This is a genomic window from Devosia indica (genome assembly GCF_003056405.1).
In the GTDB taxonomy this organism is placed as follows: domain Bacteria; phylum Pseudomonadota; class Alphaproteobacteria; order Rhizobiales; family Devosiaceae; genus Devosia; species Devosia indica.
Genome location: NZ_PYVZ01000015.1, coordinates 1 through 57671, shown reverse-complemented (window position 1 = coordinate 57671; position 57671 = coordinate 1). Strand labels below are relative to the sequence as shown.

The 57671-nt window shown below is 61.5% G+C and carries 52 protein-coding genes and 1 pseudogene (1 of these 53 running past the window's edge); 13 read left to right on the top strand and 40 right to left on the bottom strand.

The window, feature by feature from the left end:
• The 3 genes in view from DDE76_RS14485 to DDE76_RS14475 are tightly spaced (at most 50 nt apart) and all read right to left on the bottom strand, a layout consistent with a single transcriptional unit that may run on beyond the window.
• Positions 1-3020 carry the 5' portion of a CHAT domain-containing protein gene (locus DDE76_RS14485; protein ID WP_104892009.1) on the bottom strand. It extends 1735 nt beyond the left edge of the window, so only the first 3020 of its 4755 coding nucleotides appear in the window; the start codon lies at positions 3018-3020; the stop codon falls past the left edge of the window.
• A gap of 50 nt (positions 3021-3070) precedes the next feature.
• A complete protein-coding gene (locus DDE76_RS14480; protein WP_104892010.1) occupies positions 3071-3703 on the bottom strand; it encodes a DUF4760 domain-containing protein in 633 nt (210 codons plus the stop codon).
• Positions 3694-4059: a hypothetical protein gene (locus tag DDE76_RS14475; RefSeq protein ID WP_157955818.1), complete on the bottom strand. Its 366-nt coding sequence runs from the start codon at positions 4057-4059 to the stop codon at positions 3694-3696. Before DDE76_RS14475 ends, DDE76_RS14480 begins: the two co-directional genes overlap by 10 nt.
• 286 nt (positions 4060-4345) lie before the next feature.
• Here DDE76_RS14475 and DDE76_RS14470 point away from each other — a divergent pair, with 286 nt between their 5' ends.
• The 6 genes from DDE76_RS14470 (at position 4346) to DDE76_RS14445 (ending at position 10840) form a co-directional block, all read left to right on the top strand.
• Positions 4346-5422 carry a LacI family DNA-binding transcriptional regulator gene (locus DDE76_RS14470; RefSeq protein ID WP_104892012.1) on the top strand — a complete coding sequence of 359 codons (1077 nt, stop codon included), beginning with the start codon at positions 4346-4348 and terminating at the stop codon, positions 5420-5422.
• Positions 5419-6687 carry a sugar ABC transporter substrate-binding protein gene (locus DDE76_RS14465; protein WP_104892013.1) on the top strand — a complete coding sequence of 423 codons (1269 nt, stop codon included), beginning with the start codon at positions 5419-5421 and terminating at the stop codon, positions 6685-6687. The genes DDE76_RS14470 and DDE76_RS14465 overlap by 4 nt, the downstream gene beginning before the upstream one ends.
• A 74-nt stretch (positions 6688-6761) precedes the next feature.
• Entirely contained in the window at positions 6762-7844 is a 1083-nt protein-coding gene (locus DDE76_RS14460) for a carbohydrate ABC transporter permease (protein ID WP_104892014.1), read from the top strand.
• 2 nt (positions 7845-7846) lie between these two features.
• Entirely contained in the window at positions 7847-8725 is an 879-nt protein-coding gene (locus tag DDE76_RS14455) for a carbohydrate ABC transporter permease (protein ID WP_104892015.1), read from the top strand.
• Between the two features lie 25 nt (positions 8726-8750).
• Complete coding sequence (locus tag DDE76_RS14450; RefSeq protein ID WP_104892016.1) at positions 8751-9743, top strand: glycoside hydrolase family protein; 993 nt, start codon at positions 8751-8753, stop codon at positions 9741-9743.
• A gap of 17 nt (positions 9744-9760) precedes the next feature.
• Positions 9761-10840, top strand: a complete 1080-nt coding sequence (locus DDE76_RS14445; protein ID WP_104892017.1) for an ABC transporter ATP-binding protein — start codon at positions 9761-9763, stop codon at positions 10838-10840.
• Between the two features lie 560 nt (positions 10841-11400).
• On the opposite strand, the gene DDE76_RS14440 is transcribed toward DDE76_RS14445, so the two are convergent.
• The 6 genes from DDE76_RS14440 to DDE76_RS14415 all read right to left on the bottom strand — a co-directional run bounded on the left by DDE76_RS14440 (position 11401) and on the right by DDE76_RS14415 (position 18483).
• A complete protein-coding gene (locus tag DDE76_RS14440) occupies positions 11401-12966 on the bottom strand; it encodes an alpha-L-arabinofuranosidase C-terminal domain-containing protein (protein WP_157955817.1) in 1566 nt (521 codons plus the stop codon).
• A 20-nt stretch (positions 12967-12986) separates the two neighbouring features.
• Positions 12987-14030 (bottom strand): ABC transporter ATP-binding protein, encoded by a 1044-nt coding sequence (locus DDE76_RS14435; protein ID WP_104892019.1) that lies wholly within the window; start codon positions 14028-14030, stop codon positions 12987-12989.
• Positions 14031-14057: 27 nt separating this feature from the next.
• Positions 14058-14906 carry a carbohydrate ABC transporter permease gene (locus DDE76_RS14430; RefSeq protein ID WP_157955816.1) on the bottom strand — a complete coding sequence of 283 codons (849 nt, stop codon included), beginning with the start codon at positions 14904-14906 and terminating at the stop codon, positions 14058-14060.
• 1 nt (position 14907) lies between these two features.
• On the bottom strand, positions 14908-15846 hold the full coding sequence (locus DDE76_RS14425; RefSeq protein ID WP_104892021.1) for a carbohydrate ABC transporter permease: 939 nt from the start codon (positions 15844-15846) through the stop codon (positions 14908-14910).
• A gap of 76 nt (positions 15847-15922) precedes the next feature.
• Complete coding sequence (locus tag DDE76_RS14420) at positions 15923-17176, bottom strand: extracellular solute-binding protein (RefSeq protein ID WP_104892022.1); 1254 nt, start codon at positions 17174-17176, stop codon at positions 15923-15925.
• A gap of 53 nt (positions 17177-17229) precedes the next feature.
• Positions 17230-18483 (bottom strand): Gfo/Idh/MocA family protein, encoded by a 1254-nt coding sequence (locus DDE76_RS14415; protein WP_245891958.1) that lies wholly within the window; start codon positions 18481-18483, stop codon positions 17230-17232.
• Between DDE76_RS14415 and DDE76_RS14410 the strand changes: the two genes are divergently transcribed.
• Positions 18473-19333 carry a LacI family DNA-binding transcriptional regulator gene (locus DDE76_RS14410; protein ID WP_104892024.1) on the top strand — a complete coding sequence of 287 codons (861 nt, stop codon included), beginning with the start codon at positions 18473-18475 and terminating at the stop codon, positions 19331-19333. The two genes, DDE76_RS14415 and DDE76_RS14410, sit on opposite strands and share 11 nt — an antisense overlap.
• Before the next feature lie 111 nt (positions 19334-19444).
• Here the strand turns inward: DDE76_RS14410 and DDE76_RS14405 are convergent, their stop codons facing one another.
• The 14 genes from DDE76_RS14405 to DDE76_RS14340 all read right to left on the bottom strand — a co-directional run bounded on the left by DDE76_RS14405 (position 19445) and on the right by DDE76_RS14340 (position 36394).
• Entirely contained in the window at positions 19445-20449 is a 1005-nt protein-coding gene (locus tag DDE76_RS14405; protein WP_104892025.1) for an ABC transporter ATP-binding protein, read from the bottom strand.
• Positions 20450-20468: 19 nt separating this feature from the next.
• Positions 20469-21503 (bottom strand): zinc-binding dehydrogenase, encoded by a 1035-nt coding sequence (locus DDE76_RS14400; RefSeq protein WP_198650926.1) that lies wholly within the window; start codon positions 21501-21503, stop codon positions 20469-20471.
• Positions 21504-21516: 13 nt separating this feature from the next.
• Positions 21517-22335, bottom strand: a complete 819-nt coding sequence (locus DDE76_RS14395; protein ID WP_104892026.1) for a carbohydrate ABC transporter permease — start codon at positions 22333-22335, stop codon at positions 21517-21519.
• Entirely contained in the window at positions 22332-23192 is an 861-nt protein-coding gene (locus DDE76_RS14390) for a carbohydrate ABC transporter permease (protein ID WP_104892027.1), read from the bottom strand. The genes DDE76_RS14395 and DDE76_RS14390 overlap by 4 nt, the downstream gene beginning before the upstream one ends.
• Positions 23193-23259: 67 nt before the next feature.
• A complete protein-coding gene (locus tag DDE76_RS14385; protein WP_104892028.1) occupies positions 23260-24564 on the bottom strand; it encodes an ABC transporter substrate-binding protein in 1305 nt (434 codons plus the stop codon).
• A gap of 44 nt (positions 24565-24608) precedes the next feature.
• Positions 24609-25436: a sugar phosphate isomerase/epimerase family protein gene (locus tag DDE76_RS14380; protein ID WP_104892029.1), complete on the bottom strand. Its 828-nt coding sequence runs from the start codon at positions 25434-25436 to the stop codon at positions 24609-24611.
• A 176-nt stretch (positions 25437-25612) separates the two neighbouring features.
• Positions 25613-27277 carry an extracellular solute-binding protein gene (locus DDE76_RS14375; protein WP_104894745.1) on the bottom strand — a complete coding sequence of 555 codons (1665 nt, stop codon included), beginning with the start codon at positions 27275-27277 and terminating at the stop codon, positions 25613-25615.
• Positions 27278-27453: 176 nt separating this feature from the next.
• Positions 27454-29001, bottom strand: a complete 1548-nt coding sequence (locus DDE76_RS14370) for an alpha/beta hydrolase domain-containing protein (protein WP_108463702.1) — start codon at positions 28999-29001, stop codon at positions 27454-27456.
• Positions 29002-29209: 208 nt separating this feature from the next.
• On the bottom strand, positions 29210-30535 hold the full coding sequence (locus DDE76_RS14365; RefSeq protein WP_104892031.1) for an SGNH/GDSL hydrolase family protein: 1326 nt from the start codon (positions 30533-30535) through the stop codon (positions 29210-29212).
• 116 nt (positions 30536-30651) lie between these two features.
• Entirely contained in the window at positions 30652-31632 is a 981-nt protein-coding gene (locus DDE76_RS14360; RefSeq protein WP_104892032.1) for an ABC transporter permease, read from the bottom strand.
• Positions 31625-33172, bottom strand: a complete 1548-nt coding sequence (locus DDE76_RS14355) for a sugar ABC transporter ATP-binding protein (RefSeq protein WP_198650928.1) — start codon at positions 33170-33172, stop codon at positions 31625-31627. The genes DDE76_RS14360 and DDE76_RS14355 overlap by 8 nt, the downstream gene beginning before the upstream one ends.
• 5 nt (positions 33173-33177) lie before the next feature.
• On the bottom strand, positions 33178-34341 hold the full coding sequence (locus DDE76_RS14350; protein ID WP_104892033.1) for a levoglucosan dehydrogenase: 1164 nt from the start codon (positions 34339-34341) through the stop codon (positions 33178-33180).
• A gap of 82 nt (positions 34342-34423) precedes the next feature.
• On the bottom strand, positions 34424-35542 hold the full coding sequence (locus DDE76_RS14345) for a substrate-binding domain-containing protein (RefSeq protein WP_104892034.1): 1119 nt from the start codon (positions 35540-35542) through the stop codon (positions 34424-34426).
• Between the two features lie 36 nt (positions 35543-35578).
• A complete protein-coding gene (locus DDE76_RS14340) occupies positions 35579-36394 on the bottom strand; it encodes a sugar phosphate isomerase/epimerase family protein (RefSeq protein ID WP_104894747.1) in 816 nt (271 codons plus the stop codon).
• Positions 36395-36613: 219 nt separating this feature from the next.
• Here DDE76_RS14340 and DDE76_RS14335 point away from each other — a divergent pair, with 219 nt between their 5' ends.
• The 4 genes from DDE76_RS14335 (at position 36614) to DDE76_RS14325 (ending at position 41708) form a co-directional block, all read left to right on the top strand.
• Complete coding sequence (locus DDE76_RS14335; RefSeq protein WP_245891957.1) at positions 36614-37945, top strand: ROK family protein; 1332 nt, start codon at positions 36614-36616, stop codon at positions 37943-37945.
• A complete protein-coding gene (locus DDE76_RS14330) occupies positions 37942-39003 on the top strand; it encodes a substrate-binding domain-containing protein (RefSeq protein WP_245891956.1) in 1062 nt (353 codons plus the stop codon). The genes DDE76_RS14335 and DDE76_RS14330 overlap by 4 nt, the downstream gene beginning before the upstream one ends.
• A gap of 369 nt (positions 39004-39372) precedes the next feature.
• The gene (locus tag DDE76_RS19785) at positions 39373-40470 is read left to right on the top strand and encodes a hypothetical protein (RefSeq protein WP_158672376.1); all 1098 of its coding nucleotides are present in this window, start codon (positions 39373-39375) and stop codon (positions 40468-40470) included.
• A gap of 29 nt (positions 40471-40499) precedes the next feature.
• On the top strand, positions 40500-41708 hold the full coding sequence (locus DDE76_RS14325; RefSeq protein WP_158672377.1) for an EAL domain-containing response regulator: 1209 nt from the start codon (positions 40500-40502) through the stop codon (positions 41706-41708).
• A 74-nt stretch (positions 41709-41782) separates the two neighbouring features.
• On the opposite strand, the gene DDE76_RS14320 is transcribed toward DDE76_RS14325, so the two are convergent.
• The 14 genes from DDE76_RS14320 to groES all read right to left on the bottom strand — a co-directional run bounded on the left by DDE76_RS14320 (position 41783) and on the right by groES (position 54802).
• Positions 41783-41989, bottom strand: coding sequence for an ATP-dependent metallopeptidase FtsH/Yme1/Tma family protein (locus DDE76_RS14320; protein WP_198650925.1), 207 nt, complete (start codon positions 41987-41989; stop codon positions 41783-41785).
• A gap of 15 nt (positions 41990-42004) precedes the next feature.
• Positions 42005-43357, bottom strand: a complete 1353-nt coding sequence (locus DDE76_RS14315; protein WP_245891955.1) for a DegQ family serine endoprotease — start codon at positions 43355-43357, stop codon at positions 42005-42007.
• A 110-nt stretch (positions 43358-43467) separates the two neighbouring features.
• The gene (locus DDE76_RS14310) at positions 43468-43833 is read right to left on the bottom strand and encodes an SPW repeat protein (protein ID WP_104892037.1); all 366 of its coding nucleotides are present in this window, start codon (positions 43831-43833) and stop codon (positions 43468-43470) included.
• Between the two features lie 32 nt (positions 43834-43865).
• Positions 43866-44177 (bottom strand): DNA-directed RNA polymerase subunit omega, encoded by a 312-nt coding sequence (rpoZ, locus tag DDE76_RS14305; RefSeq protein WP_104892038.1) that lies wholly within the window; start codon positions 44175-44177, stop codon positions 43866-43868.
• Between the two features lie 7 nt (positions 44178-44184).
• Complete coding sequence (locus DDE76_RS14300; protein WP_104894751.1) at positions 44185-44940, bottom strand: NADH dehydrogenase ubiquinone Fe-S protein 4; 756 nt, start codon at positions 44938-44940, stop codon at positions 44185-44187.
• A gap of 65 nt (positions 44941-45005) precedes the next feature.
• Positions 45006-45515, bottom strand: coding sequence for an Hsp20/alpha crystallin family protein (locus tag DDE76_RS14295; protein ID WP_104892039.1), 510 nt, complete (start codon positions 45513-45515; stop codon positions 45006-45008).
• A 97-nt stretch (positions 45516-45612) separates the two neighbouring features.
• On the bottom strand, positions 45613-46089 hold the full coding sequence (locus DDE76_RS14290; RefSeq protein ID WP_104892040.1) for an Hsp20 family protein: 477 nt from the start codon (positions 46087-46089) through the stop codon (positions 45613-45615).
• Positions 46090-46232: 143 nt separating this feature from the next.
• Positions 46233-48434, bottom strand: a complete 2202-nt coding sequence (locus DDE76_RS14285; RefSeq protein WP_104892041.1) for an amylo-alpha-1,6-glucosidase — start codon at positions 48432-48434, stop codon at positions 46233-46235.
• A 14-nt stretch (positions 48435-48448) separates the two neighbouring features.
• Positions 48449-49540 carry a glycosyltransferase family 4 protein gene (locus DDE76_RS14280; protein WP_104892042.1) on the bottom strand — a complete coding sequence of 364 codons (1092 nt, stop codon included), beginning with the start codon at positions 49538-49540 and terminating at the stop codon, positions 48449-48451.
• Positions 49541-49606: 66 nt separating this feature from the next.
• Positions 49607-50560, bottom strand: a complete 954-nt coding sequence (locus DDE76_RS14275) for an ABC transporter permease (RefSeq protein ID WP_104892043.1) — start codon at positions 50558-50560, stop codon at positions 49607-49609.
• Complete coding sequence (locus DDE76_RS14270) at positions 50550-51485, bottom strand: ABC transporter ATP-binding protein (protein ID WP_104892044.1); 936 nt, start codon at positions 51483-51485, stop codon at positions 50550-50552. The genes DDE76_RS14275 and DDE76_RS14270 overlap by 11 nt, the downstream gene beginning before the upstream one ends.
• A complete protein-coding gene (locus DDE76_RS14265; protein ID WP_104892045.1) occupies positions 51482-52675 on the bottom strand; it encodes a COG1470 family protein in 1194 nt (397 codons plus the stop codon). The genes DDE76_RS14270 and DDE76_RS14265 overlap by 4 nt, the downstream gene beginning before the upstream one ends.
• A 150-nt stretch (positions 52676-52825) precedes the next feature.
• Positions 52826-54451: a chaperonin GroEL gene (gene groL / locus DDE76_RS14260; protein ID WP_104892046.1), complete on the bottom strand. Its 1626-nt coding sequence runs from the start codon at positions 54449-54451 to the stop codon at positions 52826-52828.
• Between the two features lie 36 nt (positions 54452-54487).
• Complete coding sequence (gene groES / locus DDE76_RS14255; protein ID WP_104892047.1) at positions 54488-54802, bottom strand: co-chaperone GroES; 315 nt, start codon at positions 54800-54802, stop codon at positions 54488-54490.
• A gap of 234 nt (positions 54803-55036) precedes the next feature.
• Here groES and DDE76_RS14250 point away from each other — a divergent pair, with 234 nt between their 5' ends.
• Positions 55037-55279, top strand: coding sequence for an usg protein (locus tag DDE76_RS14250; RefSeq protein ID WP_104892048.1), 243 nt, complete (start codon positions 55037-55039; stop codon positions 55277-55279).
• Between the two features lie 303 nt (positions 55280-55582).
• On the opposite strand, the pseudogene DDE76_RS14245 reads toward DDE76_RS14250, so the two are convergent.
• A pseudogene (locus DDE76_RS14245) lies at positions 55583-56215 on the bottom strand (tyrosine-type recombinase/integrase).
• 456 nt (positions 56216-56671) lie between these two features.
• On the opposite strand from DDE76_RS14245, the gene DDE76_RS14240 reads away from it, so the two are divergent.
• Positions 56672-57130: a PTS sugar transporter subunit IIA gene (locus DDE76_RS14240; protein WP_104892049.1), complete on the top strand. Its 459-nt coding sequence runs from the start codon at positions 56672-56674 to the stop codon at positions 57128-57130.
• 3 nt (positions 57131-57133) lie between these two features.
• Here the strand turns inward: DDE76_RS14240 and mnhG are convergent, their stop codons facing one another.
• Positions 57134-57493, bottom strand: coding sequence for a monovalent cation/H(+) antiporter subunit G (mnhG, locus tag DDE76_RS14235; protein WP_104892050.1), 360 nt, complete (start codon positions 57491-57493; stop codon positions 57134-57136).
• On the bottom strand, positions 57490-57671 hold a 182-nt coding region (locus tag DDE76_RS14230), incomplete at its 5' end, for a K+/H+ antiporter subunit F (protein WP_108463701.1). The genes mnhG and DDE76_RS14230, both read right to left, overlap by 4 nt.

Genomic DNA, 57671 nt, shown 5'->3' with positions numbered 1-57671 from the left:
CCCATGCGCATGGCCTTTATGCCCAGTTGCTCGGCCTCGGCCATGATGGCTTCCATCTCGCTTGAGTCCGCACTGGCGCCCGACATAAAAAGGATGAGGCCGTTATTGAGGCGCTCTGAATAGTCCTCGACGCCGGCCAGATCGCCCCGCGATTGCCTGAGTTCGATGGCAAGGTCGCAGACAACGCCATAGCAGGAATAGCCCATCTCCCGCTCTTCCCGGTTCTTGTCGAAGATTGTTGCGAGGCGGATAAAGCGATCCTCCTCTCCCAGTGTCTTGAGCATCAAGATCGAGGCCGCGACTTCATCATGGGCCATGTCGAGTGCGATCAAATGATTCAGCACCGCCTCAACATGTCCGATCACCGCCTCCGCCAGCCTGCCGGCAAAACCAGTATCGCCCTCGAGAATGGCGGCACGCGTGGCTGCATTGAGACGCTCGAGATTGCGCCTTATGGCCCAGCCATCATGCTCTTCCCGCTCGCGGGGCTCTGGCTCGACGGCCAGAATGCGGGCGAAATCGGTCCAGGCCTGCTCGGTCTGTCCCAGTGCGACCAGAGTGCGGAAATAGCTCTCGATGCCGGTCACATCCACCGAGCCGAATTCCTGCTCGACCATGAAGCGCCGGTCGAACTGGGCGTGGGCACACTGGGCATATTTGCCGGCCAGCTCGGGGAAGAAGAGACTGCGCTCGAGCTCCTGGGTCACGAAGGTCTCAGGCAATTCGGGAACCGCATAGCCGGTCGCGCAGGCTTCCTCGAGACGCCTCGCAAAGTCGTCAATTGCAGCATCAATGTGCCTGCCGCTCCCGCTCGCCTGCAGCGCTGCGGTGATCTGCCCCTCAAGCACGCGAACAGCCTCGGCAAATTTAGGGTCCTGACCCAGATTGGCCGAGCCGATCTCGACCAGAGCCTGTTGTGCATAGTCCGCAGATCGTTCGAACTCGCCCGCCAGTTGAGCGGCCTGCGCCAGCATGGACAGGAATTCCACCCGAAGCGCCGCGTTGGAGCCGGGCGGGGTAAGCGCGAGAAGGCGCGCCGCCATTGCCTCGGCCTCGGCGTAGTCGCGGTCATTGATGGCCTGGGCGGTGATGAGCGTGGCTGGCGTGGTCGGATCACCATCCCATGCCCCGGCGATGGCAGCATAGAACATGTCAGCCACCTCGAACCGGCCGAGCCGCTCCAATTCCCTGGCGGTGCCAAAATAGCTCGACATTTCGGCCCGGTTCGATTGCGGCCCATCGCTTAGGGCCTGAACGAAACGATGCGCGAACATGAGATCGATTTCGTCTTCAAGCCCGAGATCCTGAACGAGGTCGAAGTGATCGAACCAGTTGTGCATCCAGCCATAGGCACTGGCATAGGCTTGGCCCCTGTAGAGCGCCATGGCGTTGAGGATCGCAGCTTTTGCCCCTTCGGGGTCCCCGGCCTGGGCCCGCGCAACCCCGAGTTGCATCAGCACCCCGGCATATTGACTGTCGCTTTCCCTGAGCAGGGGCGCCGCCTGCTCGAACAGTGCGACCCGTTCCTCGCCCTCAGCGCAGCCCGCAGCGTCGGCCAGCGCATTGCCAACCCATAAATCGCCGGCATCGGCCATGGCCAGAAGTTTTGCCCCGGCAGAATAAGCCATGCTTGCTTCGCGATCCTTGCAATAGCCTCCATCGGGGAGGCCGGAGGTGATGGCGGCGACGGCCCGCAAATGCAGGATACGCGCCAGTTCGGGCGCGCCGGAATAGACCCGTGCCATGGCGCTGAACGCCTCGCGCTTGAGCCGATCGGTTCGTTCCAGATGAGTGTCGCGCTGCTCCTTTTCCCGGCGCGCATCGTAAAGCTGGCCAAGCGCCAGGGCGAGGTCCAGCTTGACATAGCCTGACAGCGGATTGCCCTCTCCGTGGCGACTATCGAGTTCGGCGATAATGGCCTCAAGCTGAGGCGCAAAGGCACCGACTTCAGACCGGCTCTGGTCAGAATACGAGGCGCGCCATGCGGCGGTGGTCGCAAGCCAGTCCCGATACCGTCCTCCCAAAACCAGCCGATCTGTCTCCAGATGCTCGAAGTTTTCTCCCATGCGCCTGGTGATGGCCCAATTGCCCTGGCCCGGGGAGACAATCGTGACCTCGCCGGCCAGGACGCTCAAATCATAGGCTGGATCCTGGCCAAGACCGGGAATGGGGCGATCCGCCAGTTCACCGATGGGGCTGTCGAAGCGCAGCGGGGGCGTCTCCGGCGCGTATCGGGCGATCGTCTCACGTGCCCAGTCCATGAGCCGCGAAGGATCGCGCACCCAGAGGTCGGCGACGCTCGATACAGTTACAGCGCGCTTGATGCCCGAAAAGGCACCCGAAAACCCGACGGGCTCGGCCGCCGCAGATTTGAGGAAACAGACCTTGGCCGGGCTATTGTAAGTATAGGCCCCGCAGCGCCCGTCATCGGCGCATTGTGCTTCGCAGGCGTCCAGATCGATGCCCTTGAGGGCCGGCTCCGACATGCCGGAGCGGAAATCATTATGAGGCAGGTCGACATTTTCAAGCCGATCAAACGCAGCTACAGCCGCGTCCCCAGCGCCTGCGGCAAGGCCTGACGCCAGCCGGGTTCCGGAGACCGCGCCGGGGAATGCAGAACGGCCAAGAGCGTCGTATTTGAGAAAGCAGACCCTGGCGCCGACATTATATGTGAAGGCCGTGCAGCGTGTTTCGGAGGCGCAGCTGGCCTGACAGGCGCCCAGCCCGATATTTCTGAGATTGGGGTCGGACATGCCGCTGCGGTAGTCGGCGCCGACAAGGTCTGTATTGTCGAGCAGGTCGAAGCCCTCAAGCGGCAATGGAGCCAGCAGCGTCGAGACTTCCTCACCACTCAGATTTCCGGTTTCGGTGCGCCCGAGCGCCGTCTGATAGGCCCCTATGGCTGCCCGCGTCATCGGACCGAAGACGCCGTCGGCCGCACCATCGAGATGCCCTAAATCGATCAGCCTTTCCTGCACAGGCAGGCGCTCTGCAAGGCTTAGATCCTCTGCGCGCACCATGCCCTGGGCTGCGAGAGCACAAAAGACAGCAATTGCGAGAACAGCCCGCTTTAGAAGCCGAGCAGCCAAGACGCCCTCGCGATTTCGGCCTTGGCAAAGCGCTCGGTCCAAAGGCCGTAATTCCCATAGCCCGCGTCACGCCGTCGCTCTGCATATTCGGAAAAATAACGCCAGAAATCGATCACCTCGGTGCCCAAAAAGGCATTGAGGACATCAAAATCACAGATCCGCTGGTGGGCACATAGAGCAATTCGATCGAAGAAGTAGAAGAGATCGTCGACCAGCCGGTCGGCCTGGGCATCGAACTGGTCATCCTGACCGGTCACACGCTCGCCGATATTGGCATAAATCAGTGCCTGCTGATCCGGCCTCAGATCCGCGATGAACTCTGCCTGTTGCTGATAGAAGGGCCAGATAATGGCGTTAAGCTCGCCATAGGCAGCGCGATAGCCGCCGCCATCCCAGTTCTCAACCTCGGCCAGCGAGCGTTCGATCCGGTTGTCCTGCACGTGCTGGAAATACTCAAGGGCGCCCGCCAGGACTGCGATGACGGCGAAGATCTTGATAATGGGCGATAGCAGACTGTCAGCGCGGGCGAGCCATCCGTTTTTTTGCCTGGGCTCAGAGGCAGGCTCTGCCTCGCTGTTGTTTGCGGTGGCCTTTTCTAGCAGATCTAGGGGCATGCGGTCAGGTCCAGCCGGACCACCGGATCAAGCGAGCCGGCCAGCCGGCCGATCTCTGCATTGATACAGCGCAGTGCGGCCTCATCGGCCACAAAAGAGGTGTCGATCACCTCGCTGTCCCGATCTGTATTGGCGCCGGGAAGCCCACGTGTCTTTTCGTCAACGCACTGGGTCAGGTCGACCAGGACAAACCCCCGGCCCTCCGTTTCGAGCCGGACCAGTTCGGCTTCGAACTGTTCTGAAAAACAGGCAGCGACACGCTCGTTGAGGCGAATGCTCGGATTGCAGAAATCGCAAACCGCGCCAGCCGTCGAAACAAAGACAATCGACAACACGGCCACAAGGCAAGATCTCATTTGCGCAGCTCCCTCAACCGCAGGGAATTAAACCATTTTGGCCTGCGCGCTGTAAAGCAATCAAAGTGTTTAGAAAGACCGTCTTCGGCTCCTGACGAGACCGCCATCGGGCCATCGAGTGGTCATCTTGCAGCAAAGCGCTTGACACAGGAGGCTTCCTCCTGCATTTGTGACACCGATGTCATGACATCGGTGTCATAGAACACCTGCGGCATCACGGTGAACCGTTTCCCAACCGACCAGAGCGTCTAGAGTGGGGCATCAGTTCAACCGGAGGAGGAATGACGTGGCCACGATTTATGATGTTGCCAAGGCTGCAGGGGTCTCACCCAAGACGGTGAGCCGGGTGATGAACGGCGATGCGCCGGTCAACCAGGCAACGCGCGAGGCCGTCAAGCAGGCCATGGCGGCGCTCAACTATGTCCCCTCCAGTGCTGCCCGCACCATGCGCTCGCAACGCTCGGGCCTGATCGGCATGATTACGGGCGCCATCAGTTCAACCCATCACTTCGAAGATGCGGGCCTACCCGAAATCTATCTCGTCCAGGGCGCGCAGCGTGTCATCGACCAGTCCAACCGCACCCTGCTTGTTGCCGATAGCGGTGGCCAGGCCGAGCGCATTCCGACCCTCTTGCAGACCTTCCGTGAGCACCGGGTCGAGGGCATCCTTTATGTGGCCGAGTACCACCGTGAAGTCAGCCTGCCTGCGTCCCTGAGGGACCGGCCGATCGTTCTGGTCAACTGCTTTGACGCCCAGGAGACGCCCTGCGTCCTGCCGGACGATGAAGGCGCCCAATATGCCCTGGTCGACGGCCTGATCCGGCGCGGCCACCAAAGGATCGCCTATCTCACCCTGCCCGAACACTATGTGGCTTGCGATCTGCGCGTTGCCGGCTATCGCCGCGCCCATCGGGACAATGGCATTGCGGTCGATGAAGGGCTGGTTCAGGTGGGCGCCCTGCCCAGCACAACCCATGAATTCGATCTGCTCTGGGACGCGCTCGATCGCGTGCTCAAGGCGGAACCGACAGTGATCTGTTGCGCCAACGACAAGATGGCCATGCGCGTCTATGGCCTGTTGCGCGATCGCGGGGTGAGCATTCCCCAGCAGATGTCCGTCGCCGGCTATGACGATTATCGCATGATCGCCGAACATCTCCATCCGGGCCTGAGCAGCGCCGAGTTGCCCTACGCCGCCATGGGCGCGCGGGCCGCCGACAAGCTGCTGCGCATCATAAGCGGCACCACCAAACCCAACGAGCCGAACCGCGAACTGGTCTCTGCTCCGGTCGCCTGGCGCGAAAGCGTCCAAACCCGTGACGCCAATGTCACGCAATTGAGTTCAAGGAGGAAAGAAACATGAAGTCCCTACGTCTTTTGACGACCAGCCTCGCCATCGCCACGGCGATGAGCACTGCCGCTTTCGCGCAGACCGAGCTGACCATGTGGTATCACGGCGCCGGCAGCACCGTTGAACGCGACCTGATCAACACAATTATCTCCGATTTCAACGGGTCCCAGTCCGACTGGACTGTCACGCTGCAGGAATTCCCGCAGGCGGCCTATAACGACTCGGTCGTCGCCGCGGCCGTGGCCGGCAATCTGCCCGACATCATCGATGTGGATGGACCGGTCATGCCCAACTGGGCCTGGGCGGGCTATATGCAGCCGCTGCAACTCTCCGAGGGCGCCCTTGACGGTTTCCTGCCTGGTGCGATCGGCAAATATAATGGCGAAGTCTATTCGGTTGGCCTGTGGGACGCGGCCATTGCCATGTATGCGCGCCGGTCGACGCTTGAAAAATTCGACATCCGCATTCCAACGCTCGATGAGCCCTGGACCCGCGAAGAGTTCGACGAAATCCTCGCCACCCTCAAGGAATCGGGCGAATTCGAATATCCGCTGAACCTGGGCATGGCCGATCAGGGCGAATGGTATCCCTATGCCTTTGGTCCGTTCCTGTGGAGCTTTGGCGGCGACATGGTTGACCGCTCGTCCTACCAGACCGCCGAAGGCGCGCTCAATGGTGATGCGGCCATCGAATTCGGCGAATGGTGGCAGAGCCTGTTCACCAATGAATATGCTCCGGGCACCAGTCAGGACATGGCGGACCATGAAACCGGCTTCATCGACGGGGACTACGCCCTGCAGTGGAACGGCAATTGGGTAGCGGTGAATACGCTCAATGCTCTGGGCGATGATGTTCTCTTCCTGCCCGCGCCCGATTTCGGCACTGGTCCCAAGATCGGCGGCGCTTCCTGGCAGTTCGGCGTATCGGCGACCTCCGAGCATCCCGAGGGCGCGAGCGCCTTTATCGAGTTCGCGCTTCAGCCCGAATATCTGGCGGCCTTCTCCGACGGTATTGGCCTCATCCCTGCCACGGCCGAAGCAGCGGCAATGACCGAGAACTACAAGGAAGGCGGACCGCTTGAAGTCTTCTATGGCCTCTCGGAAGCCCAGGCGACATTGCGTCCGGTGACCCCGGGATATGTGTTCCAGGCGCTCGAATTCCGCAAGGCGCTTTCGGACATCGCCAATGGCGCTGACGTGGTCGATGCGCTCGATGCGGCGACCGATGCCATCAATGACGACATCGCCCGCAACAACAACTACGCCACGGCTCAATAGGTCCCCCTCCCGAGCCCGGCCGGCCCGGAGACATCCGGACCGGCCTACCCCGCGCGTCCCAAGGCAGGTCAACCATGCGTCCGACAAGAACCAAATCGCTGCAGTCCCACTCGCTGGCCGGCTGGCTGATGAGTGGTCCGGCCCTGGCTCTGGTGACCCTGTTCCTGATCGTGCCCTTTCTTTTGGCCTTCTGGTTCTCCTTCACCAATCAGCGCCTGATTTCACCCAATCCGACCCAGTTCGTGGGAACCAGCAATTTCGAGCAATTGCTGGGCGTGGGCGCGCTGGTGCTGGAGCCTGAGCGGACCGAAGACGGCAGCCTCATTGTCAGCGAGACTGGCGAATTGAGCTATCCGCGGGTGCGCGAGTTCACCCGAAACAATCCGGACTATCCCCAGCTTGAGGGCATGCGAGAATGGTTCGGCTGGAGCTGGGGCGAGAGCAAGGTGCTGGTCCTTGCCCGTGACCTCGTTTTCATGAAGGCTCTCACCAATACGCTGTTCTTCGTGGCGGTGGTGGCGCCGCTGCAATCAGGGATTGCGCTCTTGCTGGCCCTGATGATCAACCAGAAACTGCGCGGCATTAACGTTTTCCGAACCGTCTATTTCATGCCTGTAGTGGTCTCGATCGTGGTCGTGTCGCTGCTCTGGCGCTTCATTTATGACGGGCGCAGCGGGCTTTTGAACAACCTCCTGCAATTTCTCAGTTTCGGGCAGTTCCAGCCCATCGATTGGCTTGGCAATCCCGACACGGCCATGTTCGCCATCATCGTCATGTCGATCTGGCAGGCAGTGGGCTTTCACATGGTGATCTGGCTGGCGGGTCTGCAGAACATCCCGCTCACCCTCTATGAGGCCGCCGATATCGAGGGGGCCACGGCCTGGCAGAAATTCCGCTTTGTGACCTGGCCGGGGCTGCGCAATACCGCCGTCTTGATCCTCGTCGTCATCACCATGCAGGCCTTTGCGCTCTTTGCCCAGATTGACGTGATGACCAATGGCGGTCCGCTCGATAGTACGCAGACCCTGGTGTTCCAGGCGGTCACGCGCGGTTATGAGCAGCAGAACATTGCCGGTGGCTCGGCCATATCGGTGCTGCTGTTCCTGATCGTGCTCGCAATATCTCTCTTCCAGCGATACGTCACAAGGGAGCGCTGACCATGGCTGCCGTCACTTCGCCCAACCAGAACCTCAAGACGAGCCTGAAATATCTGCTACTGATCCTGGTGGCTCTGGTCTTCGTCTTCCCCATCGTTTTCATGGTGGTCAGCTCGTTCAAGCCGGACGCGCAATTGTTGCGCGACACCTCCTCGTTCAATGCCTTCCTGCCAGTGGGTGATGTGTCGCTGGACAATTACTTTGCCGCGTTCGAGCGCGCGCCGGTGGGGCTCTTCGTTTTCAACTCGATCCTGGTCACGGCCATCACCGTAATCGGCTCGCTGTTCCTGTGCTCGATGGCGGCTTTTGCCTTCGCATTCCTCGAATTCCGCGGCAAAAGCATTGTCTTATCGATCATTATCGCGACACTGATCGTACCTTTCGAGACCATCGCCGTGCCCATGCTGATGGTGGTCAATGCCCTGCCCTGGCTGGGCAGCGATGGTATCACCTGGGGTTGGCTCAACACCTATCACGTGCAGATCGTGCCGTTTCTGGCCGATGCGCTGACCATTTTCCTCTTCGTGCAATTCTTCCGCGACTTGCCCAAGGAGCTGATCGAGGCAGCGCGCCTGGACGGCGCGAGCTGGTTCCAGGTCTATAGCTTGGTCATCGTGCCGATATCCGGTCCGGTCTTTGCCACTGCCGCGATCCTCAAGTTCCTGGCCATGTACAACCAGTATCTCTGGCCGCTGATGGTCACGCAGTCCGAACAGTACCGGCCGGTGATGGTTGGGCTGCAATACTTCTTCCAGCTTAATACCGCCTGGGGCGAGGTGATGGCTTACTTGTCCATGATCACCCTGCCGGTGCTCGCCTTCTATCTCTTCCTCCAGCGCGCCTTCATCACCTCGATCGCCTCCACCGGCATCAAGGGCTGAAACACCACTTACGAAAGCTACGATTTTGGTTATCGCACTAAAAGACAAATGGATTTGGGACTTCTGGATTTACCGCGACGGTGTGGACTATCACGCCTATTTCCTGCAGGCTGACAACACGCTGGCCCATCCTGACATGCGGCATCGCCACGTAACCCAGGGGCATGCGGTGTCCAAGGACCTGGTCAACTGGACACATCTGGGCACCACGTTCAAACCGGCCGACCCTGTGGCCTGGGACGACTGGACGACCTGGACCGGCTCGACGCTGCGGGACGAAACCGGTCTTTGGCACCTCTTCTATACCGGCACCGAGCATGCCGAAGAGGGCATGAAGCAGCGCCTGGGTCACGCGACCTCGACCGACGGGCACAATTGGACCCGTGTCGGCGATGGCCTGGCGCTCGATATTTCGGGCCCGGACTATGAAGAATATACCCCGGGCCACTGGCACGACCGCGCCTTCCGCGATCCTTGGGTGATGAAGAACCCCAAGGGCGATGGTTGGGTCATGTATTTCGTTGCCCGCCGTCCCGGTGTCGCCGAGCCCAATGCTGGCGGCACTATCGGCTTTGCCACCTCGCCCGATCTTTACACCTGGACATTGCGGCCGCCCGTTTATGCCGGTGGCATGTTCGGGCAGATGGAAGTGCCGCAGGTCTTTGAGGCAAACGGCAAATGGTACATGCTGTTCTGCACGGACGGCTCGCACTGGTCCGAGGCCTATAAGCGCCTCAATCCGGAACCGCCGGTGCGCGGCACGCACTATCTGATGGCAGACGATCCCTTCGGTCCCTGGGAGGTCGCGCCCGGCGCCTTCTTTGATGGCGCGCAGGGCAGCCGCTATGCCGGCAAGATCGTCGAGACTGACAAGGGCCTGGTCTTCATGGGCTTCCGACATGACGCGGCAGACGGCTCGTTCATCGGTCAGGTCTCGGACCCCATTCCGGTGCGCATAGATGCCGACGGACTCCTGCATACCGAACTCGACAAGCTTCCACCAGGCGCCAAGGTCTAGGGCACAAGGAGATCACCATGGCCGGCTTGAGCCTCACTCAAATCCGCAAGACCTATGGCAAGGTCGAAGTTATCAAGGGCGTCGACCTCGAGATCGAGCACGGCGAGTTCGTGGTGTTTGTCGGCCCGTCCGGCTGCGGCAAGTCCACGCTACTGCGTATGATTGCGGGCCTGGAAGACATCACCGGTGGGGAGCTGAAAATTGGCGACAAAGTCGTCAACGGCGTGCAGCCGCGCGATCGCGGCGTGGCTATGGTGTTCCAGTCCTATGCGCTCTACCCGCATATGAGCGTTTACGACAATGTCGGCTTCGGGTTGCGGCTCAAGAAGACGCCCAAGGACGAGCGGGACGCCAAGATCCGCGAGGCCGCCCGAATCCTGCAGATGGAGCATTTGCTCGACCGCAAGCCGGCTCAACTCTCGGGCGGGCAACGCCAGCGCGTCGCCATTGGACGCGCAATCGTCCGGCAGCCTGAGGTGTTTTTGTTCGACGAGCCGCTCTCGAACCTGGATGCGTCGCTCCGCATGGATATGCGGATGGAAATCTCCAAGCTCCACCGAGACCTGGGTGCCACCATGATTTATGTGACGCACGATCAGGTGGAGGCCATGACGCTGGCCGACAAGATCGTTGTTCTCAATGGCGGCGTCGTGCAACAGGTCGGATCTCCGCTGGAGCTTTATCATCGGCCGGCAAATCTGTTCGTCGCAGGTTTTATCGGTTCTCCCAAGATGAACTTCATCGATGTCACGGTTGAAGGCGGGGACAATGTCTCACTGCGGCTCGCAAGCCCGGTCATGGCGACCCAGACCGTGCCGGTTTCCGGCTCGGGAGTGAAAGCGGGGGACAGGCTGACCCTTGGCGTGCGCCCCTATGATTTCCGGCTAATGGAGGATGGGGCCTTTTCCGGCACGGTCACCCTGGTCGAACAATTGGGTAATGAAACCATCGTCAACCTAGCCCTGTCCAATGGCCAGCATCTCATCGTTGCTCTGGACGGCGATACCGAATGCAGCATTGGACAAACACTCAAAGTCGGCTTTCTGCCCGAAAAGGCGGCCGTCTTCGACACGGCTGGCGTACACCTCCAGCGCTGACAGCACCAGATTGTGGGCCGACTAAATGTCCGCCCCCATCACCATAGGGCCGGCCATCGCGGCCTTGCAGATTGCGCTCACTCTGGGACAGCGCGACACGGGCAGCCGCGGCTCTGAGAACTCCAGAGCCATCTGTCTGCGGCCCGCCAAGCGCGTCCCGTCTCGATCTTGCGCCTGGGGGCGGCGGGGCGAGTCTTTTGACCACTCTCTGACACCACGGAGGTCAGACGACATCCTGATCTGCTGAGGCCCTAGCAACTTCGACTGACTGGGGCCGCCAGGGCGCGCCGGTCAGAACAAAACTGCGAACACCTATTGTATTGAAATAACCAGATAATTTTTGGTTTTTTCAACCAACCACTCCTCCTGTCTATCTCACCCATTCCTAAAACGAGCGAAGCTCGCCGATCAGCATTCGACCCCATTCCGGTCTTTAGCTGAGCTAGGGGAAAGGGCAGACCTGGGGCCGACAGCTGACCGTCGGAAATGGAAGCTGTCCACACGATTAGCGGACTTCAGAATGGGGTCGGCTGGCAGGCGCTGTCCAGGAGCGATCCTGTTCACCTGGTGGCCGACATATGCAACATCACTATCGAGTGTGGGGGCACTCGGTACCTGCCCCCGTCATCGATGAGGGTTACAGTACGAGGTACAACACTTTCTGGCCGCTCAATCGAATTGAAGTCATCGGGAGACGCAGCGGTCAACAACTCTCCTTGCCATTCACCCTTCAGTTCCCGGCCATTAATGTCGATAGCGCAGTCCGCCTCACGTTCCGGGTCACGGTTGATGATTGTCACGGTGGCCCCATCGACATCGACGCTCACCAAGGCATCGACCGATGAAACAGTATTACCGTGGTGCGTCAAGGCGGGTGCGCTGGTCACTGTCGCCAAAATCCTTTCCCGGATGTGTTCGGCATACAGTTTCATCGCGTGGAAGGTGGTGCGGCGGACGATCCCTTGCGGATGCACGAAAAGCGGACCACGTGTGTTCACACTGGGCGCCACGTTGGCCATGGCGACAATGTCGGCATTTTTCAGGCATGCATTGAGGAACCCCGCGGAAAAAATCGCGTCCGCCATCGTATAGGTAGTAGGAACGTCGTTGAGCGCGCGTGCGTCGATCTTGTCCTGGCTGTTGCCATTGGGATGATGCCAGCCGCGCAGGTTCCACTCGTCGAAAGCAATCCGGACCTTTCCCGTCAATCCGGCAGCGCCGATCACGTGACGCGTCTCCTCGATCATGCGCGCCGGCTTTTCCGTCTGCATCATGGCGGTCAGGTAGTCGCTGGGAGCCTCGACCTGATGAATCTGGTCCCAATAACCATGGATGGATACCAGATTGAGGTAGCGACCGGCTGACTTGAGCAGCGACAGCGTCCACTCAGCGTCGGGGACCGCGGCCGCCGACAACACGATGTTCTCGTCGACGGCCCGCATCATCTTGGCGGATTCGGCGACATAGGGCCCCCACTCGGCCGCCGTCTTGGCACCGATCTGCCAGTCGCCATAGCTTTCGTTACCGATACCCCAGAATTTGACGCCAAACGGTTCCGGGCTTCCATTCATCCGGCGCTGCTCGGCATAGCGTGTCTTGAGGTGGCCGTTGCAATATTCCACCCAATTGCTCATCTCTTCCGCGGTGCCATTGCCGCCATTGGTGCAGATATAGGGCTCGCATCCCACCAATTCGCACCATTTTATGAACTCATCGGTGCCGAACGTGTTGGGCTCCTCAACCCGCCACGCCTTGTTGTATGATGCAATGCGCGATGGTCCGACCGCCTCGTACCAGTGGTGGTCGGAGACATAATTGCCTCCGGGCCAGCGCATGATGGGCAGGCGCAATTCCCGGAGGGCCTCGATGACATCCATCCGGAAGCCGTTTTCGTCGGAGAGAGGCGATCCGAGATCGAAGATGCCGCCATAGATCTGGGTGTGAAAATGCTCGATGAAGTGCCCGAAAATGTTCCGATCCCAGGGCATATCGCCGAATGCGGCGCTGGCATTGATTCTGGTAATCCCATCAGTCGAATACATGATCGCTCCTGATCGCAGATGATATGCCCGAGTGGTGCCTGGCCATTCCGTAGTTGCCTTTATGGCTGGCGACGCATCGGCCAAGCCGATGCGCCTGGGAAGATCTAGTCCACACAACGATTGCCGTTTTGGTCGAACAGATGCACCGATGACAGATCGGCAGAGAAGCCCATGACAGTGCCAGGCACCACATCGAGCCGATGCCTGACTAGGCTGGTCAGCGTGGATTGGCCGAGCCTGAGTATCAATTGGGTTTCCGAACCCATGGGCTCTACAATGACAACTTCCATGGGAATACCCGCTGGATCGGGGACCAGGTGTTCGGGTCGGATACCATAGGACTTGGCCACTGCTCTCGACTGCGGTGCAGGAAGCACATGCCCGTCCGAAGTGACAAAGCCCTTTGGGCCCAGCGTTCCTTCGATGATGTTCATCGACGGCGAACCGATGAACTGGGCCACGAAGATATTGCTGGGATTGTCAAACAGTTCGATAGGCGTTCCCATTTGCTCGATTTTCCCGTCGCGCATGACAACGATCGTATCCGCCATGGTCATCGCCTCGACCTGGTCGTGAGTCACATAGATCGTCGTCGTCTTGACGCGCTGGTGCAGATCCTTGATTTCAGCGCGCATCTGAACGCGCAGTTTCGCATCAAGGTTCGAGAGCGGTTCGTCAAACAGGAATACCGCCGGATTGCGGACCACCGCCCGCCCCATGGCGACGCGCTGGCGCTGCCCGCCGGACAATTCGCGGGGATAGCGGCCAAGCAGGCTGCCCAGTCCCAGCATCTGGGCGGCCTGCTCGACCTTTGCATCGGCGGTCTTCTTGTCCACGCGCTTCATCCTGAGCGAGAACGCCATGTTCTCGGCAACGGTCATATGTGGGTAGAGAGCGTAGCTCTGGAACACCATGGCGATGTCACGTTGCTTGGGTGGCAGGTCATTCACGACCCGATCCCCAATGGAGATCGTGCCGCCCGAGATGCCCTCCAGGCCTGCGACCATGCGCAGCAGGGTTGACTTTCCACAGCCCGAGGGGCCGACGAGGACAACAAATTCCCCCTCGTCGATGTCAATGGAAACCCCCTTGAGCACTTCGACTGTGCCATAGCGCTTCAGAGCATTGCTGATTTTGACGGGTGCCATTTTGAAGAGCTTTCTTTCGTGTCTGGACTACCCCTTCACCGCACCGGCCAGAATGCCCTGCACGAGCTGCTTCTGAACGCGGACGAGAAGTGGAATGAGCGGAAGGAGGATCAGGACGCCGCCTGCTGCAATGAGATCATAGGGCGTGGTGTTGGCGTCGGCCCGAACGGGAATTTCGAATAGCCGCACCGTCAGCAGTCGCGTTTCCGGGGTAACCGTCAGCGTGAATGCGTAGAGGAACTCGTTCCAGCCAGCGATGAACAGCAGCAGGAAGGTCACTGCGAAGGCGGGCATGGCAATGGGGAAGATGATGCGGAACAAGGTGCTGAACAGCCCGGCTCCATCGATCCACGCCGCTTCGTCAAGTTCCCTGGGAATGGAGCGGAAATAGGCGAACAAGGTGAGGAAGGCGAACGGTATGCCATCCGACATGAAGATCAGGATGAGCCCGATATGGGTGTCCAGCAGGCCAAGCTCATTGTAGGCGATGAAAACAGGCCCCAAGGTGACCATGCCGGGGATTGCCACAGTGGCCACCAGCGCGCTGTAGAGGGCGGACTTGCCCACGAAGGTCATGCGGCTGAAGCCGTATGCCGCCAATCCGCCGAGCAGCGTTGCCCCGGCCGCGGCGCCACCTGCAACCAGCACGGTATTGAGAAGCGTCCGCAAATAGTTCCAGGCCCTCATCACAAAGGGATATCCGTCCACCGTCGGGTTGAGCGGCCAAAGGGTGGGCGGGAGCCTGTAGGCTTCGCCCGGCGGCTTAAGGGACGTGATGACCATGTAGTAGATCGGGAAGGCAAGCATCACCAGAACGATGAGCAACATGCCATATTGAGCGGAACGGCCCAGACGCTGTTGAAGGATCGGGTGCATATTAAAGTCCACTTCTGTTCGCACGGTAGAGGCGCCAGGCAAAGAAGCCACCGATGGTGACGCTGCACAGCAGAAGCAGGAGATTGATCGCCGAACCGTAGCCGTACCGAAGCTCCTGGAAGAAGCGGGCATAGGCGTAGACGGCGAGGGTCTCGGTTGCGGTCCCCGGTCCACCGCGCGTCAGGCCATTGATCTGCTCAAAGGTCTGCACCTCGGCCATGCCGCGCAGCATGACGATCAGATAGACCGTCGGCATAAGCATGGGCAGCGTGACAAACCAGAAACGCTGCAGGATGTTGGCGCCGTCGACCTCGGCGGCCTCGATCAGTTCCCTGGGCAGCGCGGCGAGCCCGGCCATGAAAATCAGGGCACACCAGGAGACATTCTTCCACACAGTGACGACGATCACGGAGACGCGGGCCGTATTGGCATCGCTGAGCCAGCGGATGGGCGACTCGATCATCCCTAGGTCTCGGAGTATGGCATTGAGGATACCGCCATCCTCATAGAACATGATCTTCCACACGGTTGCCGCCAGCAATGGCGCCATGACCCATGGCAGGAGCATGATAAAATTGCTCAGCCACCGGCCCCGAAGATTTTGCATCAGCAGCAGCGCCAGCATCAGACCGAGAACAACTTCGAGCGCGACGCTCACGAAAGTGTAGATCAGGGTGAAAGCCAGAGAGCCGATCAGTCGTTCATCGCGGATCAGAAATTCATAGTTGGCGAGACCGATAAACTGCCCGGGATTGGTGATCGAGCGATTGGTGAAGCTCATCCAGACCGTCTGAACCAGCGGCACGATGCTGTAGGTCAGGCGCAGCACGATTGCCGGCAAGATGATCAGATAGGCGAAGGAATTGGGTCCAGACGCCATCGCTCGGAGTCGCACACCGAAGGATTGCGGCGTCGTCGCCACGTCAGGCGAGATCGTCATGGTTGTATAGCCCTTGTGATTTGGTTGGGCCGCCCATCGCTGGGAGGTCGCGGGCGGCCCTGGGGCGACGGACGGGTCAGGAAAGTTTGATCAAGCTGTACTCGTCGGCGGCCCAACGCTGTGCATCCTCGGGAGTCCGTTGACCCGAAAGGATGTAACTGCCGAGCTTGTCGAACATCGACCAGAGCTGCGTGACCTGCGGGGAACTGATGATCGGTTCGCGGAACTTGGCGCCCGCGATCAGATCCGACCAGCTGACGTCCAGGCTCAGGGCCGGCACCTTGTCCTTGATATCGGCATCATCGAACAGCGAGCGGTAAGGCGGTGCCGCGCTCTGGGCCAGGCAGATCTCCTTGACGATCTCGGGGCTCGAAATCCAGTTGATCACCTCGGTAGCGGCTTCCTTCTTCTTCGAGGCCTTGGGCATCATGACGCCCCAACCATGGACCAGGCCGGTGTTTCCGGCAGGGCCCGCAGGCCAGGGTGAAACGCCAAGAGTGTCCCTGGTGATAGTGCTGCCATCCACCCCGATGATGTTGCGCAGTCCACCTTCATAGGTCCACCACATGCCAGCCTTGCCCGCCGCGGCAAGCGCTTCCACGGCGGCATTGTCCTCGCTGACCGTCGATGGTGGGGTGATCTGATCCTTGTGCACCCAGTCGGACATGAACTGGAATGCTTTCAACGAATTGGGATCGTTGAGGCTGGACAGGTCTGCGCCCGCCTGGTTGAGCATAAGCAGCACGGTGTTGAATGCGTGTCCCTCACCGCCGAGCGGGCGCCACCCATAGACGCCAGCATTCGCATCGGTCACGGCCCTGGCCATTTCCACCATCTCGTCCCAGGTCTTGGGGGCAGTCTGGACCAGCGACTTGTTGTAGAAGAACGGCTCCAGACCCATGGTAAAGAAGGCGCGGTAGACCCCGCCCGCGGCATTGTTCAGGTCGGTGATGTTCTGGACCGTATCCCCGCTGTTTTTGGTCCACGCGTCCATGCCGCTGAGATCCTCGGCCCAGCCGTTCATGCCCCAGAGGCCGCCAATCAGGTCGTCGGCAAACATGACATCGAGGCCATCGTAGCCCGTCTGCCCCCACAGCGTGATCTTCTGCATCACGTCGTCCCACTTGGAGGGCAGGACGTCGTAGTTGATCTTGATGCCGATTTCGCTTTCGGCGCGAGCGAACAGGTCCATCAACACCGGGCTATTCCAGCCGATCATGTTGATTTCTGTGACGCCCTGCGCACGCACATGCGGGGCAAAGGCCAGCGTCGCACCGGCCGCCGCCGTCGTTTGCAGGAATTTTCGGCGTGAGAAATTGGTCGTGAACATGGTTTCCTCCCTGGGTTCACTGGCTACGGAACTGATAGTGTCTTAGGCGGCCGCTAGTCGGCGAAGATCGGAACCTCTACTGCAGCTCCGTTGGCCAGGGCCGATTGATGCGCCGCAATGCCAGGCGCGGTCCACCGCGCCCCGGTGCGCGCATCAACCTGGGCCTTGCGCCCCTCCACTATCGAGCGGACGAATTCATGAACCAGGTGGGGGTGGGATCCGGAATGGCCACCACCCTGCACGAAAGATAGGTGCTTGCCATCCGAGAACACCGCCTTGCGGGTGTAAGGGGCGATCTCCGCAGGCAACAGATCCTGTCGATCAGGCGGCTGCACCGCCTCATGCAGGATCTTTCGGCCTCGACCCGTGCCAGGCTGGGGCAGCGAGAAGATCATCGGATCCTCCTCCTCGATCTGTTGCCACTCAAACCCGAGCCTGTCGCCATAGATCGCAAAGGATTCCGAATAGGGCCGGACGGTCTGGAAGAGCGACCTGGTGACCTCAACGGCGACATCGCTGTCCCGCAGCCGGAAAATAGCCGTCTCCACCGGATATGGATTGCCATAAGCTTTCACCCGCTCCTCCGGAAGGCGACCGGATCCGAAGCAATGCACCCGCTCGACGCCGGTGGAAAGCAGCTTGAGCACGGGGGAAATGGCGTGCGTCATGTAGTGATGTGGTGGCAGGCCCATCCAATATTCCGGCCAGCCCTCCATATCCTGCATGTGCCCGCCGCGCGCGAAGGAGATATCGCCAAATTCGCCCTTGGCGAACAAATCCTGGACCATGAGGAATTCGCGGGTATAGACCGCTGTTTCCATCATCATGTAGTTCTTGCCCGACCGATCTTCCGCGTCGATTATCTTCTGCAGATCCTCAAGACTGGTCGCCATGGGCACCGTGCAAGCGCAGTGCTTGCCTGCATCGAGGACCCGGACGGCCTGTTCGGCATGCATCGGAATAGGCGTGACCAGATGCACGGCATCCACGTCAGGATCGTCCAGGACCTCATCCAAGGAGGCGTAAGCGCGCTCGATACCGAAGCGCTGTCGCGCCTGCTGCAATTTCTCGGAATTGCTGTCGTGCAGCGCCACCCACTCCACATCCGGATGGTCACGATAGATCGGGGCAAATTCCGCACCAAAGCCAAGCCCGATCAGGGCTACGCGCAGTTTCATACTTATCTTCTCCTCCACGCCCCCCCAGAATTTGGAGAGCAGGTGTAGAATTAAACGTTTTTTCTTATCGTGTAAAACGTTTATTTTTAGGATATGGGGTGGGTAAGGAGACCTGCAAATGATCGACAAGAAGGCGGACGCACGCCCCTCAATCCACAACGTAGCGGCCTATGCCGGGGTCTCTATAGCCACGGTTTCCAAGGTGATGCAGGGTGTTGCAACTGTTCGTAAGGAAAACGTGATTGCAGTCCAGAACGCCATCGAAGCCCTGGGCTATAGGATAAATCCCCTTGGGGCGGAGCTCCGACGCGGGCAACGGAAGCTGGTGGGCGCCATTGTCGCCGATTTTCAGAATGCGAAATCCGCGCAGCTCCTCTCTGAACTGGAAAAGCAGGTCGAGAGCCGTGGCTACACGCTCATGGTGGCGTCCAGCCGCGGCTCGGAAGATCGGGAAGCCGATCTTGTGGGGCGCATGCAGGACTGGCGTGTGGCCGGGATCGTCGTCGAGTCCGTTTCCGGACGGCAGAAGGCATCCCTGCTCCTCGAGGAAGGACCTCCAGCTGTGTTCCTGGGCAACCACTTGACCAAAGGTGTGCACGATCTCGTCGTTGATGACGTCCCGACAGCAATAAGGGATGCGCTCAAATTGGGCCGGCGTCGCCTGAAAAGTGTCTTCCTCGCTGAAGGGTTCCGCGAGGAATATCTGAAGGATGAGATCGAGCAGGCCGGGGACTGTCTTGTCCGCAAGGTTTCGGATCTGGATATGTCCGGGCCCGTTTTTCTTATCGACGAGGCCGGTCAGACCGTTCAGCACAGCAATCGGCCGGATGAGGGTCGCACTTCCAAAGTCACGCATCTTTATTCTGACGTGATCAACACATCCGTCGCCGCAGTGACGCTGCTGTTTGAGAGACTAGAGAACCCTGAGACGCCAAAAGCGGTGCAGAAGGTGGCAATGAAGGTCTCGTCCTCCCCTTGACACCAGACTACGCTCAACTGGCACGGCAATTTCCCACTCTTGGCAAGTCTATCGGACTTTCGTCAGCTACACGCACGACACGCATTGTGTGATCTGCGACGGTCGGGAACATCAATCGATCCTGGCACCTTCGGCATCAAATCGGAGGATAGCCTGTTCGCTCGCCTGAAGCACCACGGCGTCGCCCTGCCTGAACACTGATGTACCGGGCAGACGGGCGATCATCGGCTCTTCCAGACCGATATCCACATAAGTGTACGACTCCGACCCCAGATGCTCGGTACGCAAGACCCTGCCCGCCCAGCCTTCCCCCCCGGATGTGACCGTCAGATGTTCTGGACGCACACCAATGGTCGAGGCATGAAATCTTGCCGCATGTTCACCGACGAGTAGGTTCATCTTAGGCGAGCCGATGAAACCTGCGACGAACAATGACGCGGGCCGTTCGTAGAGGTCCAGCGGCTTTCCAACCTGCTCGACCCGGCCAGCGTTGAGCACCACTATACGGTCAGCCAAAGTCATGGCTTCGACCTGATCATGTGTGACATAGATCATCGTTGTGTGGGGAAGCGATTGTTTCAAGGTCGCAATTTCAAGGCGGGTCTGCACACGCAGGGCCGCGTCCAGATTGCTCAACGGCTCGTCGAACAGGAAGACCTTTGGATCCCGCACGATGGCGCGGCCGATGGCGACGCGCTGGCGCTGGCCGCCCGAAAGCTGTCGTGGCAATCGCTCCAGCAAGGATTCCAGCTGCAATTTGCGGGCCGCGTCGCGCACCTTGGCGTCGATCTCCGCCCTGCTCAGTTTCTGGATCTTGAGCGCATAGGCCATGTTGTCGAACACGCTCATATGCGGATAAAGCGCATAGGACTGAAACACCATGGCAATGCCGCGCTGGGACGGCGGCACATTGGTGACGTCCTTGCCATCAATGTTCAGCGTGCCACCGCTGACAATCTCCAACCCCGAAATGCACCGGAGCAGGGTCGACTTGCCACAGCCGGATGGCCCGACGAAGACAACGAATTCGCCGGACGGAATTTCCAGATTTACATTCCTGAGGATGTCGAGGGCGCCGAAGCGCTTGTCGAGATTGCTGATCGTGAGATTGGCCATGAATGCGGCTCCGGTCGGCCTAGCGGACGAACACGGCCTTTTCGGTTTTGCGTTGATCGAAGAGACGGAAGGCGGTTTCGGCTTCATCGAGCCGGAAGGTGTGGGTCGCCAGCCGTTCCAGGTCGATCCTGTGCGTCGATAGGGTGGTGAGGATGTCCTGGTATTCGTTGATGCCGAAATACCAGGAACCGAAGACGGTCAGCTGCTTGCGAATGAGCTGGTCGCTGGGGCGGATGGTGGTCTGGGCATTTTCGCCTACAAAGGCCATCCGTCCCAGGGGTGCCAGCGCATCGAGTGCCATATTGTGCGCGGCGGTATTGCCCGAGCAATCGATGGCGCCCGTGAGCCCCTCGCCGCCGGAGAACTCCCGGATGGCCTGCGCCGCCTGGGGATCGGTGGGGTCCAGCACCAGGTCGGCGCCGAGCTTACTGGCAAATTCCCGCCTCTCGGCAATGGGGTCGAGGGCAACGACCTGCCCTCCCAGCGCCTTGGCCGCGAGCACGCCGGCTGATCCCATGGGGCCGAGACCCCAGATGCCGATGCGGGAGAGCCCGTTGACGCCGACCTTGCGGCAGGCGGAGAACAGAGTGCCGAACGCGTCGGTGGAGATGGCAGCAGCCACAGCGGACATGTGGCCCGGCACTTTCAGCAGATTGCGGGCCGGCACCCTGATGAACTCGGCATTGCCGCCATCATAGGTGAAGCCGAGGCATTTCCATTTGGGGCAGAGGTGCATGTCGCCGCGCCGGCAATGAGCGCAGACGCCGCAGCCGATGGCGAGGTAGACGGCGACGCGATCACCGACGGCAAATTCGGTCACCGCTTCGCCCGTGGCGACAACGGTACCCGCTGGCTCATGGCCGCAGACGAAGCCCCCTGTCGCGTCCCCTCCCCCGACGACGGCATTGCCGTAGTAGAGGCTGAGGTCGCTGCGGCAGATGCACGAGGCATGCATTTCGAGCAGCACATCGTCCGGTCCCACTTCGGGCACGGGGATAGAGCGGATTTCCACCTGCTTGTTGCCAGGCAGGAAGACAGCTTGCATCTGGGACATGGAATTTCTCCTGTTACTTGACGGCGCCGGCGGTGAGGCCGCGCACAAAGGATCGCTGCATGGCGAGGAACAGCACGACGAGCGGCGCAAACGCGATGAGGCCCGCGGCGGCAATGCCGCCATAGTCGACCCCGTAGCGGCCTTGGAGGCTGGCTGCGCCCACGGTCAGCGGCTTGAGACTTTCGGTTTGGAACACCACCAGCGGCAGCAGGTATTCCTGCCACGCGAAGAGGAAGGTGATCAGCCCCAGGGACATGAGGCCAGGCTTGACCACCGGCACGACGATGGTGAGGTAAATCTTGAACAGGCCGGCGCCATCCATTACCGCCGCTTCGATGAGTTCGTCGGGCACGTCCTGCATGACCGTGCGCATCATAAAGACCGAGAAGGGCATCAGCAGTGCCGCCTGGGGCAGGATCACCCCGATGCGATTGTCGATGAGGCCGATCGCCTGTAGGTTGCCGTAGAGCGCCACGATTACCGAAGGCGCCGGAACCACGAGGCCGGCGAGAAACAGGCCGAAGAGCACTTCGCGGCCCCGAAAGTTCATCTTGGCAAAGGCAAAGCCGGCCAGCGGCGCCGTCAAGACCACCAGTACGGTGACACTGACCGCAGTGATGACGCTGTTCATGAAGTAGGTGGCAAAGCCCGCTTCGCTCCAGATGCGGCCGAAATTGGCGAAGTTGATTGGCCAGCTCAGTGTCAGCGGCCCAGAAAACAGATCGGCTTCGCTGCGAATGGCGGCCAGAAAGACCAGATAGACCGGGACCAGCGCATAGAGCGCAAAAACCAGGAGGATCAGGTTCTGAACGAGGCGGGTACTCTTGGTCATGGCTTCCTCAAGAGGGCAAAGGCGCCGGCACTGATGGAAAGAACGATGATGAGCAGCACGACCGAGAGAGTGGCGGCATAGCCGAAGTCACCGACGAGGAAGAAGGTCTTGTAGATGTGGGTTGTGAGCACTTCCGTGGCATATCCAGGCCCGCCCTGGGTCGTGACCCAGACTAAGTCGAAGAAGCGCATGGCCTCGATGGCGGCGTAGAGCCCGAGAAACAGGGTAGAGCCGCGCAGCAGGGGCACGGTGAGGTCGCGGAACTTGCGCCACCAGCTGGCCCCATCGATCGACGCGGCCTCGTAAAGCGAAGGATCGATCGACTGGATGGCGGCCAGGTAGATGATCACGCAGAAGCCGAAGAAGGTCCACGCACCGACGACGTTGAGAGAGAGCAGCGCGGTATTGTCCTGCGCCAGCCAGGCGCCAGCCAGCCCGCCGAGACCCACGGCCTCCAGCCCGAAATTTAGCAGGCCGAAAATGGGATTGTAGATCCAGCCCCAGATGATGCCAGCGACCACCAGCGGGATCGTCCGAGGGATGAAATAGATGGCGCCCAACCAGCGCACCACGCTGGCGTTGCGCTCGGCCAAAATGGCGGCGATGACCAGCCCGGCAAGGAGCGGAAAGGCCAAGGTCAATACTACCCAGATGGCATTGTGCCAGAGCGCGGTCCAGAACACACCGTCAGCGAGCAGCCGCCCGTAATTGGCAAGGCCGATAAAGTCGCCGGCAATGCCGTTGTCCCAGTCAAAGAAGCTGAAGCCGAAGACCTGAAGGATGGGCAGGCCCACGAACAGCACATAGAGGGCCAGTGAAGGCGCCAGAAACAGATAGGCGGATCGGGTGGTCAGCATGGCGCACTCGCATCATGGACAGGAGAGGCGAGCTCCCGTGGGAGCCCACCTGGGAGAGCAAGGACGGTCAGGGGACCCAGCGCTCGCCGTTGTCGATGGCCGTCTGCCAGGCCGTATCCATCGAACCGAGGAACTCATCGGCTGTGGTGTCGCCGCCGATAAGGCGCTGCAACTCGGCATAGAGGACCTGGGTGACGCTTTCCGGCAGGGTGGTGTGCAGGTCGTAAAAATTGGCGTCCGGTGTCGCCAGACCCTGCAAGTAGAACGACTTCACGATGGGCAGTGCGTCCCACTGCTCGAGTTCTTCGGGCGTGGTGCCAATGGGGACCAGGAAGCCCTTTTCGACCCAGACTTCGCGGCTGGCCGGTGAAATCAGGCAGTTTATATAGGCCGCCGCAGCGTCCTTGACTTCCTGACTGGCATTGGCAGAGACCTGCCACTGCGAACCTTCACCCCACATCGTGCCGGGCGCGACGCCTTCGGCCACAGGCGGCAGCATGAAGACGCCGAGATCGAACGAGGCGCCCCGGGCCATGTCCTGGAGCACCCAGGTACCAGTGATGGTCATGGCGGCGCGGCCGGAAAGGAACAGCGCGTTGGCTTCATCATAGCCGATGCCATTGAAGCCGTTGGGGAAATAGCCGCTTTCGGCCCAGGACTTAAAGGTTTCTGCCGCCAGCTTGAACTGCTCGTTGGCCCAGGGCGTGTCGCCGAAGAGGACTTCTTCTTCCGCTGCCTTGCCGGCCGACAGACCGAGCAGCAGGCTCAGCGTATTCGTGGCCGGCCAGCGGTCGCGATTGCCGAAGGCGATGGGCGTAATGCCCTTTTCCTTGAACGCATCGGCCGCAGCCTGGAATTCGGCATAGGTGGTGGGAATGGCGATGCCGTTTTCCTCGAACAGTGCCGGGTTGTAATAGACCCCCATCAGGTCCTGCTCCATCGGCACGCCATAGATGGCACCATCGAAGCTATTGCGACCGCGATAGAAGTCGTTGATGCCCTCCCACCCGTACTGCTCGTAATAGTCGTCGAGCGGCGCCAGGGCACCGACCCGCGCGTAGCCGGCCAGCACCGATGCGGCGGGCCAAGTGTAGGCAAGGTCGGGAGTTTTGTTGGCCGAGACGGCAAGGCGATAGCTGTCGCGGATGCCGATCGAGGGCGCAATGGTCCGCAGCACTGTGGCGCCACCAAGTTCGGGCTCGCAGGTGCCGATCAGTTCGTCCATCGCCGGGCCGGCGGCCGTAATGCCGGCCATGGCAAACTGATCCCATTGCGTCACCACGGTCTGGGCCGTTGCGGTCTGGATCGAGACGCTTGCAGTGATGCCGGCCGCAAGCAGCACGGGCAGCGACCGTCGGGTCGAAAGTGTCATAGTTTCCTCCTTCTATGAACAATAGTGATCTGGGTGTCTGGCTCTCAGGCCAGCAACGAACGGATGTAGTCGTGAGCGCGCCGGGCCAGGTCGTCCGGCTCCACATTGCGGCGATTGAAGCCGATCTCCATGGTGAGATAGCCTTCAAAACCCTCGGTCTTGAGGGCATCGATCAAGCTCCGGTAATCCACCACGCCGCTGCCGGGTGGTTCCCGGTTCACGTCGGCGAGATGGATATGGGTCAGGTCGCGACCCAGGCGGTGGACGTAGTCGGTGGGCACTTCGTTGCGGTAGAGAGTATGAAACGTGTCGAACATTGCCTTGACGTTTGGCAGGTCGACCTGCGCCAGCATCGCGATAAGGTCATCGCAATCGTCGACGAGATTGCTGTCGGATGCCGTGGGCTCGACGGCAATTGTAATGCCCAGCGGACGGGCAAACTCGGCGATTTCGCGCAACGCATCGCGGCTCCAGCCCCAGGCCTGCTCGCGGCTGGTGCCGTACACCTGCCAGCCGGCGACATAGAGCAGCGTCTTGCCGCCCCATTCAGCGCAAAGCTCGGCGACCTGCTTATACTGGTCGATTGCGCCCGCCCGTTCCAGCGGGTTGGCCGAGGCGACATTGAAGCCGGGGCCGCCGCCTGGGGCGGGCAACATGCTCGAGACGGCCAGGCCGTTGTCATCGAGGACCTGGCGGATTTCGCGACGGCGCTCCCTGGTGAGATATTCGGGATAGGCATGGGGGCTGGCGGCGCCGATTTCGATACCGTCATAACCGATGCGCGCAAGGCGCTTGATGACCTCTTCGAGGGGATAAGCCGGCACCCAGACCGGAAAGCTCGAATAGACCCAGGTGTTGAATGCCAGTTTCAAAACTCTTTCCTCCGTCAGGCAATGCGATCTCGCCGCAGGAAACGAGTTCCCACGAGAGGCCGGCGTTCTGTGCGCCAGAGCCGCTTTGCAGTGATGATCAAGGCTTACGGGACTACACCGGGGCGAACCACCCGCGAAGATGTCCAAATTGGATAGAATTCAATGGCATTTTGGTCCTACTGCTTGTCCCGATCGCGCATGACCGCTTCAGCACGTCTTTGCGCCGTGGCCAGAGCATCGGCGCGGCTCTTCTGCCCGCTGAGCATGTCATGAATTTCTTCTCCGGCTATCGTGATCAGAGCGGAAATGCCGGGAACGGGTGGCCGGGGCCATGCGCGCAGGACACCCTGGCGCGCAATGGTGTCAACGATGCCGATTATCGGTGAAATGGCCTTCACTTCCGGATCGCGATTGACGCTGAATCGCGGGCTGGCAAGGCTACCATTGGTCACAAAGAGCTTGGCCGCACTTGCCGATGTCAGCGCTGCCAAGGCCGCCCAGGCCGGTGCAATCCGTTCCGGCGCGATATTGCTCGGAATTGCCAGGGCGTAGCCGCCCAGGGGTGAAATCGGCCTGCCGGTCAGCCCGGTGGGCTGCGGGAGATAGCCGGTTTTTCCGTAGGCCGGAGAACTGGGATCGCGCTCGAACAGGTTCACAAGCAGGGTATGTGCATAGGCAAGGGCCGCATGGCCGCTGGTATAGGCGCGCGCACGATCATACCAGGTCATGGAGAGGATGCCTGGTGGCGAAACCGCCAGAAGAGATTGCAGATAGTCCGCCGCAGCGTGAGCCGCTTCGCTGTCAAACATTGGACGCAGGTCCGCGTCGGACATGTCCTCTGGCAGAAAGCCGTCGGCCGTACGGCTAAGGTTGACGATCGGCTGGCCATGGGCCGCCATGGTCACCATGAAGGTATGCCCCAGTGCTGTGCCCCTTCCGCCATTCCAGGCAATACCGAACCGGCCGCGCTCAGGCGCATGCAATGCGCTTGCCACGGCAAGCGTCTCGGAAGTGGTCCTTGGCGGCGCGAGGCCCGCCTCCTCCAGCAGGTCCGTCCGGTAGACGAGAAGCTCAGCTGTGCTCAGCAGGGGAATGCCATATTGGTGGCCACGACGGCGGGCGCTGGCCATGGAATCTGGCAGGAAATCGGAGGTATCCATTTCGGACTGGACGATGAGATCGTCGAGTGAGCGCAGGCGACCCCGCCGGACCATGTCGCCGAACCAAGGCAGGTCGCAGGCTATGATGTCGTATGCCGAGGCTTGGCGTTGTCCGTTCTGGACAATTTCGGCACGCAGGCGATCTATAGACAGGGCTTTGGACTGGATTGGGACGCCAAGGATCATCTCAAACTGGCGCTTGAGCGTGTTCATGGCCATGAATGTGGGATCCGCATGAACCAGCAGCCGCAACCCACGCGGCAGCGCCAGTTTGGTTTCCAGCACCGTGGGTGGCGGAATGACAGAAGCGATGTCTGCCACAGGCTTTCGCAACACCCCTGCGCAATCGCCGCTGACCTGATCGATCAGGCGGCGCGTATGACCGGCGAACAATTGCCAGCGGCGCAGAAGCTCCGAGGTGGGATGCAATGAAAAGGAACGGCCAGTTGCGGTACGGGTTCGCCTAACAAGCAAACCATCGTCTACGAGTCCCTCGATCACTCGAAAGGCGGTGCCGTAACTCAGCCCCGAGGCTGCGGCCAGGGAGGACATGGTGGTCAGCCGCCCGCTGACGTGATTGCGCATCAGGTGGAGCACGATGCCCAGATCACGCGAGTCGATCCCCAGGTGACCGCTGGTGGTGCAGCGCAGGGCATCCACAAACTCGATGGTCTGCATCATGGCAACGTTGGAGGCCAACCGTACAGCCGACGAATCCTGTGCCTCATAAGGGCCTTCCGGAAGCCCCCCTGCCCGGTCAGGTTTCTGTACTCGAGGAAATCTGGCCACGCATTACACCTGTTCGCGCCTTTGCCGCATTGTGTGGCCGTGGCGGCCATACCGCCACGGCCCGCCTGTCAGGGCACCGGCCGCAGTTCGGCCTCGGTCACGATACGCCGCGCATCTTCGGGAAGCAGCCAGCCCTCCGCAAGAAGCTCGTCGACCGAGGCACGCACCTTGGCCACGTAGTTCTGGTGCGCTCCGACAACGCCGTAGAGGTCGTGCAGCTTGGCGGTGCCGAAGTCGATCTGATGCCCGAAGGACCAGGCATAGGGCAGTCCTTCAACGGCGGTCGCCGTCTCGACATAGGTCGCGGTGGGCACGTCGAGATAGGGGCTGCGGACGCCACCCAGCACATTGCCATGTTGGTCCTTTTCGAAAGCGAGCGGATAAACCGTACCGAACAGCGAAGTGCTCTCGCCCTCAGTAATGGCGATGGGTGCGGACTTGGGCGGCACGACGCCGTCGATCACCCATTTTTCGAGGTTGGCGTACATGGCAGGCTCGAAGTACTGGCGCGGAAAATGGTTGGCCGTGGTTTCGGCGCCACCATATTCATAGGCCACCTGGGTTGGCAGGTCGCCGGCCCGCTTGATCGCTTCCGGATCAGGCTGGTAGTTGGTGATGAAAGCCGGACCGTGGGGCGCGCCCGCGATTTCGTAGAGGCGATACCCAGCCTTCGGGTCATCATTGTCCTCGCGCCGCCAATCGTAGGAGCCGAGCAGGAAGATATCACCCTGGGCATCGGCACGGATGAACGGCACATGCTCGGCCGGCAACTGGCCGCGCGGATCGTTGGCCGGCATGGCGGTCACGCATTGGCTGATCGGAACGGTGCGGCCCGCGCCGGACGCCGACAAAAAGCCCTCAAAGACCGGCGAACCGTCAGCCAATACGGCAGCATTGGCGAAATTGTTGGCGTAGGTATTGAGGAAAAAGCCGGTTTGCGACTCCCCTGTCGCAAAGACGTGCTGGACATCATAGCCGGCCAGGGGCGCGTCCTCGGAAGTGTCGCGCACCAGCGCCCCGACCTGGCTGATCATGTCCCAGACCAGACCATTCTCGTAGAGGCGGGACAGGTTCTCGTCATAGCCTTCCTCTCCCGGCAGGAGCCCACACGCCTGTTCGGACGCCGGTAAGGGATTGGCCATGGACAGCCGGCCGTAGCGCTCGGGATCAATGCGTTGCAGCGAGGCGATAACGTTTGGCTTTGCCGTCATCGACACCCAGATGTCGCCGTCGCGCATCACCTTGTCCTGAACGACGGGCCACTGCACCTCGACGTCCCATCCGCGCGACGGATTGTTGAGCTCAACCCAGACCGTGCCGCTGAAATCAGCCGTGTCCGCGGGACGCCGGACGACAATGCGCGTGGTGTAAGGCGCGTCGGCGGTCGCGATCTGTGGCTCGGGTGCCGTGCCGTCCGCGCCCCAGTCGTAAACATTGGCCTGACCCGAAACCAGATATTCCTCGATCTCATAGCCATGGGCCTGGAGGTCAGTGCCACCAGTCGTGAAAATGGCTGACGCCTCGGTCACTTGAATGGGGCCTTCGACGGCGGGAATGGCGGTTTCGGCCGATGCGGGACCGGCGAGCAGCAGCGCAATGCTGCTCGTGGAAATCACGGCACAGTGCCGCAAGCGCCGTTGCCATCGGGATGGATTGTCTTGCATAGGTATCTCCTCGGTTTTTGGTGTGTGATGCGCGCTCTTCTCGGTCGCGCATTCACGGCTGAGGCGATCGGACACCGGCATGCCTGCCAGGGAATCCGGATCCGATCGCCCGGTCGTCAATGGGATGTGTATCCCCCGCCCCGATGCGGCCATCGCAGCGCTAGTCGCGGTCGAGCAAGTCGAGATCGACGGCTTCTGCCATGGCTCTATATCCGGCGTCGTTGGGATGCAGGTTGTCGCCCTTGTCGAAAGCCGGCAGGACCTTGCCCGGGTTTTCGGGATCCTGCACCACCTTGTCGAAATCGATTACGGCATCGAAGCCGCCGCCCGTGCGGATCCACTCGTTTACCTCAAGGCGTACGGCTTCCTTGTCGACACTGTAGAAGCCCTCCAGCGGGCCGCCGGCGAATGCATTATCGAATGGGGTAAGGGTAGCGCCGAGGATGCGAATGCCGTGGTCATGAGCCCGGGCGATAATCTGCTTGTAACCGGCGATAATGTCCTGGGCTTCAGGGGCGGTCGCCTTGGGATCGAGCACCGAATCGGGCCAACCGATATCGTTGATCCCCATCATGAAGATCACCGTTTCCACCTTGGGATGGCTCAGCACGGCCTCCTCGAAGCGGGCGAGGGCATTGGCGCCCATGCGGTCGGCCAGGACCCGCTGACCGGAGATACCTTCGTTAAGGACGGCGGTCGGTACACCGCCCGCTTCGTGAAGGCGTTCCGCCAGGATGTCGGGCCAGCGGGTATTGGCGTCCGCAGTGGACCCGTCACCATCGGTAATGGAGTCGCCGAAGGTAACTATGGCACGCGCGTTTTCCGGAGCGTCGACAACAATGGCGCTCAGGAAAAGCCGTGACAATGTGGTATTATCGGTTTCGATTTCAACATCAGCTGTCTTGTTTCCGGCGACGATGTAAGCGGTCTGGCGGCCGTCGCTGTGGACGGTCGATGTGGGCGTGACATCGGGAAAATATAGGCTCACTGCAACCGATCCGAGATCGGGCACGTCGAGGTCGACGGCATCGCTCACCACCGCAGCGCCGGCGGGAATGGTGATGGACTCCATGCCGCTGAAGGTCAGCTTGCGGTCGCTGCCGGCATGGATGGCCGCGCCTTCGTCATGGAGGGCGACCCGCGCTTCGCCAACCACCATCGGCTGATCGCCATATTCATTGGAGAGGGTAATGCGGACCTGCGTGCCGCCGAGGGAAACCCGTGCGATCTGCCGAACCGTCTGGTCCCAAAGGTTGCGGGGATAGCCCAACGGGGCCAGAAAGTCAGGACCCCATACAGGCTGGGGTGCAGCGGCCCAAGTGTCGATCCACTCCTGGGCGAAGGCGGTGCCTCCACCGGAACCGATGCCCGCAACCAGAGCCAGGGCGAGTGCAAGTTTCCGCCCCGCCTTCCTCCAGCCACTCCCAGCGCCCGTTGCGGCGCGTTGACCCCTCCCATGGGGCAGTACGGACGTGTCGTCACGCATAGTTATCTCCTCGGTTTTTTGATCTGTGATGCGTGCTCTTGTCGGCACGCTTTCACGGTTAGGGCGATCGAATGCCGGCATGCCTGCCAGGGAATCCGGGTCCGATCGCTTGGTGGTCAGGCTTGGCGTGTGCCTGCCTGGCTCAAAGCCACGGCGAGGATGATGATCCCGCCGCGAGCGATAAGTTGCTGAGAATATTCGAGGCCCATCAGGATGAGACCATTGTTGATGACACCGATCATCAGGGCGCCGATGATCGAGCCCACCACGGTGCCCTTGCCGCCGAACAGGCTGGTGCCGCCCAGCACCACGGCCGCGATCACCGACAATTCGTCGCCTTCGCCGAGCTGGAACCGCCCCGTCTGCAGCCGTCCGGCATAGAGCATACCGGCGAGGGAGGCGGTGACTGCGGAGATGACAATGACCCAGAGCTTGATGCGGCTGGTATTGATGCCGCTATAGCGCGCCGCCACGACATTGCCGCCCACAGCCAGGATCTGCCGACCGAACTTGGTGCGACGCAGGACAACGTGGCCGATGACACCCACGACCAGCATCCAGAGCAGCAGGGTCGGGATCGGCCCGATATTGCCGCCGCCGAAAATGGCCGGATAGGTGCGGTCGAGCACGGGAATGGCGGCAGTACCGGAAATCCACATGGCAGTGCCCTTGGCGATGCCCATCATGGCCAGCGTGGTGAGGAAGGTCGGGATCATCAACCGCGTCGATAGGAACCCGTTGATCAGCCCGACAGTGACGCCGGTCATGATGCCCGCGGCAATGCCCGCCGGCAGCCCGCCCCAGGCCACAGCCATGGCCGTCGTGACCGAAGCAAGTCCCGCCACCGCACCGACCGAGAGGTCGATTTCCCCGGACGACAGGACCAGCGTCATTGCCACCGCCATGACGGCGATCATGGCCGTCTGCCGGGCGATGTTGAGGATGTTGTTCGGCGCCAGGAACCCCTTGTCGTATAGGGTGATGGCAAAGAACGCGAACACGACGACGAAACCGATATAGATGATGTTCTGCCGCCAGGTGCGCTTGAAATAGCCCAATGGTGTTTCGCGGCCCGCCACTGCCAGAGTGTCAGACATGGTTTCCTCCCCGCTGCACGATCAGTTGCAGCTTTTGTTCGGCGCGCAATTCAGCTGCGTCGCCAGTCGTGGTCAAAAGGTCCGCCTTGTCGATCGTTTCGACCAGACGCCCGCCCGACATCACCGCGATGCGGTCGCTGACGGCGGCAAGCTCGGCAAGTTCGGACGAGATGAAGATGATGGACTTGCCTTCGGCGGCGAGCGCGCGGACCAGCCGCAGCACCTCCCCCTTGGAGCCGATGTCGATGCCAGCCGTGGGCTCGTCCATGATGAGAATGTCGGGATCGGTCGCCAGCCATTTGCCGATGACGATCTTCTGCTGGTTGCCGCCAGACAGGGAATTGGCAGGCGCTTCGCGCGAGGCCGTCTTGATGGCGAGGCGCTTGATCAATTCGTCCGTCGTGCTGCGCGATTTCATCCGATCGACGAAAGGGGTCGAACCGAGGCGCTTGAGGATGGGCAGCTCGATGTTGTCCTGGATGGAGTGGGTCAGGACCAGCCCCTGCCGCCGCCGGTCTTCGGGCACCAGCGCCAGGCCGAGTTCGGTGGCCTGCCGCGCCGAGCCGATGGAGATGGCTTCTCCCCGCAGCGTTATGGTGCCGCCGGCAATCGGTTCGAGCCCGAAGAGCATGCGGGCCAGCCGGCTGCGCCCTGCCCCCAACAGGCCCGCGATCCCCAGCACTTCGCCGCGCCGGAGCGAAAAGCTGACATCACCATCCCGTCGCAGTTTGCTCGAAAGGTGCTCGACCTTGAGGATCACGTTGTCCTGCACCGTGGACTCGGTCGCAAATTCGGAGAGGTCGCGGGTCTCCTTACCCATGATATCGGCAATCAGCGTCGCCAGGGTATAATCGGAGATTGGACGGCTATCGATCAGCCGCCCATCGCGCAACACGGTCGCATGGTCGGCAATGCGGAAGATTTCATCCATGCGGTGGCTGACATAGATGATGGCCTTGCCCTCGCTCCGGAGGCGCCGCAGCAGGTCGAAAAGGATATCCACCTCGCTCGCGGTGAGCGCCGAGGTCGGTTCGTCGAGCACCAGCACCTCGGCATTCTGCGACAGGGCCTTGGCGATTTCCGTCAACTGTTGCTGGCCGGTGGAGAGGTCCGCCACCATGGCAGTGGGGTCAACGCTCACCCCCATCGAGGCAAAGATGGCGGCACTGCGCTGCTCCATCGCCCGGTCGTCGATCAGTCCCGCCGATGTCAGCGGTTCGCTTGCGAGAAACACGTTTTGCGCCACGCTCAGCGTCGGCACCAGGCTCATTTCCTGGAAGATCATGCCGATGCCCTTGTGCCGGGCCAGTTGCGGGGAAAGGCGTTCGAACGCCTCCCCTCCAATGATGATGCTGCCGCTATCGGGGGCCTGGACGCCCCGCAGGATCTTAAGAATGGTGGACTTACCGGCCCCGTTCTCGCCCAATAGGGCATGGATCTCGCCGTTGCAGACACTGAGGCTGACCTCGCGCAGCGCATGGACGCCGCCGAAACGCTTGGAGATGGCATTCATCTCCACCGCGATCGGCTTGATCGCCATCTCGGTCACGGAATGTCCACCCACTGGCCGCTTTCGCCCGAGGCCAGGATGGCGTCAGCGATGAGGGCAATGCGATAGCCGTCCTCGAAATTGGGCGATGGCTGCTGGCCGGTGATGATGGCGGTGCACAGATCGTAGCATTCCACGATCTTGGTCTCGCCATAGCCGATGCCGAGCGCCGGAATGGGCCAGAGCCCCGATCCATAGGGATGGGCGGGACCCGTATAGACCGTACGGAAGCCGCGCGCATCGCCGACATCGTCGGCGAACATGACCTGCAATTCGTCGCGCCGTTCGTAGTTGAAGGCCAGCGAACCCTTGGTGCCGTGGATTTCGAAGGTGAGAAAATTGTTGCGCCCATAGGCGTTGCGCGTGGCTTCGATCGAGCCGATGGCGCCGTTCGAGAACCTGAGCATGGTCAGCATTTCATCGTCGACATCGACCGGGCCGCGTTCGGCATTCTTGTCACCGCCACCAACGCCCAGCTTGTCAATGCCGCCGGCCTGCTTGGGGCGGGTCGCGATATGGGTCTTGACCAGCGCGTTGACCGAGGCGATTTCGCCGACGAGGTAGCGGGCAAAGTCCACGACGTGTGTCCCGATATCCCCCACGGTGCCCGAGCCTGCGACCGATTTCTGGAAGCGCCAGGACAGCGGGCTGTCCGGATCAGCGGACCAGTCCTGCAAATAGGTGCCGCGGAAATTGAGAATATCGCCGATGCGGCCTTCCTCGATCAGCTTCTTGGCAAGGGCCACGGCCGGGGTGCGGCGGTAGTTGAAGGCCACCATGTGGATGGAGCCGGACGCCTGGACAGCGTCGAGCATCGTCTTGGACTCTTCGCCTGTCCGCGCCAGCGGCTTTTCGCAGATGATGTGCTTGCCAGCCTTGGCCGCCGCGATGGCAATTTCGGCATGGGAATCGTTCGGCGTACAGATGTCGATGATGTCGATGTCGGGCCGCGCGACGACGGCGCGCCAGTCGGCAGAGGCCTCTTCGAAACCAAAGCGGTCACGTGCCGTCTCAGCCATCTCCTGATTGACGTCCACGACCACCTTGCGCACCGGGATGGCCGGCGCCGGCCAGAAGAACATCGGCATGGCGGAATAGGCCATGGCGTGGGCCTTACCCATGAAACCGCCACCGATCATGGCGACATTGAGCTTTCGCATTTTGCTGTCTCGCTTTTGGAAATGTTGTGCGGGGGCGGATGAAGGGAGGGGCCGCCCCCGCATTAGGCGCTGGGAGGAGCGCCTAGTTCATGGAGTCACGGATCGTGGCGGGTGCTTCGGTGGAATAGACCGTCTGCCAGGCATCGAGCAGGTTGTCCTTTTCGACCGGCAGGGCCGGCAGGGCCACATAGGGCGGCGCGTCTTTGCCGAGCAGGCCAAAGCCGGCGAGCTTGGCTTCGGTCACGCCCTGGTCGAACGGCCGCTGCGCGCCCAAACCCTTGATGAAACCGCCGCGTGCCATGTCAATGGCGACATTCTCGCCCAGATCGATAGTGGTGATGACAAGGTCATCGCGGCCATTGGCGCGTGCTGCGGAGATTACGCCTTCGGCAGGCACGTCCCAAACCGCCCAGATACCGTCGATACCGGCATTGCCCACCATCATCGCCGAGGCGGCCCGATCGGCATCACCGGTAAAGTCGGGTCCACCGATCCCCTGTTCGGCGACGATCTCGATATCGGGGTAATTCTGCTCGATGGTGGCCTTGAACGCGTCATAGCGCTGACGCGTCACGAAGAAATCTGCGGCGTGGTAGACGATGCCGATCTGCCCTTCACCGTCCAGCGCCTTGGCCATGAGGTGGGCGGATGCAACGCCATTGCCGTAGTTGTCGGCGGAGACGACACTGATGTAGTCGGTACCGGCGGTGAACCCGGCAGGAACATTGTCCATAAAGACCAGCTTGACGCCGGCCTCGGCGGCCTGGCGGTAGGCGCTGGCCATCGCGGTCGGGTCGGTGGGGATCGACACGATGATGTCGGGGTTCTGCGCCATGATGGTTTCGATGTCGGAAACCTGCTTGGCCGAATTGAAGCCAGCGTCGGTGGTGGCAATCACCTCGATACCCATGGCCTCGAACTGGGTTTGCAGGCCATTGATCTGGGCCTGGCTCCAATCGTCGCCACCATAGTGCATGACGATGGCGGCGGTGGCGCCCATGGCCTTGATCTCGGCCAGTTCATCATCTGTGAGGGTGATCTCTGAGGCCGAAACCGGGCTCTCGCCGCCCGGGCCGGTGCTCAGTGTCTGGTTGGCGAGCGCCGCAAGTGCTTCGTCCGGGCTCTGGGCGAAGGCCGTTCCGGCGATAGTCCCCGCGAGCAAGGCTGCACCCAGCAGCGCCGTTGTCTTCAAATGTCCCATGGTATCCTCCCTGTGGTGACTTTGGTGTTGGCCTGATCAGGCGAAATGCCGTTTCAGGAATGCGTGGCTGCGCACCGCTCCCTCGTAGGGATCGGGCCAGCTATCCAGCTCGGCCATGACCCAGCCGGAATAGCCGATGTCCTTGAGCGCAGCACTGACGGTTGCGTTGTCGAGATCACCTGAATCGAGCGGGGTGAAGCCGAAGGGATCGCGCTGCAGCCCCTTGAGGTGCACCAGGGAAATGCGCCCGGCAAACTCGCGCACCTGCGCGGCCGGGTCGCCACCTGCTGCGGCGAGATGTGCCGTATCGGGGCAGAAATCGAGGCCGGTAAGGCTGAAGATTTTGGTGACCTCGGCCGGGCCTTCGACGATGGTTGAGAGGTGCGGATGGTAGTTGGCGCGCAGCCCGGCGCGACGGGCGATCTCTCCCGCTTGGTCGAGGGCCTCGCCGAGGCGCTTGTAGTCGTCATCCTGGATGCCGGCAGCCCGCTTGGCGCCGCCGCCGATGACATAGTGACTGGCGCCGGCTTCGGCCGCCGCCGCGGCAACGCGCTCGATCCGGGCCAGCTCTTCACCAAGAATGTCGGGGAAGATGAAATTGCCGCCTGAATAGGTCGACACCAATTCAAGCCCCGCATCGGCCAGCTTGCGCCGCAGGCCGGCCGACGTTTCGTCGAGCAGATTGCCGTCGAAGACTTCGACGCCCTGGTATCCGGCCCGCGCAATGTCGGCGAAGGCCCGGTCCATGTCGGTAAAGGTCCGATAGGTCAGCTGGGTGATGGACGTTACGCCCACGGCATTACCCCCCAATGGGCCCCAGCAATTGGCGTGATAGGCCAGTTTGACGGCCATGAAGTCCTCCTCAGAACACATCCGGCGTTTGCCGGGAATTGGGCTGGCGTATTCGCCGTCCCGCTATTGCCCTGAGGTTACGCACCTCAAAAACGTGAAGTCAACACCAAATCAGCATAAGCTCGTTCTCTTTTGTCGTAAAATAAGCAAAAGGGGTGGCTTGAAGTGAAAAACCGACCGAGCTAGGTTGTGTGGAAAGCTGGATGAAGGGGTGGATTCGTGGCGGAGGAGAAAACAACGCTGCGGTCGGTCGGCCGCCCCCGCAGCGTCGACGCGGCCCAGGCAAGCCTTGCCTTGCTGCTCAATCTGGTCCGAACCGGAGCGGCCACGACGCGGCAGGAACTTGAACGCAGGTCCGAACTGGGCAGAGCGGTCGTCGCCGACCGGTTGGCAACGATGATCGAACTAGGCCTGCTCAAAGAGGGCGAACTGGGCCAAGCCACCGGCGGCCGCGCACCCCGGCAGATGCGGTTCCGCCACGATGCCGGCTCGCTGCTGGTTTCGGCAATCGACCAGAGCTCCATCGCGCTCGGTATTGCCGATCTCAATGGTCAGCTATTGGTGGAACATCACGAAGCGGCCCAGCTCGATGCCGGACCCGAGGCCATTCTGGACCGGCTGGCAACCATCTTCGACTGGCAGCTCCGGGAAACCGAGAAACCCGCCCCATGGGGTATCGGCCTCGCCCTGCCAGGTCCGATCGAAAAGCCAGCGGCAGATTTCGAGACCGTACCCGTCCTGCAGACCGTACAATCATGGCAGGGGTTTCCCTTCCTCGATCGTCTTTCGATACGGTTCGGCGTGCCGATCTTTGCGCGCAGCGGCGTCCAGACCATGACCATGGGCGAAGCCAAGGCAGGCGGTGGTCGCGGGCTGAGCGACATCATCTATGTCAAATTGGGCCGCTCGATCAGCGCTGGCCTGATTTCCGAAGGCCAGTTGCATCGTGGTGCCCAGGGCGCAGCCGGCATGATCGGACACAGCAGGGTTGGCGACGAGCTGCTCGAGGCGGTGGCCGGTGCAGAAGCCATCGCCCGTGAAGGCAAGGCGGCCGCCGAGGATGGGCGCAGTCCCTATCTGGCACAGACGCTGGAGCGGCAGGGCGAACTGTCCGTCGTCGATATCGGGCATGCGGCGCAACTGGGCGACCTGTTCTGCGTCGAGCTGCTGGGAAAGTGCGGTCGCCTGGTGGGTGAAGCGCTCGCGCCGCTCACCAACCTGGTCAATCCGTCGCTGATCGTGATCGGTGGGGTCGTCGCCGAATCAGGAGGCGACAGCCTGCTCGCCGGCATTCGCGAGGCGGTGTATCGTCAGTCCCATCCCATGGTGTCGCGCGATCTCCAGATCATGCGCTCGCAGATGGGCGCGTCCTCCGGCCTTGTCGGTGCCGCTCAGGTAGTGGTGGAAGAGCTTTTTGCGCCCACGACGCTGCAGGGCTGGGTCGGACAGGGGTCACCACTGCACCATCCCGAATTCCAGAAAAGCTTGGAGCGCGCTACGGTCGCACTGGCAACCAAGGCAGCGCAACCTGCAGGACGCGTTGCGCCATGAACAGCAAGACGCCAGGGGATACCGCCATGTCGATTGCAGGCCTCGGCCCCCATGGGGAGCGCGCCGTTCCCGCTGCTCAGATCCAGTTGACCCAGGCCGACGCCGCCCAGGCGCGAGCCCGACGGTTTTCGATAGCAGTGGTTCTGCACACCACAACCAGCGACTGGTCCAAGCAAGAACTGGCCGGCATCGCTGCGACCTTGGGCCTCTACTCCGCCGCACTGGTAGAAGTGGTCGACTGCAATTTCGACTTCGAATTGCAGGTGGCTGCGCTGGCGAGACTGGCGCGCGAGAAAGTAGATGCGGTCATCTCCATACCCATCGGCAATGCGCGCGTTGCGGAGGCGCATCGCGCTCTGACCCAGAGCGGTCGCAGGCTGGTGCTGCTCGACAACGCTCCTACCGGCATGCTCCCGGGCACCGACTATGCCAGCGTCGTCTCCACCGACAATTTCGGCTTGGGGCAGAGTTGTGCGGCGATGCTGTCTGCTCATATTCCACAAGGCGGGGCCGCCGGCATCCTTGGCTATGGCATCGATTTCTTCGCCACTCATGAACGCGAGATCGCTTTCCGCAAATGGATGGGTAGTCACCGGCCCGACGTGACCCTCGTGCGGGAGCGGTTCGCAGACCTGGATGGTGCCGGTCCGGCGGCAGTGGCAATGGTGGATAAGACGCCCGGCCTTTCAGGCATTTTCGCGGTCTGGGACGTACCTGCGATGAAGGCGGTGCAGGCTCTTGCGCAGAAGAATATCGACATTCCCATCACCACGGTGGACCTGGGTAACGAGGTAGCTCTCGACATGGCCCGCCACGGCATGATCAAGGGCGTTGGCGCCCAATTGCCCTATGACCAAGGCAGCGCCGCAGCTCGGGTGACGCTGGCCGCACTGCTCGGACTGCCTGTACCCCCGTGGGTGGCGCTGGCCGGCCGGGAGGTTACGCCATCAGATGTCATCGAGGCCTATCAGGTCATCTGGCACCTGCCGGCGCCCAAGGCGATCGTCGACAGCGTAAGGGCTGCCACCGCGGCGCAGAACCCCGTTGGGCGGCATTAGCCATGCAGTCTGGCGCCGATGGCAAAAGCTTCATTCTGGGCGCCGGAAATAGAGATTCCTTAATCAATTCTGAGCAGGGTGACTGGCAAGGCGTGCGTCGAGTCCTTCGCTTATGACCGTGTTCAGCATAATAAAGACTCTCTTCGGAAAAGAGGCTGAGCCGCCCCAATCCCTTACCAAGCCTGCGCGCGCGATTCCTGTCGATGCCCGGGCATGGACCTCTGGCCAGTCGCCACCGCCGACCCGTTCGCCGCACGATGGTCGCCTGGCCGATCTGATCGGCAAGCAAGGCCCTTCATCACAGTCGGTCATGGCAGGGAGCTTCGAACTCGTAGGGCTGGACGAAATCAAAGAGGCCCTGGGGGAGCGATGGCAAGTCTGGCGGCGCGCGCCAGCGAACTGGCGGAACAGGGGATAAAGCGGCGTATCTCGGACAGCGACGTCCTGCAGGTGCTGGGTGAAACTGAATTCTCGATCTGTTTTGCCAAGCTCAACCGGGAGGCCGCGGTTGAACGCGCCAAGCAAATCTCACGCGAAATCAAGCAGGAGATCTTTGCCGAGCTTCCCGAGTTTTCCTCGAGCGTGACCGTCAAGCAGTATGTCGCGGAGATCAAGCTCAAGAACCTGGCCGGTGATACGGGGAGCCTGGCTGGTCGGCTGGTGCTGACCCTGCGCCGCATGCGGATGGAAGCTGATCGGGCGATCCTCAACTATCGCCGCCTGCTGCTGAAGGACTTCCAGTTGCTCTTCGCCCCGGTATGGGATCCCGAGCGGGCCATCGTCAACCTCAATCGCTGCGTCCTCGACCTCTCCCTGGGCTGCACGACTCTGTCGCAGTTCCAGGCCATTGCCGATCCCGACCAGATGGTCGATACGCTCGCCGACATGGATTGCCTGGCGCTAACGCGCGCCCTGGAAATGCTGCACCGCTATGGCCGGGCGAGCAATGTTGCGGCCGTGCTTGTGCCCGTGGGCTATCAGACGCTGGATCGCAGTTCGACCTGTCGTGAATATCTCAAGCTGTTGGCCAGCGTGCCCGAAGTCTATTCGCCCTTTGTGAAGCTCGAAGTGACAGGTGTGCCCTCGCAACCAAATGTCGATCGGCTCAATGACCTGCTCTTCACGATCGGTGCCATGCGTCCCGGCCTGACGCTGCAGGTCCATGGCAATGCCGGATATCTTGCGGCGCTCGATCCCACGCCGCTCTGGGGCCTGTCATGCAATCTTTCCATGGGACATTTGCGCGACCCGAGCTACCAGGCCGTTACGCCATCGTTCATGGAATTTGCGAGGAGCAATGGCCTTCGCACCATGGCGCATGGCGCCAATACGATCGGGCTGGCGCTGGCCGCGGTCGACAGCGGGTTCAACTATGTCAGTGGCACGGCAATCCATCTCTCGCAGGATACGCCGCGGGCGCCGTCGCGCCTGCACCCTCTGACATTTCCAAAACGCGTTTCGGGATGACCCAAATGAACATCCCTCGTGGAGAAAGCATGACTGACCAGCGCTCCGAGCCCCAAGAGCAGGCTTCGGGCTCCCACCTGCGTTTGCTTATCCTTGATGATGATCCGCTTGTCGGCGAGACCGTGCGGCTGATGGCGGCCTCCCTCGGTGCCGAAAGTGCCTATTGTCGGACCGCTGATGAATTCTTCACCCATGTTTCCGAATGGGAGCCCAGCCACATTCTGCTTGATCTGGTCATGCCCGGCGTCGACGGTGTCGAGGTCATCCAGCGCCTGGCAAAAATGGAGTGCCAGGCGACCCTGATCATTGTCAGCGGCGTCGATAGCCGGGTGCTGGACGCCGCTCAACGTTCCGCAAGACAACATCGGCTGCCGATCGCGGGCGCCCTGTCCAAGCCATTCAGCCGCAGCGCTCTTGCCACGCTGCTCGAGACGGTCGAAGTCACACCAAGGCTCAAACTTGTCGCAACGTCCCCCAAGGCAATGCCGACCAGCCACGATCTGGCGCGCGCCATGGCGGAAGGCGAGATCGGCCCGGTTTTCCAACCCAAGGTCAGGTGCAGCGACGGCGGGTTAATCGGCTACGAAGCGCTGGCGCGCTGGACCCGCGGCGACACACACATTTGCGGCCCCGATACATTCGTTCCCCTGGCAGAGCAGAGCGGCCAGGCGGCCAGGCTCACCGAAGTCATGGCGGATCGCTCGCTCGCCTGGCTTGGGGGCAATTTTGCCGACCTGTCCCATACGATAGCCATAAACATACCGGCGCAATGTCTGCGGGACGACCAATCCGTTCGCGCCATTGCCGATGCCTGCGCGCGCCATGGCGTGGCACCGGAACGCGTTGTCCTCGAAGTCACCGAAAGCGGCGCAATCGACCCCGATTCCGGCGCTTTGGATGTGCTGACTCGGGCGCGCCTGATGGGCATGAAACTCTCCATCGACGACTTTGGCGTCGGCTATTCGTCTTTGGTGCAACTGGCGCGGATGCCCTTCTCCGAACTCAAGATCGATCGCAGTTTCGTGGCCGAGCTATGCCATTCCTGCGAGGCGCAGGCCATCGACGCAGCCATCATCGGCATGAGCAATGGTCTGGGGATGACCACCGTCGCCGAGGGTGTGGAGGACCTTGATACCTATATGCGCCTGCGTGAGATGGGGTGCTATGCCGCCCAGGGCTATTTCATCGGTCGCCCCATGCAGGCATCCCGCGCGGTTGCCTGGTCCGACATCACCTGAAAGCCAGACCATGCCAGCCCCTTTCTCTACCCCCGTCCCGGCGCCGAATCGGGACCACGGCGACATTGGCAGCGCTACAGCGCCGCACTTGGACCGGTCGGAGACCGAGCGGCTACCGCCACCTGCGCGATCCGGCCTTCCTTGAGATAAGTCTCGAACTGGCTATAGGGGATCTCGGCGACTTGGGTGGCCATGGTGAAAGCATACTGGAACAGCATCAGCCCGAATAAGGCCGCCACCCAGTACCAGATGTTGAACTGCGTCTTGTTCTTCATGTCCATGGCCGCGCCCGGGGTTTATCGGAGGACGAGCAGCAAGGCGCTGCCACCCCGGATGACCTCCAGTGCCAGCGTGCGCCGGCCGTCTCCGGTCAACTGCCGCAGATCTTCAGGCGAAGCGACCCGCCTGCGGTTGACGGCGACGATGACATCATCGGCCTGCAGGCCTGCGCGAGCGGCAGGGCTGCCGGAAGCTACGCTTTCGACAAGCACGCCGCCATTACCCCCCGCGGGCCGCAGCACGGCGCCGTCGAACGGGGTGCCGGCTAGGGAGGCCGCGGCGGTGTTTTCGGCCGCGATGGTGACGGTGATTTCGAGCGCCTCGTTGTCGCGCAGCAGCCGAAGCGTCACCTTTTCGCCCACTGGAGTCAGCCCGATCCGGTTGCGCAAGTCGGTCGAACTGAGCACGGGACGGTCGTCGACAGCAATCACGACGTCGCCGACCTGCAAGTCGGCCTGCTCGGCCAGAGAGCCGGGCTCGACATTTGCAATAACGGCGCCGCGCAAGTCACCTAGATTGAAAGCTTCGGCCAGGTCGGGGGTAAGGTCCTGGATGCCAACCCCGATACGGCCGCGGCGCACCTCGCCATGCTCGGCCAATTGGGTCATGACGGCGACCGCCATGTTGCTGGGCACGGCAAAGCCGATACCGACATTGCCGCCGGCGGGGCTAAAGATGGCCGTGTTGCCCCCGGCGAGACGACCATCCAGGGTGATCAGGGCCCCGCCGGAATTGCCCGGATTGATCGAGGCGTCTGTCTGGATGAAATCCTCGTAGCCTTCCGAATTAATGCCGGTTCGGCCCAGGGCGCTGATGATTCCGGAGGTGACGGTCTGACCCAGGCCGAATGGATTGCCGATGGCCAAAACATAGTCGCCGACCTTGAGCCGATCGGAATCGCCAATCTTGATGGCCACCAGATTTTCGGCCTCGACGCGAAGCAGGGCTATGTCGGTCGCCTGGTCGGAGCCGACCAGCTCGGCCTCGAGACGCTGGCCGTCTTTGAGAGTGACGATGATCTCGCGCGCATCGGCCACCACGTGATGGTTGGTAAGGATGTGGCCTTTGTCGGCGTCGATTATGACGCCGGAGCCGGCACTCATGCGCGGGCGGGCCTGCGGCGCCTGGGGCAGGTCGAAGAAGCGCCGGAAGAAAGGATCATTGTAGAGCGGATTGGTGGCGGCGGGCGCCTCGGAAACCACCGCGATATTGACCACGGCGGGCGTCACCTGTTCGAGCAGCGGCGCCAGCGTCGGTAGTTGTTCGCCGGCTATGCCCGAAACGGGCTGGCCCTGGGCGTTGGCGGGAAGGACGATGATGAGCGCCATGGCGGCAAGGCAGGCCCAGGCCAGGGCGCGGAGTTTTCTCATGAGCCGACACATTCACGTGCTCCGTTCGACTGGAATTGATCCTGTTTCCGCCCCGATCGGACGGAGGGCAGCCAAAGCGGGCCCGGCGCGGGCCGGGCCCATCGGGGGCGTCAGGCCGTGGACCACGGCCGGTTATGGGTGAACCAGAGGCTGAGCCCGGCCAGCGCAGCCACCACCAGGCCGGCCACGATATGGACGGTTGTTGCCGCGGTCACGGCGGCGAAGCCAAGGATCCAGGGCGCCACGACAGCCCAAGCGCCCAGCACGAGATTGGCCCACTCCTCGGCCTCGTGGAAGGCCAGCAGAGCCGCCGCGGCGACGAGGCTCACGCCCGCGCCGATGATCCAGGCGTTCCAGGCGGCATTGGCCTGGTCGGCATAGCCCAGATACCAGGGAGAGAACAGCAGGCCCAAACCGGCTACGATAGAAACGATATTGAGGACCGTCCGGTTATTGGAAGACAAAGATTTCAGCATCTCTCATTCTCCTTTCTGTCGGGTTTGCAACATCAATGAAGGGTCTCACTGGTAGGAGACGGCGGAGCGAGGGCAAGGCCGCCGGCATCGTCCTCGCGAAGGGGTGATGGCGCGGGCAGGGCAAGAGACCGCTGGCCGCGCGAGAGGAAGGGCGCCAGTTCTTCCGGCGCGAAGGCACCCGCCGCGATCTCGTGCAGGGCGCATCCGCTGGTGCTTTGCCCCGGCCGCTCGATACGGGGTTTGGCGCCCCGGTTTAGTGCCCGGCTCCGCGCCACCGCCACCAGCGTCAGCGCAAACCGGTCGGGCACGATCTTCTGGCAATCGAAGACGACGAGTGGGTCCATAGGCACCTCACGCCGCCTCGCGGTCGGCCAGAGCGTCCTGCCCGGCCGCCACGTCACGTTCTAGCGCCAGCAGCGCTGCCTCGACCTCGCCCAGGCGCGACGGCCAGCGGCTCTCTGGCATGCCTTCGGTGGTCGCCTGGTCCATCAGATATTCGGTCCAGGCCCAGTTCATCAGGATCGAACGCTTTGCCTCCAGCGTCAGGGCCGGATCGCGCACCACACCCATGGGCGTCGACCAATTCTTCGGGCCGGAGGGATCGTTGCGGCCGGCAGCGCCATCGAGGGCCTGGCCGTAGCTTCCCTGTATGGCCGAAAGGCCAAGTCGGTCGAGCGTGGCGTCGGAAAATACCTTGCGTGCACGCGCGCCCTTGGCGGTTTCGTTTGCGCCGGCGGTCTTGTCGGCCTGCTGTGAGCCTGCAGGGTGCTGGACAACAAAGGTCAGACCCTGCCGTTCGGCATAGCGCAAGGCTGCCTCCAGGGTCGGAAAGCTCAGCGCCACCTGGGTCAGGGTGTCGCCACCGCCGGTGTAGCCCATGAGAGGTTCAATAACAGGTGTGCTGCGCCGCTCGAAAACCAGGCGCCAGCCCTGGCTGTGACCCTTTGCTGACGTTGTCGCCGATCGGGACAGCTTGTAGATGCGGGCCACGGCATCGGTGGGAAAGGTCGGCTGTCTTGCCGACGCCGGGGCGAGCGTATTGTCGTTGGACGGCGTGCCCAGGGGCAAATGCGGGTCTGTCGAACTGAAACTGTCTACTTTCTCCATATTCTTCACCTTCCTAGGTTTGAAGGATGCGACCGGCGGCGGCAATCGCCGCCGGCCTTGGTTCCTTAACTTCGGATGGCGATGCGCTTGACCTGCGATTGTGCCCTTTCGCTCTTGGGCAGGGTCACGGTGAGCACGCCGTTCCGGAAGCGGGCATCGACCTTGTCCTCCTCGACCTCGTAGCCGAGCGGAATGCGCCGCTCGAAGCGGCCATAGACGCGCTCGGAGAACTGCCGGTCCTTGTTCTCGGTTTCGGAGCGCTTCTCGCCGCGCAGCGTCAGCACGCCATCGTCGAGCAGGATCTCGATATCCTTTTCCTCAAGACCGGGAATTTCGGCCGTGACGGCAATCTCCTTCTCACGGTCGGAGATTTCGACGCTCGGCCACCCTCCGCCGAATGCGGAAAAACCGCTGAAAGCCGGCAGCCCGGAGCCGAAACTTCGGAAAGCATCGTCGAACAGCCGATTCACCTCGCGATGCAGAGACAGGAAGGGGTCGCGGTCGTTCTCGTGGAAAATGCTGGGTGCGGGGTTCGTATTGGTGCGGCCCCACGGGATCAAGTCACGTACATTCATGGTTTCTCTCCTTTCTGTTCATTTGGCTGGCAAAGCCATCCCGTTGGCGCCGGACCAGGTCCGGCACCATGCGCTCGTCGGCGCTTCGGGGAAGGCTTTACGCGGCCTGCTTGTCGGCCTCGATCTGCCGGGGCGTGGCACTGGCGCGTGCCTCGCCGGTGGCGATCTCGATCCGGCGCGGCTTCATCTCTTCGGGGATCTCGCGCTTGAGATCGATGATCAGCAGACCGTTGACGAGGTTCGCGCCCATCACCTTGACATGATCGGCCAGCTCGAACCGGCGCTGGAACGCCCGGCCGGCAATGCCGCGATGCAGGTATTGCGCGCTATCCTCGCCCGCCTTCTGGCCCGTCACCACGAGCATGTTCTGCTCCTGCGTGATGCTGAGATCGTCCTGGCAGAAGCCGGCCACCGCGAGCGATACGCGATAGGCATCCTCGCCGGTCTTCTCGATGTCGTAAGGGGGCCAGTTGTCGATGCTCTCGACGCGGCTTGCCGCCTGCAGAGCATTCAACATGCGGTCAAAGCCGATGCTCGACCGGAACAGGGGAGTGAAATCAAAGGTCGTGCTCATAGCCATATCCTCCTTTGAGCAACATGGATACAAGTATGGAGGCCGGTTTCGTCCGGTCCCCGAAGCCGGATCCCTATTGGGCATCCGGCACCAGTTGATTTAGGATAAGTCGGCTTTGTTTCAATAGGTTAGCGTGCAAAAAGTTATGCTCGCGTCACGACGCTAACCGCGCCCTGCCGACGCTCCACTTCAACGATCACGCTCTGGCCCGAGCGGCGCAGGGCAATATCGGCCATCGCGTCGTTGATGCGCAGGCCCCGCAGTCGCACGACGTCCAGAAAATCAGGCAGGATGGGCCGGTCGAATGCGATACTGCCTGTATCGACCGCAAAGCGGAGGCCGAGGCAAGATTGCAGGGCATAAAGCGGCGCGGCGGCCGCCCAGGCCTGCGGAATGCAGGCCACCGGATAGAAGGTCGGACCCTGCGAGGTGTTGCGCGAAAAGCCGCAGAACAACTCCGGCAGCCGTCGCAGGTCGATATAGGTCGATGCCGCGAAGAGGCCGTCCAAAATGCGGGCTGCCGCGCTCCTGAAGCCGTAGCGGGCGAGACCGGCGGCGATCAGGGCATTGTCATGCGGCCATACAGAGCCATTGTGGTAGCTCATCGGGTTGTAGCGGCTTTCCCCGGCCGCGATGGTGCGGATGCCCCAGCCGCTGAAGCCCGAACGGCTGAGCAGCGTGCCGGCCACGGCCTTGGCCTGGTTCAAATCGGCTATGCCGCTCCACAGCGCGTGACCGGCATTGGAGCTGCGCACCCGGCAAGGGCGCTTTTCACCATCCAGCGCGAGCACATAGGTGCCCAGTTCCGCATCGAAAAAGTCCCGATTGAACGCCTCTCGCAAGGCGTCGGCGCGCCGCGCGTGTCGCGCGGCCTCCTCGGTGTGTCCCAATTGCTCGGCCATGGCCCGCGCGGCCCGCAGGGCGCCGAAAACATAGGCCTGGACCTCGCAGAGCGCGATGGGGCCGGCGGCCAGCGTCCCGTCGGCATGGAAGACGGAATCGTGGCTGTCTTTCCAGCCCTGATTGGCAAGTCCGTCGTCGTTCAGGCGGCCGTATTCGACATAACCATCGCCGTCGCGATCACCGTATTGATCGATCCAGTCGAGCGCCGCCTCGATATGGGGCCATAGTCCCCTGATAACCTCCACATCTCCCGTGCGTTCGAGATAGGCGCCCGCCAGCATGACAAATAGCGGCGTTGAATCGATGCTGCCGTAGTAGCGTCGGAACGGCACCTCGCCCAATTCGGCCATTTCGCCATAGCGAACCTCGTGGAGAATTTTGCCCGGTTCCGCATCGGCGGCGGGATCGACCGTGCCGGCCTGGTTGGCGGCCAGGTGAAAGAGCACGCCCCGGGCGATGACCGGGTCGAGCCAGAGCGTCTCGAAAGCGGTGATGAGAGCGTCGCGTCCGAAAACCGTGCTGAACCAGGGCACACCGGCATAGGGATAGGGTCCTTCCGGTGTATCGGTGATCAGCATATACAGATCGGAAACGCTGCGCCTGAGGCTCTCATTGAAAATCTCGTTGGAGGTGATGATCGCGGTGGCGCGCGAGGACGAGGCGCGCAGCGCGCGCCGGGCTTCGCGAATGGCCGAAAAGAAGCGGCTCCGGCTCGCGGCTTCGTTGGGTCGCTCCAGGCAGTCGATGGCTAGAAACACGGATCTGGTCTCGCCCGGGGCCAGAACGAGATCGAAACGTGCATGGCTGCCCGAAAGCGCGTCCGGTTGGGGGAAGAACCGCATATGCGTGCGCCGGACGACTCCATCCAGTCCGGCATAGGCGAGTTCGACATGGTCGGGACCCAATTGCGGGTCGTGAGTCTGGCCGCGCCTGACGCGTGCGGTGCCGCGCACCTCGAAAAGATCGGCGAAATCGGCGCTAAAGCCGATATCAAGGGCGATCGATACAGCCTTGTCGGCGAAATTGCGCACCGCCAGACGCTCATGGCACGTCCCCTTCCAGAGGAAACGCGAGCGCCGTATATGAACAAGGTCATGTTCAAGGATGGTCTCTCCCTGCGCATCGGTGATGTCGGGATTGGTCAGGTCGCAGGTGAGGGTGGCGTTGTCGTCGCGAAGGGTCGAGCTCAGCAGCAGCGGTCTTACGCCGGCAATGGCGAGGGTAAGCCGGGACAGGTGCCGTGTGTCGCGGTGAAACAGCCCTTCGGCGCCTGCGGGATGGGCGTGTATGTCGCCATTATGGTCGAAGACCCCGAAGGTGTCGCCATGCTTGAGGGTGCGGGTCCGCCCCTCCTGCAAGGAGGCGCGAGCCGCCACCCCGAAGGATGGGTCGTCGGTGGACGGGGACCCGAAGGCCCCCGCGTCAGCAAAGTGGGAATCCATTGGCCGGTCTCCAGTCAAGCGTTGAGGCCGAGCCCTGCATTGCGCGGCGGGATATAGACATTGCCGTTTGCCGGCTGGCCCATGCGCAGCCGCTCGTAGATCGCCAGATAGTCCGCCGCCATGCGCCCGGCGGTGAAACGGGCGTCGAAGGTGGCGCGCACGACGGCCCGGTCCAGCGCCTTGGCCTTCCCGACGCTCTCCACCGCCTCCTCTATCGAATCGACGATGAAGCCGGATACGCCGCAATCGATGACTTCGGGCACCGATCCGCAGCGGAAGGCGATGACCGGCGTGCCGCAGGCCATGGCCTCGATCATCACCAGCCCGAACGGTTCGGGCCAATCAATGGGGAACAGCAGTGCGGCGGCGTCGCCCAGGAATTGTGCCTTTTCTCGCTCGTTGATCTCGCCGACGAATTCGACATTGTCGTAGCGGGCCACGAGAGGCGCGATGGTCTGGTCCCAATAGGTCTGGTCGGCCTTGTCGACCTTGGCGGCGATCTTGAGCTTCATGCCGGCTTTCGCGGCGATCTCGATCGCGCGGTCGGGACGCTTTTCGGGCGAGATGCGGCCAAGGAACGCAAGGTAGCCGCCCTTGGCCTCGGCGCTGAAGGGCAGAAGGTCGGCCGGCAGGCCGTGATAAACCGTACCGGCCCAGTTGACCGGCGGCATGGGCGCGCGCTGGTCGTTGGAGATCGAGACCAGCGGGAATTCAGGGAAGGTCCGGTAGAAGGGCATAAGATCGGGCAGGTCCAGCCGCCCATGCAGAGTGGTGACGGTTCTGCCGGCGAATTCGCGGACCAGGGGGAAATGCAGCATGTCGATATGGAAATGCAGCACATCGAACTCGTCCGCCCGTTGGCGCACCAGTTCGAGCATCATGACGTGATAGGGAATGGGGTCGCGCATATCAGGGTTGAGCCGCAGCGCCACATGCGAGCATGGCACGAGATGGGCCAGCGTGCGCGAATCCCCGCTGGCAAACAGTGTCACGTCATGGCCCTGTCGCACCAGTTCATCGGTAAGATAGGAAACGATACGCTCGGTGCCACCGTAGAGCTTGGGCGGCACACGTTCAGCCAAGGGGGCAATCTGAGCAATTTTCATCGATCTGATCTCCTGTTCTGGACATTGAGCGGTTGCCGTCCCGGCACTCCGGAACGGCTGTGATATTTAGGCGCGCACCTCCTGGCGCTGGAAGACGACATAGGCGAGCGTGAACAGCACCAGCATGGCTGCGATCATCCCAGAGAATTGCGGCCAGACCAGCAGGATGGACTGCATGGTGGGCAAGGGCGCGCCGATAACGGCGCCATGCAATTGTTCGATGAAGATCGGCCCCAGCGTGCGTGCGGATGGATCGAGCAGTAGCTGGGTCATCTCGCCATAGAGCGTTCCCGGCGAGAGCCTTGCAATGGCCTGTTGGATCTCGAACTGTGTGATGACTGACATTGGCACGAGCGGATCGACTGGCGCGATCCACTGGGCCAGCAAGGGGGCGGTTATGCTCCAGAACACCGATACCACCAGCCATATCGAGAGTGCTGCCAGTGCCGAGGTCGCCGGCGCATGGACTATCGTGGACAGGGCGATCGCGAGTGCTAGCCATACGCCCGCATAGGCCAGGGTCGCCACCAGGTAAGCTAGGCCGCGGACCAGGGCATCGCTGCTCGGCGGCAAACCGAGCAACAGGATGCCGAGACCCGTCAGCAGCAGCCAGAGCGTCATCAGGGCGATGCCGAGCACCAGCAGGCCGCCGAGGAATTTGCCGAAAAGGACGGCGTCGCGGTAGATCGGCTGGGCCAGTATCCGGCTCATTGTCCGCCTGGAAAACTCCCCGTTCACCGCATCGAACCCGAGCGCAATGGCCACCAGGGGGATAAGGAAGCCCATGAACGATGCAAACGAGGGCAAGGGCTCGCGCGCGCCGGTCATCAGCTTGAGGAACAGGAAAGCATCCTGGTCCGCGTTCTGCCTGAGTAATTCGATGGCGCCATAGGCCGAGCCGATCGCGGTGAGCAGCACCAGCACCATGACCAGGTGCATGCGCGCGCTGGTGATGTGATCGGCCGCCTCCTTGAGCGCAATTGTCCATGTGCCCTTGAAGGGCGAGCCTTCACGCCGCATTGCTGTTCTCCCTGAAATAGCGGTTGTAGGCCTCCCCGAGACCGATCCGGTGGGCGTCAAGCGCAATGAGCCGGCCGCCGCTCTCTACAACCCGGGCTGCAATTTCGGGCCGCAGATCGCGGGACGCCGATATCCGCCAACGCCTATCCCCGCCAATGACGGCATCAACACCATTGAGATTGCTGAGCCGGGCCGCCGCGTCGAAGCTTTCTGCCTCAAGATCGATCTCGAGTGCATCCCCGCCGACCTTGGCGGCCAGTTCAGCCAGCGTGCCGACAAAGCCGATCCGGCCCCGATTAAACAGAGCTACGCGCGTACAGACCGTCTGCACGACATCGAGCAGATGCGAGGAGACCAGCACGGTTCTGCCTTCGTTCGCGAAATCGGCGATGAAGCCCAACAGCTCCTCTGTCGATTGCGGATCCAGTCCAGAGGTTGGCTCGTCAAGGATCATGATCTGGCAATCTCGCATCAGCAATTCGGCGAGGCCGAGTCGTTGGCGCATGCCGCGCGAGAAGGTGCCGACCTTGCGGTCGGCTACCCCGTCGAGACGAACACGCCCCAATGCCTGCCCGATCCGCCCCGACGCGTCGACATCAGCGAACCCTGCCAGCCTGGCGGTGAATGCCAGATTCTCGCGTGCCGTCAGGGAGTCATAGAACCCAACGGCATCGGGCAGGTAGCCAGCGGCCTGCTTGACCGCCAGTGGATCACGCAGCGGGTCTTTGTCCAGCAGGCGGACCGAGCCGGCGTTCGCCTCGGTCAACCCCATCAGCATCAGGATCGTCGTGGTCTTGCCCGCACCATTTGGTCCGAGCAAGCCCAGCACTTCGCCCTGCTTGACGGTCAGATTGATGCCATCGACGACGTTTCTGCCCTTGTAAGCCTTGGTCAGGCCTCGGGCTTCTATGACCGTCCCGCTCATCTTCTGCCGTACCTCAGGACGGCAAGGACCAGAACGAGAACCGCAATGGCAATGACCGCGACGCCGACAATGCCCCAAATGGTTGATGTCTGGACGGTGACTCGGAATTGGACCGACTCGGAGGTGCCGCCACCGCTCGCGCGTACGGTCACAATATAGTCACCGGCAACCGCCTGCTCGGAGGGCGTGATGGCGACATCGATCTCCTGAGTTGTCCCGGCCGCAAACGAATCGAGCGTTTCGGGAGCAACCTCGACCGTCCAGCCGCTCGGCCCCGAACCGCTCAGGCGCAATTCTTCGGCCGGCGCGCTACCGGTGTTGGCAATCAGGAAGGGGAAGTTTGTTGTTGCCCCTGCATTGGCGTTGCCGCTCAACCGTTCGTTAGGGCCAACGATGCGCACATCGGGCGTGCCGGTTACCTCAGCCTGCAGATCAACGCTGGCGGAAAGCTCACCGGACACTACCCCAACCCTGACCGGATAACTGCCGGCCGGCACGCCCGAGGCGGGCCTGAGTTCGAGCGTGATCCGCTCGCTTGAGCGCGCCGCTACCGGTATGCCGGTGATCTGTTCAGAGCCAAAGCCTCGTTTGAAGGTGGCAGCGAAGCCGGGCGGCGTTTCGGCAGCCAGGTTGAACAGAGCGTCCTCGCCACTGTTGTTGGCCACATCCATACGGTAGGTAAAGGTGGAGTTTGGCGCTCCCCGGAGCGCGGGCAGCTCTGCTTCCAGGTCGACGCCGCCAGCTTCGCTCTCGCTGAGCGTCACGGTCAACGGGAGCGAGATCGTGCTGCCTCCGTGCTGCGCCTGGAGTGCGAAGTCATAGCTGCCGATCTCGGCACCCTCGAGGGGAGTGATATCAAGCGTCAGCTCCTGAGTGGAGTCCGGAGGCACGATGGCAGCCGAAACCGAGCTGGCACCTGTGCTGGACCGCAGCGTCCATGACCAGCCCTCGGGTAGTCCGCTAACATCGAACCCGGCGCGCTGGGGTGTAAGTCCGATATTTTGCAGCGAAACCGGTATGCTCACGCCGTCTTCGAGCGATACCGCGAATTCCGGCGTGGGCGTGGTAACGAAAAATCCGGTGAGTGGGGCACTGCCGGCAGAAGCCGCCGGTTCGATCTGTGCCCAGGCCGGCGCGGCTGACAGGGCGATAGTCAGTGCAATTGGAAGAATGACACGCGATGATGCCATTTGCTTTAGTCCTCGATGCCTTACCCGTTTCCGCGGACATGCGCGTACGACATTGCGCCCGGCGCGGACGCGGATTCTTGATGTTTGTTAGATTTGCGAAGGTCTGGGGAGCCCGGCCCGTGCCGGGCTCCTGACGGTGTGAAGGCGGACCTAATAGTCCATGCCGCCTGCCGGCATTGCCGGGGCAGCTTCCTTCTTGGGCTTTTCGGCCACCAGAGCTTCGGTGGTGATCAGAAGCGACGCCACTGACGCGGCGTCCTCCAGGGCCGTACGCACCACTTTTGCCGGATCGATCACGCCGGCCGAAACCAGCTCCTGGTACTCACCCGTGGCAGCGTTGTAGCCCCAGCCGTACTCGTCCTTCTCCAGCAGTTTGCCGGCAACGACAGAGCCGTCCTCTCCGGCATTGATCGCAATCTGCTTGGCCGGAACCTGAACGGCACGACGTATGATGTCGATGCCGGCCTGCTGGTCCTGGTTGGCACCCTTGAGACCCTCGATCGCCTTGAGCGCCCGTAAAAGAGCGACACCGCCGCCGGGCAGAATGCCTTCTTCGACGGCCGCGCGCGTGGCATGCAGCGCATCGTCGACGCGATCCTTCTTCTCCTTGACCTCGACCTCGGTGGCACCACCGACGCGGATAACGGCAACACCGCCAGCAAGCTTGGCCAGACGTTCCTGGAGCTTCTCGCGATCGTAGTCTGAGGTTGTTTCCTCGATCTGGGCTCTGATCTGGCCCACGCGGGCAAGGATTTCCTCCTTTGTGCCGGCGCCTTCGACAATTGTGGTGTTCTCCTTCTCGATCACCACTTTCTTGGCGCGCCCAAGCATTTCAAGCGTCACATTTTCGAGCTTGATGCCCAGCTCCTCCGAGACAACGTTGCCGCCCGTGAGCACTGCGATATCCTGCAGCATGGCCTTGCGGCGATCGCCAAAGCCCGGCGCCTTGACGGCCGCGATCTTCAAGCCACCGCGCAGACGGTTGACCACGAGCGTAGCCAGAGCTTCGCCTTCGACATCCTCGGCCACAATCACCAGCGGCTTGCCCGACTGTACGATACTCTCCAGCAGGGGCAGCATCGATTGCAGGTTTGAAAGCTTCTTCTCATGGATCAAGATGTAGGGGTCTTCGAGTTCGACCCTCATCTTCTCCGAGTTGGTCACGAAATAGGGCGAGAGATAGCCACGGTCGAATTGCATGCCTTCGACCACTTCAAGCTCAGTCTCGGCGGTCTTGGCTTCTTCCACTGTGATCACGCCGTCATTGCCGACCTTCTCCATCGCCTCGGCAAGGAACCGGCCAATCTCGGTGTCACCATTGGCTGAAATTGTGCCGACCTGTGCAATCTCGGAGTTGACAGTGATCTTCTTTGCATGCCCCTTGAGGTCTTCCACGACCTTGCTCACGGCAAGATCGATGCCGCGTTTGAGATCCATGGGGCTCATACCCGCCGCAACGGCCTTAGTACCTTCCTTGACGATGGCATGGGCCAGAACTGTTGCAGTTGTAGTGCCGTCACCGGCAAGATCATTGGTCTTGGATGCAACTTCGCGCAGCATCTGCGCGCCCATATTCTCGAACTTGTCCTCCAGTTCGATCTCCTTGGCGACCGAAACACCGTCCTTGGTAATACGCGGTGCGCCAAAGGACTTTTCGATGACCACGTTGCGGCCTTTCGGGCCCAGGGTCACCTTGACCGCATTTGCAAGCGTATCCACGCCGCGCAGCATCTTTTCGCGCGCTTCTGACGAGAACTTAACTTCCTTGGCAGCCATTTTCTTTCGTTTTGCTCCCTATATTGCAGAAGCGCCTCACGCGGCCTTCTGGGCCGGTTCGGCGCGCTCGATAATGCCGAGAATGTCGGATTCCTTCATGATCAACAGGTCGTTCCCGTCGATCTTGACCTCGGTGCCGCTCCACTTGCCGAACAGCACACGATCGCCCGGCCTGACGTCCAGGGCGACAATCTCACCTTTTTCATTGCGGGCGCCCGGACCCACCGCGACGACTTCGCCCTCGGCCGGTTTTTCTTTCGCGGTGTCGGGAATGATGATGCCGCCAGCGGTCTTCTCGTCGGCCTCGATGCGGCGGACGACCAGGCGGTCATGCAAGGGACGAAAACCCATTCTGAACCTCCAATGGGATCACATGTCGGAAACTTCTCCCGGCATCCCCGGGAGGAGCGAAAATGAGATTGGTGAGGCTGCATCGGGTTTCAAGCGGTCAAGGCGAAAATTTTGGCACTCTTTGCGTGAGAGTGCTGATTTGCCATAAGGCCTTGTATGTGCACACCATTGTCCAAGGAGTAGGCACCTCGGAAGGAGACAGGCACAGTGACCGATCCCGCATTCCTCAAGCAAATGGAAGGCTATGGCCTGACCACTGCCGAGATTCTCTACCACCTGCCTGACCAGCCTTCGCTGCTCCAACTCTATGTCTGGCAGGAATACGACCTGGCGCCACGCTTTCCTGAACTGAAGAGCTTTCTGGATTTTTGGTCCAGCACGATAGAGGGCAAGCTGCATTCGGTTGTTGTGGCCCATAGCAACCTGATTGCGCCAATGGAGTTGCGCAACGCCGCTTCGCTGCGCTCGATTCACTAGGTGGCCGGCGGCGCCGTTGGCGCACGACCGCGCTTTGGCCGCGAAACCCACGCTTGCCGTCCGCTTTTAGTAGGGGACAAAGGGCCTGGGAACGGCCAGTTGGGGGCGCATCAGCGATGGTCCGGAGTTCTTCCTGGGCAGGACATGATCATGTGGCTGCTGACCGTCCGGTTCCAGATATCGAAAAGGACACCGCGCTTGCCCGGCGTGTTCTCGTGTGGCCTCACCTATAGCGCGTCAAACAGGGTGAGACTCACCCTGTTTGACGCGCAGCAGCCTCACCTGTGGTGGGGCCACTGATCGTCAGACTTCTGTGTGTTCTGCCAGTTCCAGTGCGTCTTCGACGTCGACGCCCAGATATCGGACCGCGTTTTCGATCTTGGTGTGGCCCAGCAATATCTGCACGGCGCGGAGATTGCCGGTTGCCTAGTAGATGAGCGAGGCCTTGGTGCGCCGCAGCGAATGCATGACGTACTCCTCCTTGCGAAGACCGATGGCGGTCACCCACTCGTCTACCAATCGAGCATATTGCCTGGTGCTCAGGTGGTCTTTCGGATCGGCTCGACTGGGAAAGACGAAGTCCTCAACCGAGCCCCCTCGCCTCTCGAGCCATGCCAGCAAACTTGTTCTGGCATCACTCGTGATCTCGAACTGCACTGGTCGACCGGTCTTCTGCTGGATCACCATCGCCCGGGCGCGAATGTCATGACCGGTCACCAGTGTGCCGATCTTAAGCTTGACCAGGTCGCAACCGCGCAACTTGCTATCGATGGCGAGGTCAAACAGCGCTCGGTCGCGCATTCGGCCCTCTCGATCCAGAAAGAACCGGATTGCCCAGATCTGCCGGACCTTGAGCGCCCGCTTGGCGCCGACTTGCCGACCGGCGTCCCACGCCGGCCGACCTCTCGCGGCGGGGTCATATTGTGAGATACCCATTTTCATTCTCCTTTGGCCAACATCGGCCAATGGGGAGAACGATGAAGGCGAAGAGTTCGTCAGCCGGCGCCGTGCAGCCTCGGGAGAACTACCCTGCCGCACAACTCTCCTCGGTAGCGCCTCCAGCGGGGCCGTCAGCGGTCCGACCGCTTCGAGCGGCGGCCTGATCGACTGCAGCCATTGGGCATGCGCAATCCCACTGGCTTACTGGGGGCTGCCGATCGCGTCGCAGGAGTCCGGACATGAATGGACAGTGCCTGGCCTTTGGCGGACTTCTTCGGTGTCGCCTATTTCCATTGGATGACCGACAAAGGAGCGCGAATTGCTGCCTCAGTGCACCTACCCCGATCCTGCAATTATCCGTGAGTGGGCTACGCAGAATTGGGTCGAAGTGGACAGCGACGGTCATCGTCGTTAAGGACCTTGGCACTTTGCGAAGAAAGAGCTGCCTTACGGATGAAACTCACCGATCTCTTCTCGACCGATCATGTCTTTCTCAAGGTTTCCGTCACCAGCAGGGAGCAATTGTTTGCATTCCTCTCAGAGCGTGCGGGGAAACTTGGACTGGTCAACAGCCGGCTCTGCACCAAAGCGCTCCATGTTCGCGAGGATCTCGGTTCGACCGGCCTTGGCAATGGCATTGCCATCCCCCATGCTCGTATCGAGGGGCTCGAAAAGGTTGTGGGTCTTATTGCAACGCTTGAGAGGCCAATCGACTTCGACGCCGTCGACGGCGAACCGGTCGATCTCGTGATGATGCTGCTTCTGCCCGAGCACTCCGGCGGCGATCAGATCAAGGCGCTGTCGCGCATTGCCAGGGTAGCGCGCAACGAAGACGCGGTGAGCGCCTTGCGCCGCGCCCTATCGGTCGACGAGGTGACCGAAATTATTGAGGGCGTCGACGAAGGGCTCTAAACCCTACTGGTCCGCTGGCTTAACGAGCGCCGAGGGGACTTCTGGCGAACCTTCGACGCGGTCACGATGTAGTGCCGCACGGGCCAGCAGCATCAGCGTTACCGGCGTCGTTACGCTGACGAAGATAAAAATCAGGATTTCATGGGCGATGAAGCGCCCTTCGCCGACCGAAGCGAGCACTGCGGAGGCCAGCAAGATGCCGATGGCGCCAAAGCTGGTGCCCAGCGTCGGCATATGAATACGCTGGTAAAATGATCCTGCCCGTACCAGCCCGATAGCACCAATGAAGGTGAGCACCGCGCCGATTAGCACGGCCGCGGAAATCAGGATGGCAGCCCAAAGAGGTATGTCTGCGTAGCTCACTCGATGACCTCCCCACGCATCAGGAATTTGGCCAGGGCCACCGTGCCGACAAAACCCAAGAGGCCAATCAGCAGCGCCACCTCGAAATAGATGACCGTGCTCGCCCGCATTCCAAAGGTCACCAGCAACAGCATGGCCACGACATAGAGAGCATCGAGACTCAGCACCCGGTCCTGGG

Bases quoted from the DNA above. Each gene is read 5' to 3' on its own strand.
- DDE76_RS14480 (WP_104892010.1), bottom strand. From the start codon at position 3,703: ATGCCCCTAGATCTGCTAGAAAAGGCCACCGCAAACAACAGCGAGGCA.
- DDE76_RS14475 (WP_157955818.1), bottom strand. From the start codon at position 4,059: ATGAGATCTTGCCTTGTGGCCGTGTTGTCGATTGTCTTTGTTTCGACG.
- DDE76_RS14465 (WP_104892013.1), top strand. From the start codon at position 5,419: ATGAAGTCCCTACGTCTTTTGACGACCAGCCTCGCCATCGCCACGGCG.
- DDE76_RS14460 (WP_104892014.1), top strand. From the start codon at position 6,762: ATGCGTCCGACAAGAACCAAATCGCTGCAGTCCCACTCGCTGGCCGGC.
- DDE76_RS14455 (WP_104892015.1), top strand. From the start codon at position 7,847: ATGGCTGCCGTCACTTCGCCCAACCAGAACCTCAAGACGAGCCTGAAA.
- DDE76_RS14445 (WP_104892017.1), top strand. From the start codon at position 9,761: ATGGCCGGCTTGAGCCTCACTCAAATCCGCAAGACCTATGGCAAGGTC.
- DDE76_RS14435 (WP_104892019.1), bottom strand. From the start codon at position 14,030: ATGGCACCCGTCAAAATCAGCAATGCTCTGAAGCGCTATGGCACAGTC.
- DDE76_RS14430 (WP_157955816.1), bottom strand. From the start codon at position 14,906: ATGCACCCGATCCTTCAACAGCGTCTGGGCCGTTCCGCTCAATATGGC.
- DDE76_RS14425 (WP_104892021.1), bottom strand. From the start codon at position 15,846: ATGACGATCTCGCCTGACGTGGCGACGACGCCGCAATCCTTCGGTGTG.
- DDE76_RS14420 (WP_104892022.1), bottom strand. From the start codon at position 17,176: ATGTTCACGACCAATTTCTCACGCCGAAAATTCCTGCAAACGACGGCG.
- DDE76_RS14410 (WP_104892024.1), top strand. From the start codon at position 18,473: ATGATCGACAAGAAGGCGGACGCACGCCCCTCAATCCACAACGTAGCG.
- DDE76_RS14405 (WP_104892025.1), bottom strand. From the start codon at position 20,449: ATGGCCAATCTCACGATCAGCAATCTCGACAAGCGCTTCGGCGCCCTC.
- DDE76_RS14400 (WP_198650926.1), bottom strand. From the start codon at position 21,503: ATGTCCCAGATGCAAGCTGTCTTCCTGCCTGGCAACAAGCAGGTGGAA.
- DDE76_RS14395 (WP_104892026.1), bottom strand. From the start codon at position 22,335: ATGACCAAGAGTACCCGCCTCGTTCAGAACCTGATCCTCCTGGTTTTT.
- DDE76_RS14390 (WP_104892027.1), bottom strand. From the start codon at position 23,192: ATGCTGACCACCCGATCCGCCTATCTGTTTCTGGCGCCTTCACTGGCC.
- DDE76_RS14385 (WP_104892028.1), bottom strand. From the start codon at position 24,564: ATGACACTTTCGACCCGACGGTCGCTGCCCGTGCTGCTTGCGGCCGGC.
- DDE76_RS14375 (WP_104894745.1), bottom strand. From the start codon at position 27,277: ATGATGCAGACCATCGAGTTTGTGGATGCCCTGCGCTGCACCACCAGC.
- DDE76_RS14365 (WP_104892031.1), bottom strand. From the start codon at position 30,535: ATGCGTGACGACACGTCCGTACTGCCCCATGGGAGGGGTCAACGCGCC.
- DDE76_RS14360 (WP_104892032.1), bottom strand. From the start codon at position 31,632: ATGTCTGACACTCTGGCAGTGGCGGGCCGCGAAACACCATTGGGCTAT.
- DDE76_RS14355 (WP_198650928.1), bottom strand. From the start codon at position 33,172: ATGGCGATCAAGCCGATCGCGGTGGAGATGAATGCCATCTCCAAGCGT.
- DDE76_RS14350 (WP_104892033.1), bottom strand. From the start codon at position 34,341: ATGCGAAAGCTCAATGTCGCCATGATCGGTGGCGGTTTCATGGGTAAG.
- DDE76_RS14345 (WP_104892034.1), bottom strand. From the start codon at position 35,542: ATGGGACATTTGAAGACAACGGCGCTGCTGGGTGCAGCCTTGCTCGCG.
- DDE76_RS14340 (WP_104894747.1), bottom strand. From the start codon at position 36,394: ATGGCCGTCAAACTGGCCTATCACGCCAATTGCTGGGGCCCATTGGGG.
- DDE76_RS14330 (WP_245891956.1), top strand. From the start codon at position 37,942: ATGAACAGCAAGACGCCAGGGGATACCGCCATGTCGATTGCAGGCCTC.
- DDE76_RS19785 (WP_158672376.1), top strand. From the start codon at position 39,373: ATGGCAAGTCTGGCGGCGCGCGCCAGCGAACTGGCGGAACAGGGGATA.
- DDE76_RS14325 (WP_158672377.1), top strand. From the start codon at position 40,500: ATGACTGACCAGCGCTCCGAGCCCCAAGAGCAGGCTTCGGGCTCCCAC.
- DDE76_RS14320 (WP_198650925.1), bottom strand. From the start codon at position 41,989: ATGGACATGAAGAACAAGACGCAGTTCAACATCTGGTACTGGGTGGCG.
- DDE76_RS14315 (WP_245891955.1), bottom strand. From the start codon at position 43,357: ATGAGAAAACTCCGCGCCCTGGCCTGGGCCTGCCTTGCCGCCATGGCG.
- DDE76_RS14310 (WP_104892037.1), bottom strand. From the start codon at position 43,833: ATGCTGAAATCTTTGTCTTCCAATAACCGGACGGTCCTCAATATCGTT.
- rpoZ (WP_104892038.1), bottom strand. From the start codon at position 44,177: ATGGACCCACTCGTCGTCTTCGATTGCCAGAAGATCGTGCCCGACCGG.
- DDE76_RS14300 (WP_104894751.1), bottom strand. From the start codon at position 44,940: ATGGAGAAAGTAGACAGTTTCAGTTCGACAGACCCGCATTTGCCCCTG.
- DDE76_RS14295 (WP_104892039.1), bottom strand. From the start codon at position 45,515: ATGAATGTACGTGACTTGATCCCGTGGGGCCGCACCAATACGAACCCC.
- DDE76_RS14290 (WP_104892040.1), bottom strand. From the start codon at position 46,089: ATGAGCACGACCTTTGATTTCACTCCCCTGTTCCGGTCGAGCATCGGC.
- DDE76_RS14285 (WP_104892041.1), bottom strand. From the start codon at position 48,434: ATGGATTCCCACTTTGCTGACGCGGGGGCCTTCGGGTCCCCGTCCACC.
- DDE76_RS14280 (WP_104892042.1), bottom strand. From the start codon at position 49,540: ATGAAAATTGCTCAGATTGCCCCCTTGGCTGAACGTGTGCCGCCCAAG.
- DDE76_RS14275 (WP_104892043.1), bottom strand. From the start codon at position 50,560: ATGCGGCGTGAAGGCTCGCCCTTCAAGGGCACATGGACAATTGCGCTC.
- DDE76_RS14270 (WP_104892044.1), bottom strand. From the start codon at position 51,485: ATGAGCGGGACGGTCATAGAAGCCCGAGGCCTGACCAAGGCTTACAAG.
- DDE76_RS14265 (WP_104892045.1), bottom strand. From the start codon at position 52,675: ATGGCATCATCGCGTGTCATTCTTCCAATTGCACTGACTATCGCCCTG.
- groL (WP_104892046.1), bottom strand. From the start codon at position 54,451: ATGGCTGCCAAGGAAGTTAAGTTCTCGTCAGAAGCGCGCGAAAAGATG.
- groES (WP_104892047.1), bottom strand. From the start codon at position 54,802: ATGGGTTTTCGTCCCTTGCATGACCGCCTGGTCGTCCGCCGCATCGAG.
- DDE76_RS14250 (WP_104892048.1), top strand. From the start codon at position 55,037: ATGGAAGGCTATGGCCTGACCACTGCCGAGATTCTCTACCACCTGCCT.
- DDE76_RS14240 (WP_104892049.1), top strand. From the start codon at position 56,672: ATGAAACTCACCGATCTCTTCTCGACCGATCATGTCTTTCTCAAGGTT.